Source organism: Paenibacillus sp. GCM10027630, assembly GCF_042676305.1.
GTDB lineage: Bacteria > Bacillota > Bacilli > Paenibacillales > NBRC-103111 > Paenibacillus_S.
On record NZ_JBHTGY010000009.1, the window covers coordinates 57,672 to 115,342 of the forward strand.

General features: G+C 45.7%; 50 protein-coding genes, 2 pseudogenes, 1 riboswitch and 1 other annotated feature (2 of these 54 cut by a window edge). Of the genes and pseudogenes, 37 read left to right on the forward strand and 15 right to left on the reverse strand.

The genetic code is table 11. From position 1 onward, the window contains the following. The 4 genes and pseudogenes from ACFQ0C_RS04720 to ACFQ0C_RS04735 form a co-directional block, all read right to left on the reverse strand. Positions 1 to 117: the beginning of a glutamate synthase-related protein gene (locus ACFQ0C_RS04720; protein ID WP_379364428.1), read on the reverse strand. Its footprint begins 4,434 nt before the window's first position; only the first 117 of its 4,551 coding nucleotides appear in the window; its start codon is at positions 115 to 117; its stop codon lies beyond the left edge, outside the window. Between the two features lie 633 nt (positions 118 to 750). Next, entirely contained in the window at positions 751 to 2,109 is a 1,359-nt protein-coding gene (locus tag ACFQ0C_RS04725) for a glutamate-1-semialdehyde 2,1-aminomutase (RefSeq protein ID WP_379364430.1), read from the reverse strand. A gap of 82 nt (positions 2,110 to 2,191) precedes the next feature. After that, positions 2,192 to 2,989: a PhzF family phenazine biosynthesis protein gene (locus ACFQ0C_RS04730; RefSeq protein WP_379364432.1), complete on the reverse strand. Its 798-nt coding sequence runs from the start codon at positions 2,987 to 2,989 to the stop codon at positions 2,192 to 2,194. Between the two features lie 613 nt (positions 2,990 to 3,602). Further along, positions 3,603 to 4,664: pseudogene (locus tag ACFQ0C_RS04735) on the reverse strand (LCP family protein); the annotation flags it as partial. 332 nt (positions 4,665 to 4,996) lie between these two features. Here ACFQ0C_RS04735 and ACFQ0C_RS04740 point away from each other — a divergent pair. The 5 genes from ACFQ0C_RS04740 to bcp all read left to right on the forward strand — a co-directional run bounded on the left by ACFQ0C_RS04740 (position 4,997) and on the right by bcp (position 9,631). Further along, the gene (locus ACFQ0C_RS04740; protein ID WP_379364434.1) at positions 4,997 to 6,064 is read left to right on the forward strand and encodes an ABC transporter ATP-binding protein; all 1,068 of its coding nucleotides are present in this window, start codon (positions 4,997 to 4,999) and stop codon (positions 6,062 to 6,064) included. Next, entirely contained in the window at positions 6,057 to 6,851 is a 795-nt protein-coding gene (locus ACFQ0C_RS04745; protein ID WP_258217250.1) for an ABC transporter permease, read from the forward strand. The genes ACFQ0C_RS04740 and ACFQ0C_RS04745 overlap by 8 nt, the downstream gene beginning before the upstream one ends. 4 nt (positions 6,852 to 6,855) lie before the next feature. Beyond that, complete coding sequence (locus tag ACFQ0C_RS04750; RefSeq protein WP_258217249.1) at positions 6,856 to 7,641, forward strand: ABC transporter permease; 786 nt, start codon at positions 6,856 to 6,858, stop codon at positions 7,639 to 7,641. A gap of 175 nt (positions 7,642 to 7,816) precedes the next feature. Next, positions 7,817 to 9,112, forward strand: a complete 1,296-nt coding sequence (locus tag ACFQ0C_RS04755; protein ID WP_379364437.1) for a serine hydrolase domain-containing protein — start codon at positions 7,817 to 7,819, stop codon at positions 9,110 to 9,112. 51 nt (positions 9,113 to 9,163) lie between these two features. Continuing rightward, positions 9,164 to 9,631 (forward strand): thioredoxin-dependent thiol peroxidase, encoded by a 468-nt coding sequence (bcp, locus tag ACFQ0C_RS04760; protein WP_379364439.1) that lies wholly within the window; start codon positions 9,164 to 9,166, stop codon positions 9,629 to 9,631. Positions 9,632 to 10,299: 668 nt separating this feature from the next. Here the strand turns inward: bcp and ACFQ0C_RS04765 are convergent. Beyond that, positions 10,300 to 11,163: an AraC family transcriptional regulator gene (locus tag ACFQ0C_RS04765; RefSeq protein ID WP_379364441.1), complete on the reverse strand. Its 864-nt coding sequence runs from the start codon at positions 11,161 to 11,163 to the stop codon at positions 10,300 to 10,302. A 173-nt stretch (positions 11,164 to 11,336) separates the two neighbouring features. On the opposite strand from ACFQ0C_RS04765, the gene ACFQ0C_RS04770 reads away from it, so the two are divergent. From ACFQ0C_RS04770 to ACFQ0C_RS04840, 14 genes are all read left to right on the forward strand, one after another. After that, the gene (locus ACFQ0C_RS04770; RefSeq protein ID WP_379364443.1) at positions 11,337 to 12,395 is read left to right on the forward strand and encodes a Gfo/Idh/MocA family protein; all 1,059 of its coding nucleotides are present in this window, start codon (positions 11,337 to 11,339) and stop codon (positions 12,393 to 12,395) included. A 99-nt stretch (positions 12,396 to 12,494) separates the two neighbouring features. Continuing rightward, on the forward strand, positions 12,495 to 13,370 hold the full coding sequence (locus ACFQ0C_RS04775) for a sugar phosphate isomerase/epimerase family protein (RefSeq protein WP_379364445.1): 876 nt from the start codon (positions 12,495 to 12,497) through the stop codon (positions 13,368 to 13,370). 28 nt (positions 13,371 to 13,398) lie between these two features. Next, positions 13,399 to 14,232 carry a sugar phosphate isomerase/epimerase family protein gene (locus tag ACFQ0C_RS04780; RefSeq protein ID WP_379364447.1) on the forward strand — a complete coding sequence of 278 codons (834 nt, stop codon included), beginning with the start codon at positions 13,399 to 13,401 and terminating at the stop codon, positions 14,230 to 14,232. A 93-nt stretch (positions 14,233 to 14,325) separates the two neighbouring features. Continuing rightward, a complete protein-coding gene (locus tag ACFQ0C_RS04785; protein ID WP_258217484.1) occupies positions 14,326 to 15,246 on the forward strand; it encodes an Rpn family recombination-promoting nuclease/putative transposase in 921 nt (306 codons plus the stop codon). Between the two features lie 194 nt (positions 15,247 to 15,440). Next, positions 15,441 to 16,889, forward strand: a complete 1,449-nt coding sequence (locus ACFQ0C_RS04790; RefSeq protein ID WP_379364450.1) for a polysaccharide deacetylase family protein — start codon at positions 15,441 to 15,443, stop codon at positions 16,887 to 16,889. Between the two features lie 133 nt (positions 16,890 to 17,022). Next, on the forward strand, positions 17,023 to 18,000 hold the full coding sequence (locus tag ACFQ0C_RS04795) for an AAA family ATPase (RefSeq protein ID WP_379364452.1): 978 nt from the start codon (positions 17,023 to 17,025) through the stop codon (positions 17,998 to 18,000). Positions 18,001 to 18,425: 425 nt separating this feature from the next. Continuing rightward, a complete protein-coding gene (locus tag ACFQ0C_RS04800; RefSeq protein WP_379364568.1) occupies positions 18,426 to 19,250 on the forward strand; it encodes a DUF58 domain-containing protein in 825 nt (274 codons plus the stop codon). Continuing rightward, on the forward strand, positions 19,213 to 21,777 hold the full coding sequence (locus ACFQ0C_RS04805) for a transglutaminase TgpA family protein (protein WP_379364454.1): 2,565 nt from the start codon (positions 19,213 to 19,215) through the stop codon (positions 21,775 to 21,777). The genes ACFQ0C_RS04800 and ACFQ0C_RS04805 overlap by 38 nt, the downstream gene beginning before the upstream one ends. Before the next feature lie 528 nt (positions 21,778 to 22,305). After that, entirely contained in the window at positions 22,306 to 23,844 is a 1,539-nt protein-coding gene (guaA, locus tag ACFQ0C_RS04810; RefSeq protein ID WP_258217488.1) for a glutamine-hydrolyzing GMP synthase, read from the forward strand. A gap of 175 nt (positions 23,845 to 24,019) precedes the next feature. Then, positions 24,020 to 24,120: riboswitch (purine riboswitch) on the forward strand. Positions 24,121 to 24,275: 155 nt separating this feature from the next. Continuing rightward, positions 24,276 to 25,673, forward strand: coding sequence for an NCS2 family permease (locus tag ACFQ0C_RS04815; protein WP_258217489.1), 1,398 nt, complete (start codon positions 24,276 to 24,278; stop codon positions 25,671 to 25,673). 153 nt (positions 25,674 to 25,826) lie between these two features. Next, positions 25,827 to 26,087, forward strand: coding sequence for a hypothetical protein (locus ACFQ0C_RS04820; RefSeq protein ID WP_379364457.1), 261 nt, complete (start codon positions 25,827 to 25,829; stop codon positions 26,085 to 26,087). Between the two features lie 152 nt (positions 26,088 to 26,239). Continuing rightward, positions 26,240 to 26,512: a binding site (T-box leader), on the forward strand. Positions 26,513 to 27,031: 519 nt separating this feature from the next. Further along, complete coding sequence (locus ACFQ0C_RS04825) at positions 27,032 to 28,669, forward strand: 2-isopropylmalate synthase (RefSeq protein ID WP_379364570.1); 1,638 nt, start codon at positions 27,032 to 27,034, stop codon at positions 28,667 to 28,669. Positions 28,670 to 28,807: 138 nt separating this feature from the next. Further along, on the forward strand, positions 28,808 to 29,632 hold the full coding sequence (locus tag ACFQ0C_RS04830) for a class I SAM-dependent methyltransferase (protein ID WP_379364459.1): 825 nt from the start codon (positions 28,808 to 28,810) through the stop codon (positions 29,630 to 29,632). 2,436 nt (positions 29,633 to 32,068) lie between these two features. Further along, complete coding sequence (locus ACFQ0C_RS04840; protein ID WP_379364463.1) at positions 32,069 to 32,650, forward strand: hypothetical protein; 582 nt, start codon at positions 32,069 to 32,071, stop codon at positions 32,648 to 32,650. A 761-nt stretch (positions 32,651 to 33,411) separates the two neighbouring features. On the opposite strand, the gene ACFQ0C_RS04845 is transcribed toward ACFQ0C_RS04840, so the two are convergent. Continuing rightward, positions 33,412 to 35,370, reverse strand: a complete 1,959-nt coding sequence (locus ACFQ0C_RS04845) for an ABC transporter ATP-binding protein (RefSeq protein WP_379364465.1) — start codon at positions 35,368 to 35,370, stop codon at positions 33,412 to 33,414. 256 nt (positions 35,371 to 35,626) lie between these two features. Between ACFQ0C_RS04845 and ACFQ0C_RS04850 the strand changes: the two genes are divergently transcribed. The 18 genes and pseudogenes from ACFQ0C_RS04850 to ACFQ0C_RS04935 all read left to right on the forward strand — a co-directional run bounded on the left by ACFQ0C_RS04850 (position 35,627) and on the right by ACFQ0C_RS04935 (position 49,786). Beyond that, positions 35,627 to 36,460: an endonuclease/exonuclease/phosphatase family protein gene (locus ACFQ0C_RS04850; protein ID WP_379364467.1), complete on the forward strand. Its 834-nt coding sequence runs from the start codon at positions 35,627 to 35,629 to the stop codon at positions 36,458 to 36,460. 225 nt (positions 36,461 to 36,685) lie between these two features. Beyond that, on the forward strand, positions 36,686 to 37,699 hold the full coding sequence (locus ACFQ0C_RS04855; protein ID WP_379364469.1) for an HD-GYP domain-containing protein: 1,014 nt from the start codon (positions 36,686 to 36,688) through the stop codon (positions 37,697 to 37,699). Between the two features lie 32 nt (positions 37,700 to 37,731). Next, positions 37,732 to 38,655 (forward strand): diguanylate cyclase domain-containing protein, encoded by a 924-nt coding sequence (locus ACFQ0C_RS04860; RefSeq protein ID WP_379364471.1) that lies wholly within the window; start codon positions 37,732 to 37,734, stop codon positions 38,653 to 38,655. Positions 38,656 to 38,691: 36 nt separating this feature from the next. After that, entirely contained in the window at positions 38,692 to 39,051 is a 360-nt protein-coding gene (locus ACFQ0C_RS04865; RefSeq protein ID WP_258217496.1) for a response regulator, read from the forward strand. 312 nt (positions 39,052 to 39,363) lie between these two features. Beyond that, positions 39,364 to 39,990, forward strand: coding sequence for a 5-formyltetrahydrofolate cyclo-ligase (locus ACFQ0C_RS04870; protein WP_258217497.1), 627 nt, complete (start codon positions 39,364 to 39,366; stop codon positions 39,988 to 39,990). Between the two features lie 51 nt (positions 39,991 to 40,041). Beyond that, on the forward strand, positions 40,042 to 40,542 hold the full coding sequence (gene moaC, locus ACFQ0C_RS04875; protein ID WP_308862386.1) for a cyclic pyranopterin monophosphate synthase MoaC: 501 nt from the start codon (positions 40,042 to 40,044) through the stop codon (positions 40,540 to 40,542). Between the two features lie 41 nt (positions 40,543 to 40,583). Then, positions 40,584 to 41,087 (forward strand): molybdopterin adenylyltransferase, encoded by a 504-nt coding sequence (mog, locus tag ACFQ0C_RS04880; RefSeq protein ID WP_258217498.1) that lies wholly within the window; start codon positions 40,584 to 40,586, stop codon positions 41,085 to 41,087. Continuing rightward, complete coding sequence (locus ACFQ0C_RS04885) at positions 41,074 to 42,078, forward strand: molybdopterin-binding protein (protein WP_379364475.1); 1,005 nt, start codon at positions 41,074 to 41,076, stop codon at positions 42,076 to 42,078. Before mog ends, ACFQ0C_RS04885 begins: the two co-directional genes overlap by 14 nt. Positions 42,079 to 42,141: 63 nt before the next feature. Next, entirely contained in the window at positions 42,142 to 42,498 is a 357-nt protein-coding gene (gene tatA, locus ACFQ0C_RS04890) for a twin-arginine translocase TatA/TatE family subunit (protein ID WP_379364477.1), read from the forward strand. A 48-nt stretch (positions 42,499 to 42,546) separates the two neighbouring features. Beyond that, positions 42,547 to 43,299: a twin-arginine translocase subunit TatC gene (gene tatC, locus ACFQ0C_RS04895; protein WP_379364572.1), complete on the forward strand. Its 753-nt coding sequence runs from the start codon at positions 42,547 to 42,549 to the stop codon at positions 43,297 to 43,299. A 309-nt stretch (positions 43,300 to 43,608) separates the two neighbouring features. Further along, complete coding sequence (gene groES / locus ACFQ0C_RS04900) at positions 43,609 to 43,890, forward strand: co-chaperone GroES (protein WP_258217502.1); 282 nt, start codon at positions 43,609 to 43,611, stop codon at positions 43,888 to 43,890. A gap of 157 nt (positions 43,891 to 44,047) precedes the next feature. Then, the gene (gene groL / locus ACFQ0C_RS04905; RefSeq protein WP_258217503.1) at positions 44,048 to 45,688 is read left to right on the forward strand and encodes a chaperonin GroEL; all 1,641 of its coding nucleotides are present in this window, start codon (positions 44,048 to 44,050) and stop codon (positions 45,686 to 45,688) included. Positions 45,689 to 45,908: 220 nt separating this feature from the next. Continuing rightward, positions 45,909 to 46,523: a hypothetical protein gene (locus ACFQ0C_RS04910; protein ID WP_379364480.1), complete on the forward strand. Its 615-nt coding sequence runs from the start codon at positions 45,909 to 45,911 to the stop codon at positions 46,521 to 46,523. Between the two features lie 183 nt (positions 46,524 to 46,706). Continuing rightward, positions 46,707 to 46,850: pseudogene (locus ACFQ0C_RS04915) on the forward strand (C-terminal helicase domain-containing protein); the annotation flags it as partial. Between the two features lie 166 nt (positions 46,851 to 47,016). Continuing rightward, positions 47,017 to 47,643 carry an integrase catalytic subunit gene (locus ACFQ0C_RS04920; RefSeq protein ID WP_379364482.1) on the forward strand — a complete coding sequence of 209 codons (627 nt, stop codon included), beginning with the start codon at positions 47,017 to 47,019 and terminating at the stop codon, positions 47,641 to 47,643. Between the two features lie 35 nt (positions 47,644 to 47,678). Then, positions 47,679 to 48,314, forward strand: coding sequence for a Mu transposase domain-containing protein (locus ACFQ0C_RS04925; RefSeq protein ID WP_379364484.1), 636 nt, complete (start codon positions 47,679 to 47,681; stop codon positions 48,312 to 48,314). Between the two features lie 247 nt (positions 48,315 to 48,561). Continuing rightward, a complete protein-coding gene (gene istB, locus ACFQ0C_RS04930; RefSeq protein ID WP_379364486.1) occupies positions 48,562 to 49,305 on the forward strand; it encodes an IS21-like element helper ATPase IstB in 744 nt (247 codons plus the stop codon). 295 nt (positions 49,306 to 49,600) lie between these two features. Beyond that, on the forward strand, positions 49,601 to 49,786 hold the full coding sequence (locus ACFQ0C_RS04935) for a hypothetical protein (RefSeq protein WP_379364488.1): 186 nt from the start codon (positions 49,601 to 49,603) through the stop codon (positions 49,784 to 49,786). A gap of 95 nt (positions 49,787 to 49,881) precedes the next feature. Here ACFQ0C_RS04935 and ACFQ0C_RS04940 read toward each other — a convergent pair whose 3' ends face one another. From ACFQ0C_RS04940 to ACFQ0C_RS04980, 9 genes are all read right to left on the reverse strand, one after another. Beyond that, positions 49,882 to 50,157: a DDE-type integrase/transposase/recombinase gene (locus ACFQ0C_RS04940; RefSeq protein WP_379364574.1), complete on the reverse strand. Its 276-nt coding sequence runs from the start codon at positions 50,155 to 50,157 to the stop codon at positions 49,882 to 49,884. Further along, positions 50,049 to 50,312 (reverse strand): IS3 family transposase, encoded by a 264-nt coding sequence (locus ACFQ0C_RS04945; RefSeq protein WP_379364490.1) that lies wholly within the window; start codon positions 50,310 to 50,312, stop codon positions 50,049 to 50,051. The genes ACFQ0C_RS04940 and ACFQ0C_RS04945 overlap by 109 nt, the downstream gene beginning before the upstream one ends. Continuing rightward, positions 50,281 to 50,805: a transposase gene (locus ACFQ0C_RS04950; protein ID WP_379364492.1), complete on the reverse strand. Its 525-nt coding sequence runs from the start codon at positions 50,803 to 50,805 to the stop codon at positions 50,281 to 50,283. The genes ACFQ0C_RS04945 and ACFQ0C_RS04950 overlap by 32 nt, the downstream gene beginning before the upstream one ends. Before the next feature lie 118 nt (positions 50,806 to 50,923). Next, entirely contained in the window at positions 50,924 to 52,018 is a 1,095-nt protein-coding gene (locus ACFQ0C_RS04955) for an acyltransferase family protein (protein WP_379364494.1), read from the reverse strand. 780 nt (positions 52,019 to 52,798) lie between these two features. Then, entirely contained in the window at positions 52,799 to 54,598 is a 1,800-nt protein-coding gene (locus ACFQ0C_RS04960; protein ID WP_379364496.1) for a hypothetical protein, read from the reverse strand. Further along, positions 54,586 to 54,981, reverse strand: a complete 396-nt coding sequence (locus ACFQ0C_RS04965; RefSeq protein ID WP_379364498.1) for a divergent PAP2 family protein — start codon at positions 54,979 to 54,981, stop codon at positions 54,586 to 54,588. Before ACFQ0C_RS04965 ends, ACFQ0C_RS04960 begins: the two co-directional genes overlap by 13 nt. Positions 54,982 to 54,990: 9 nt before the next feature. Then, positions 54,991 to 55,884 carry a decaprenyl-phosphate phosphoribosyltransferase gene (locus ACFQ0C_RS04970; RefSeq protein WP_379364500.1) on the reverse strand — a complete coding sequence of 298 codons (894 nt, stop codon included), beginning with the start codon at positions 55,882 to 55,884 and terminating at the stop codon, positions 54,991 to 54,993. A 14-nt stretch (positions 55,885 to 55,898) separates the two neighbouring features. Further along, complete coding sequence (locus ACFQ0C_RS04975) at positions 55,899 to 56,228, reverse strand: DMT family transporter (RefSeq protein WP_379364502.1); 330 nt, start codon at positions 56,226 to 56,228, stop codon at positions 55,899 to 55,901. A 929-nt stretch (positions 56,229 to 57,157) separates the two neighbouring features. Then, positions 57,158 to 57,671: the 3' portion of an O-antigen ligase family protein gene (locus ACFQ0C_RS04980; RefSeq protein ID WP_379364504.1), read on the reverse strand. 1,961 nt of this gene lie beyond the right edge of the window; the window shows 514 of its 2,475 coding nt (coding positions 1,962-2,475); its start codon lies off the right edge, out of view; it ends in the stop codon at positions 57,158 to 57,160.

Genomic DNA, 57,671 nt, shown 5'->3' on the forward strand with positions numbered 1-57,671 from the left:
GATATTATCACGGGATGGTGATCCGTCCTTCTCAATGATACAGATAATACCGCAGCTGTCGTGCTCGGTACCTAATAAATTTTGAAAACGGCCTTCATTACGCATTACTTCGTTCATTGTTGTGGTCAGCAGGCTGACCGTCACCTCCCAAAAAAGTGTATGGGACTATTAAATCGTCCTCAAGCAAAGTTGTTGATGCAGATTCGTATAAGCGGACGAACCTAGTAACACAGAAAGGATGAATAAAAATTCACTTATACTGTATAAATGAATTTTGCGGCAGTCTGTCAACGGTTGTGAATGAAGATTGTGTATGCTGCAACAAAAAAAAATAATGTGCTCACCTCGACAAAATGAGCTCATATCGTAAAGGCTTTTAGGTCAAAAACCTTACGTTTCAGCCGATTTTATAAAAAAAAGAGTATGTATAGAATATCACGAAATGACTTGCTGCACAATAGAGCATTATGGGGAAAGAATGAATGTAAGCGTTATCTAATTTGCATAAATGGTGAATAAAGGTAAAAAGTTGAGTGAGAGTGCTTATTTATAAAGACGAACGAAATGGTGGAACATTTAGGAAATGGTTCGTCTTTGGGCAGAGACGTTGATTGAGGTAACTAACATTGTAGGGGAAATGATTTCGTTTAAATCGTAAAAAACAAAGAGGAGGCTTTGCAAATTAAGCCTCCTCATTTTATCTAAGCTATAATAAAGAAATATGAATGCGCGAAGCTCATTTCATGCAAATTAGTGGGAGCTGATAGGATCCTTAGCCATTAGAGCAAAAGCACGTTCTGCCGCCTCTATTGTAGCGGCAATGTCGTCATCGGTATGGGCGGAGGTCATAAACCATGCCTCATACTTCGATGGAGCGAGACAGATGCCCTGATCGAGCATCAGACGGAAGAAGCGGGCGAACTGCTCGCCGTCCGTATCCTGAGCTTCCTCGTAGTTGCTTACGGGATGGCTGCAGAAGTGGGTCGACAGCGATCCGCGGATGCGATTGATCGTCAGCGCGATGCCGTGCTCGCGCGCGGCTGACGCCAGGCCGGCTTCAAGGCCGGCCGCGAGCTTGTTGAGCCGGTCGTACAGACCCGGCTCTTGAAGTGCCTGCAGGCATGCAATGCCTGCAGAAATGGAGGCAGGGTTGCCCGCCATGGTCCCCGCTTGATAAGCGGGGCCGAGGGGCGCTACCTGCTCCATGATGTCCTTGCGGCCCCCATAGGCCCCGATCGGCAGCCCGCCGCCGATGATTTTGCCCAGGGCCGTGAGGTCTGGCTCGATGGCCGCGAGGCTGGGCGCTTCTAGGCCATCAAAGGTTTGCGCTGCGCCGTAATGAAAGCGGAACGCGGTGATCACCTCGTCATAGATGACGAGGGAGCCGTTCCGCCGCGCTGCGGCGCACAGCCCTTCGAGGAAGCCGGGCTTCGGCATAACCATGCCGAAGTTGCCCACGATGGGCTCAACCATGACGGCGGCGACTTCATCGCCCCACCGCTCAAGAGCGGCCTCGAGTGCCTCGATGCTGTTATACGGCACAGTAATGACCTCGCTCGCGATGCTTGACGGTACCCCGGCGCTGTCGGGAATCCCAAGCGTTGAGGGGCCGGAGCCTGCTGCAACCAGAACAAGGTCGGAGTGGCCGTGATAGCAGCCGGCGAATTTAATGATCTTACTGCGTCCTGTATAAGCGCGGGCGACCCTGATGGTCGTCATCACTGCTTCCGTACCGGAGTTGACGAAACGAACTTTATCAAGCGATGGGATAGCGGCCTTGATCATTTTGGCGAATTCGATTTCCAGTTCAGTGGGTGTGCCGAACAGGGTGCCGTTCTCCGCAGCGCGGCATATAGCAGCCGTTACATGCGGGTGAGCGTGACCAAGAATAATAGGCCCATATGCGGCTAAGTAGTCAATGTAGCGGTTGCCATCCTCGTCCCAGAAGTGGGCACCTTGACCGCGCTTCATAAAGACGGGTGAACCGCCGCCCACTGCTTTGAAGGAACGGGAGGGGCTGTTGACGCCCCCTACAATATGCTGCAGCGCTTCCTTATATAGCTCCTCGGAGCGTGGTTTAGGTAGGGCAGGAATTGCTGAATTAGTCATTGCAAAAACTCCTTTAATGGTTGTATAACGAAAAATAGCCGGGAGCTAAAAGCCGCTCCTAGCACAATCAGTCCATGAGAGCTTACCGCATTATGAGTCCTTTGACCACAACAACGGCTTGTCCCTGGATAAGAACACGGTCGCCCGCCATTTGCAGCCTTAGAAGGCCGCCTCTTTTTGACAGCTGAGCAGCTGTAAAGCTGCTTTTTCCCAGCTTGTCCTTCCAATATGGCGCTAGTCCGCAATAAGCTGAGCCGGTAACTGGATCCTCATCAATGCCGATTGGAGAGTAGAAACAGCGAGCAACAAAATCAAAATCGGCATGATCCGAAAGGCTTGTTACTATAAGACCGCGTGCCTGGAGCTCCTTCAGCTTTTTAAAATCAGGCTCCAACGCTCTCAAAGAAGCTTCCGATTCAAGTTCAATAATATAGTCCAGTCTGTTACGGTAAACCGCAGTAGGAATAATTCCATTCAATGCTTCGACTAACACTTGCGGCATTTCTGCAGGGGATGGAGGCTCTGCTGGAAAGTTCAGCTCAATTCCATCATCCAGTCTCTTGGCAGTCAGCACCCCACTCTTCGTATGGAAGCGCAGATGATTAAAGCTGTAGGCTGCACCGGTTTCCCAGAGCACTTGAGCACTTGCTAATGTGGCGTGACCGCATAAATCCACTTCATACTTCGGTGTGAACCACCGGAGCTTGTAGCTTCCGTTACCTAAATCGACTAGAAAGGCAGTTTCGGACAGATTAGTTTCCTCAGCAACTTGCTGCAGCCAACGATCATCTTCAGGAAATTCATCGAGAATACATATAGCAGCGGGATTTCCTGTAAAAGGAGTAGCAGTGAATGCATCAACCGTATAGATAGGGATCATTTTCGATCAGCCCCTTCTTATTAAAAGGAATTAGCATAAGTGCGTGCTTTAGTTTACTAACTAGTTACTAACGTTAAATGATATGGTCACTCATAAAAGTTTTCTAAAGCTTGGGTTAAGGGGTAGGTGTGCTGCTCGTTGCATTGGGTTTTGCCCCATTAGCAGGAGTGGTAATGGCTTTGTCTTGTTTCCCGTCTGTGGAGGGAATTGTTGTTACCTCGCCTGGCTTGGCTCCAGTATTGGGAGCATTGCTTGGCCCGTTGTTTTTGGTATCATTAGCTGAGGCGGCTCCAGTGCCGATGGTTTTCTCGGTGTGAGCAGGCGAACTGGTTGGTCCATTGCTTTTGCCATCATTAGTCGGAGCGGCCCCAGTACCGATGGTTTTCTCGCCTGCAGTCGGTGTGCTGCTTGCTCCACTACTTGATTTGTCATTAGCGGCCGGCTTTGAATCCGGGACAGCGGAAGAACTGCTGATTGGTTTAGATGCAGGGACGGGAACGTCCAGTTTGGCCCCAGTCAGGGGAGTTGTTCCTGCTGTACCGGCTTTTAGGCCGGTGTTAGGAACGGTGCCCACCCCGGTGCTTTTTGTATTGGCAGCGGGAGGGGCGTTTGGTGCATTGCTTTTTATGCCTGTGCTTGAGCTTGGGGTGACCGTTGCTGGTTCGCTGCTCTTCATGCTTTCTTTTACTCCTGCCGCTGCTGCGGAAGGATCACTACCATTGAATAACGCTTGAATGTAGGTTTGAAGCTTATCGCGATTAACGGAGATGACCTCCGCACTTCCTACCCGCTTCTCAATCAGGAGCTCGGAAGGAGGGATTTGTTGACTTACCATTCCTTCGGTCTTGGCCTCATAGCCAAGGCTTCCAAGCTTCAACATATCGGTTGTAGTAAGATTAGTTTCAATATAGGGATCTATGCTGCTTAAAATTTTTGGAAGCTTGATAATGGAGGAAGTGCTCTGCATCTTTTGTGCAACGGCCTGCATAAAATTCCGTTGCCGCTCTGTTCGAGCAAAGTCGCTTAATGCATCATGCCGGAACCGGACGTACTGAAGCGCCATTTTGCCGTCCAAATGCTGCATACCTTTTTTAAGATTAATATCATATTCATGACCATCCTCGGAATCCGAGTATTTCATGTTCTTTTCAACATCGATATCTATGCCGTCTATGGCATCAACGAGAGCCATAAAGCCCTTGAAGTCGGTATATACATAGTATTGCACCGGAATGCCGAGAAGGTCGCCCACCGTTTTCATAGCCAAATTGGGACCGCCCAGTGCCAAGGCCGCATTGATACGATCTTCGCCAGAGCCTGGAATCTTTACATACGTGTCACGCAGGATAGAAAACAGGTATGCTTTCTTCGTGGTCGGATCAATAGACGCTACTATTAAAGTGTCCGAACGCGGCACTTCATTCTTCTTCATCCCTCGGGAATCTCCACCAAGCAGCAGCACATTAACCCGCTGTTTGCCTTCCCATTTGGGAGGTGTAAAGGTTTCACTGGTTTTCGAAAGGCTGTGGGTTGAGAGAGTGTTGAAAAATTTGCTGCCCTCCGGCTTGCTTTGTATTTTATTGCTGAAATTTACGAATGCATATGTATAATATCCGAGCACCCCTAAGAGAAGTATAACTACCGACAGCAGAGACCATTTTAATTTTCTAGCCAACTGATCCGCCCCTTTCATCAAGTGTTCGTTCCTTTTCCTTTGCGATGGGTTCGTGTATCATTATGCATATAGCGTTTGACAATGCTGCGGGATCATACGTGAATGGCCAGTGGAAATTTTTTCAGGTAGCAAAAGCCGCCAGAAATTCATCTGTGGATATTATGTTGGCTGCTGCATCCAATGAATGATCTCCTATAATTATTATAGTTTGTTTGCTTTATTTATATCAAGTTTCAACATAATCAGACAAAATGAGCTGAAGAGGCGCAGTGTAATACCCCTTTTTGCTGTGGAGGTCTGTCGTATTTTGAATAAACCATCAGGAGGAAGATATGCTAGCCATTGAAGTGAACAACCTGCGAAAGGAGTTCAAAGTTCAAAAGAGCCGTGAAGGGCTGAAAGGAGCTTTGCGCGACCTGTTTAATCGAGAGTATAACCAAGTCACAGCTGTAAAAGACATAAGCTTTCAAATTCCAAAAGGAGAAATTTGCGGTTATATCGGCGAGAATGGAGCTGGCAAATCCACCACGATCAAAATGTTGACCGGCATTCTTGTTCCGACCTCCGGAGACATCCGTGTAAACGGCTATGTTCCCTACAAAGATAGGGAGGCTTTCGTACAGCACATTGGTGTCGTGTTCGGTCAACGAAGCCAGCTTTGGTGGGATATCGGTGTTATTGAATCCTTTCAGCTGCTTAAGAAGGTGTACCGTGTCTCGGAAGCTGACTTTAAGCAGCGCCTAGATGAGCTGGTGCAGCGATTGGAGCTTGCTAAGCTGTTATCCCGCCCTGTTCGGAAGCTGAGCTTGGGACAACGTATGCGATGTGAGCTGGCGGCGTCTCTGCTGCATAACCCGCAAATTGTGTTTCTGGACGAGCCGACCATCGGGCTGGATATTGTAGTTAAGACCGAGATTCGTGAGTTTTTAAAATCGATGAATCAACGTTATGAAACAACGATATTGCTGACCACGCATGATCTTCAGGATATTGAAGCCCTATGCTCCCGGGTTATTATGCTTGACGATGGACGCATTATTTATGACGGCGGATTGGAAGAATTGAAGGCCAAGTGGGGCAAGGGCAAAGAGGTTATCCTTCAGTTTACCGAACCGGTAACGCTTGAGCGGCTGCAAGGGCTGACCCAAGGTCTTGAGGTAGCTTGGTCAATCGAGAACAACCTCATTGCCCGTGTATGGATCCCTCAACAGCAAGCCAATGTGTCCGAGGTGCTTAGCCGTGTTGTCGGTGTGATGAATATCGAAGATATCAAAATCGTCGAGACAAATACGGACGACATCGTTCGTGAAATTTATAAATCAGGCTCGGCTGATACCGAGAATCGCCGGACCCTTGGACAAGCGTCTAAGGAGGAACAGGAAGTGGCCGTACATGTATAGCGCTTATATCGATATGATCCGCATCCGCTTCTTGATGATGCTGGCTTACCGCGTCAATTACTATAGCGGCATCATTATTTACGCGCTTAACATTGGAGCGTATTACTTTTTATGGAAAGCTATTTATGGCACTAACGAATTGCTGGGCGGAATGACTGTAGCACAGATCACTACATACGTCGCCGTATCCTGGATGGCGCGAGCCTTTTATTTCAATAACCTGGATCGGGAAATCGCTAATGAAATCAAGGACGGCAGTGTGGCCATTCAGTTTATTCGTCCCTACAATTATATCATTGTAAAAATGATGCAGGGTCTCGGAGAAGGTATATTCCGTTTCTTCCTGTTCTCTGTACCTGGAATGGTCGTCATTTCATTCTTGATTCCGGTTAAGCTGCCAACGGATCTTGAGGTGTGGGGAATTTTTCTGCTGATGCTGTTTCTAAGCTTTCTTATTAACTCGCAGATTAATATTATTACGGGCTTGTTCGCTTTTTTTCTTGAAAATAACGAAGGCATGATGCGCATGAAGAGGGTTGTCGTCGATCTGTTCTCAGGGCTAGTGGTACCCATGTCATTTTTTCCAGGCTGGGCGGAAGGTATCTTGAAGCTCCTTCCTTTTCAGGCGATAACGTATTTGCCGGGCGCTGTGTTTACGGGAAAAGTGAGCGGTAGCGCAGTTTACCAGGTGTTCGGAGTGCAGCTTCTATGGTTTGTTCTCTTGATTGTTCCGCTCTATCTGCTATGGCGCGGCGCACGGACACGTCTGTTCGTGCAGGGGGGTTGATAGCATGTTCTATGCAGGCTTACTAATTGATTACTTGAAAAATTACATGAAAACGCGCTTGTCCTACCGTTCCGATTTCTGGATCGAAGTGTTATCGGATTTGCTGTTTAATGGTTTGAATTTGTTTTTCATTCTGGTGGTGTTTCAGCATACCCAGCAGATTGGCGAATGGAACGAGCATCAGATTTTATTTGTCTACGGCTATTTTATGGTGCCCTACGGTATTTTTATTACCTTTTTCAATCTGTGGGGATTTACGGAACGGTATATTGTGAAGGGTGAGCTGGACCGTATTTTAACAAGACCGGCCTATAATCTGGTGCAGCTGATGCTGGAAAATATGGACCCGTCCTCGCTGTTCAGCGCTTTGACCGGATTTGCCATCATGATTTACTCCTGGACTCATTTGGGTCTTAGTCTGACCTGGTATGATCCATTTGTGCTCGTGCTGCTTGTATTGGGCTCGATCATGATCTACGGAGGGGTGTACATTTTCTTCACCTCGCTGTCGTTTTTCTCAGATTCGCCGACGGGGATTTTACCTCTGCTGTGGAATTTACAAAACTACGGCCGGTACCCGATGACGATTTATAATAAGCTGCTAGGCTTCCTGCTGACTTGGGTGCTGCCGTTCGGCTTCGTTGGCTTCTATCCTGCCGCTTATTTTCTGGATCGTGAGCATTGGGGGACCTTCGCGCTTTTGACGCCGCTTGTCGGATTGGTGTTCCTGGTGTTTGCGCTTGCTGTATGGAACTTTGGAATCAAGCGATACCGCGGCGCCGGCTCTTAAAGAGCATGGGGTGAAGGTTTGTGGCTGACTATTGGAAGTAAGTAGTTACCGTGTACTCTAACCTCCATTTTCAGCAAAAATTAAGCTTCTTTTAAGCAAACTTTTAGGTAAATATCATTCTTTCTCCATGCGTGTGTTCTATAATCCTTCTTATAAGATAGGAGGGAGCCTGGAGATGGAATATAGAGAGAACAGAGAAACCAACCTAAAGGATAAAGGACCTACACGAAGTTTCAGGAGCAGTCTGCCACAAAAAGGCGGAATGCTCCTGCTGTGCTGTATGATGGCGTCAACGGCAGGATGCGGCGAAGCCAAAAAGCCCGCATCATCGAAACCGCAAAGCGCCTATTCGAGTGAGCAAGCGATTGAATCGATTAAGAAAGTGAAGTCGCCGGATTACTGGCCCACCAAAGGGTGGAAAACCGCCAAGCCTGAGGAGCACGGAGTTGATTCCGCCGCGCTTGCTGAAATGGTGGATCAATTCAAAGGGCATAATCTCCATAGCTTCGCCCTTATCCGTAACGGCTATTTACTGGCTGAAGGCTATAATCAGGATACCGATGCGGATAAACGACAGCCGATGTATTCAGTAACGAAAAGCTTCACCTCCGCGATTACAGGGATGGCTATTGAGGAGGGCATACTGACTGGGGTAGATCAGAAGCTTAAGGATTTTTTTCCGGAGGTTCAGGAAGACCAGAAGAAGGCTAATATTACGTTGGATAATCTGCTTACGATGACTTCGGGATTGGAATGGGATAATAAGGGCGACCGCTCATCCAATGAAATGGCCGATTCACCAAACTGGATCAAGTATGTGCTTAATAAGCCAGTCGTTGCTCAGTCAGGAACTGTGTTTAACTACAGCAACGGCAGCTCTCACTTAATGTCAGGCATCCTGCAGGAAGCGATTGGGATTCCTATAAGCTACTATGCTAAAACCAAGCTTTTTGACCCATTAGGGATATCCAACGCAGCTTGGGGGACAGATCCGCAGGGAGTGTCCGTTGGAGGGTGGTCCTTACAGCTTACGACGAGGGATATGGCCAAGTTTGGGCTCATGTATTTGCATGAAGGCCAGTGGGACGGCCAAAATATTGTGCCGCGCAAATGGGTCGAAGCTTCTATAAAGCAGCGAGTGAAACAACCTATAATAGACGGTACACAGGGCGGTTATGGTTATTTCTGGTGGCTTAAGCCAATCGCCAGTGAGCAAAATGAAATGTTGGATCACGAAGTATTCTACGCTTCAGGGTCGGGTGGCCAACGAATTTTCGTCATCCCGGACTATAATCTGATTTTGGCGGTTACGGCTGACAACCAGAAGGAAGGCTATATGCCGGAGCAAATGCTGGTCAAGGCGTCGCTGGCCGTTAGATCGGATAAACCGCTGAAGGCTAGCTCTGAGGCAGAAGCTAAGCTTGCGGCCTCGCTGAAAAGCTTTAAAGCGACTGCGGATAAGCCGGAGTAAGGACTCATTTTTTAGTTACACGGTGTATAAAGAGGAAGGAACTGAGGAATTTTGGCTAAGGTAGAGATAGATAAAGTTGTACCTGATTTTACACTTTTGGCGAGCAGCGGCCAGCAGGTATCGTTGCAGCAGTACCGGGGAAAGAGGCTGGTGATCTATTTTTATCCAGCCGATATGACTCCGAGCTGCACGCAGGAAGCATGCGATTTCCGCGATTATAACGGTCAGTTTGCACAATTAAATGCTGAAGTGATCGGAATCAGTCCGGATGATCTGAAAAAGCATGACAAATTTATAACGAAATACGAGCTGCCTTTTCTGCTGTTATCCGATCCCGATCACCAGGTTTGCGAGCTATTCGGTATATGGCAGCTGAAAAAGCTGTACGGTAAAGAGTATATGGGAGTTGTACGCTCAACCTTCTTAATTGACGAAAACGGCAAGCTCGTTAAGGAATGGCGCAAGGTAAGGGTGAAGAACCACGTAGCGGAAGTGCTTCAGGCATTGAAGGAAATGTAGTAAAGATCAGGTTTTCCTAAGCAGAATTGCTTATGGGAAGCCTGTTTTTTTAGGTTGCTTTCATTGTAAAGGAGGCACAGGATACTCTTATGGCTGCCAAAATTCCAACGCGCGCAAATCCCGGGCGCGCGTTGCGGCATTGCATGGCGGTCGGTCGAACCCCACGCGGAAGACGATAGATGGAAATCCTCCCGTTAATCCAGCCTGGATATCGTTTGAAACCAATCTAACTGGAAAAGCTCCTGCTAATCTAGGTGATATGGCTGAGATCAGCCCAAATCCTTAGAATTATCAGGAGAAATTCCAGTTATAGGGCTTGAAACGCTATTTTCGGGAGAAAATAATGTGACATTTTCCTGATAATTGCGTGGGATTCGCTAGGCTGCCATGCAGTGCTTGTTACGAACCCCGAACCCCGCGATTAGCACGCGTTGGAATGCGACCTCATCTCTACTATTCGCTGAGAATACCCAAGAAGGGCTATCTCAAAAGGGTAAACCCTGGTTAGTGAGTGAATGAATCCGATAGAATGTGCAAAAGAAACTTTTATATGGAGGGTTCTTTTGCAACCCTATTTTCACGATAATGGTGGATGGGCTGTTCCAAAATGAATTTTGGGATAGCACTTTCCAAGGACACCGCAAGGCGTTTTTTTATTATCAATAACCTCACATATTTTTACGGTAAACGTTCGGAGCCAGCCCAACATACTTCTTAAATAGCCGTGAGAAGTAGAAAACATCCTTATATCCCAATGTATCGGAAACTTCTTTAAGGGTCAGGTCTGTATTTAATAAAATATTTTTGGCTTCTGCAGCCTTCAACCGATGGATATATTCATTGAGAGGGTATCCGGTATATTCGCTGATGCTGTGGCGCAGTGTCGAAACCGAAATGTGATGGCGTTTGGCTAATTTGGCGGCATCAATTGGTTGGAGCAATGAGTTGGATATATCCTCCAAAATTTGATTCATTTGCTGGGATTTTCCGTGCTCTGGAATTTGATTTGCACTCCAAATAAACTCATACAACAATGATTCAAGCAGCAGCGAAGCACGATCAACATTCGCGGGTGTCCCGCTCTCCATGAGCATAAAAATACGATCAATTCGATTTTGCAAGGAATCATCCGTACCGACCTGACGGACTCTTCCAGGGTGAATGGGCCAGTACTCCAACCACTCCTTTAACCGTTCCCCCTCTATATTGAAATAATATTCATCCCAATAACCGTTCATTTCCGGGCCATATTCGAACACAGCATCCGGATAAAACCAGAATATACTCCCAGATTCCACGGTTTGCCGTACTCCGTTATTAACCTTGTAGTAGCCTCTCCCGCCTGTGATATAAACAAGTGCCCAAGTTTGAAAAGTCGCTTCGTTCCTTTGTAGTGTTCTGCCTGGCAAATGCCCGACGTTGGTGACAGTTAAAGTCTTCAGGTTGAGCTTGCTTTTATCCACCTTGCGGTCAATGATGCGAATCGGAACAGGACTGATCATATAGTCCATGAAACTTGTTACTTTGTACATTCACGTCTGCCTCCGATGCATGGTATGTTTGGTTTAATGTGTTCCTTATGTGCAATATAGCGGTAATGTGGTATGAACATATGCAACATGCTTGTAAAAGTAATTGTATCGTGAAAGCGCTGTTTGGAAAAGAGCTTTTCAAGCAGTTATCCCCAAGGAGAGGAACGATAAACATGTCTAAAGTAAGAGTCGCCGTGATTGGCGCAGGATCCATTTCGAATGTGCATTTAACGGCCTATGCGGCCAATCCGAACGTTGAGCTGGTTGCCATTTGTGACCTTAATGGAGAGAGAGCGAAGGGAAAAGCTGAACAATACAAAGCCTCAAGAACCTTCACTGACTACAAAGAACTGTTAGCCGACCCGAATATCGATGCGGTAAGTATCTGCACCTGGAACAACACTCATGCGGAGATCAGTATCGCCGCATTGGAAGCGGGCAAGCATGTGCTATGCGAAAAGCCTCTTTGCAAGACAGTGGAGGAAGCGCTGAGGGTGCAGGATGCGGTACAGCGTACAGGGAAGCTGCTGCAGGTTGGCTATGTGAGGCGGTTCGGACAAAATGTACAAACGCTGCGCAAGTTTATCGATGCGGGTGAGCTTGGGGACATTTATTATGCCAAGGCCTCCTGCTTGCGCCGATTAGGCAATCCTGGTGGATGGTTCGCGGATGGCGAGCGTTCCGGCGGCGGGCCCTTGATCGATCTTGGAGTTCATATCATTGATTTGTGCTGGTATTTGATGGGCAAGCCCAAGGTTAAATCCGTAAGCGGGAATTCATATCGGAAGCTAGGTAATCGTAAACACATTGACAACTTAGCATTTTATAAAGCGGCGGATTACGATGCAGACAAAAATAACGTGGAGGACTTGGCGAACGCGTTAATTCGTTTTGATAATGGTGCTTCTCTATTCGTAGATGTCAGCTTTACGCTGCATGCCAAAAAAGATGAGCTGACCGTCAAGATCTACGGTGAAAACGGTGGGGCTGAGATTGAGCCTGAGCTGCAAATTATTACCGAGAAGCATCAGACTATTTTGAATGTAACACCACAGATTGATCAGCCAAGCTTCGAGTTTCAGCAAGCCTTTCAAGCTGAAATTAACCATTTCATCGACTGCTGCCAAGGTAATGCGGAATTGCTAAGCCCAGTAGAGGATGGGGTGGAGATGCTGAAAATTTTGAGCGGTATTTATCAGTCGGCAGCCGAAGGCAAAGAAGTTGAATGGTAAGCAGGAGGATAATAGCTGGTGTAAGGAGCTTCCTCTGAAAGATACAGCTATAGGCATTATTCCTTAATAAATTCGAGAAAAGAAAGGATGGGATCTACTGTGAAGCTAACTAATAAAATCGGAGTTATCGTGGATAGCTTTGGAATTGGAGTTCGTTCAGGGCTCTTAAAAGCCAAAGATGTAGGTGCACAAGGCGTCCAAATTTATGCGGTGAGTGGAGAAATGGACCCTGCCAATTTGCCGTCTCATGCACGCAAGGAGCTCAAAAGCTACATCGATTCGCTAGGCCTTGAGATATCGGCGCTATGTGGTGATTTGGGCGGACATGGCTTCCAGGACCGCAAAGCCAATTATGAGAAAGTCGAGAAATCGAAACGGATTCTGGATCTGGCCATGGAGCTTGGAACGAACATCGTCACGACCCATATCGGGATTGTGCCTGACGATGTGCAGAGTGAGATTTACGATTCCATGCAAGTCGCATGTGAGGAACTGAGCAATTATGCGAGGAGCATGGATGCTTATTTCGCGATTGAAACCGGTCCGGAGAAAGCGGCGCATTTGAAGTCTTTTCTGGACTCGCTTACGGTCAATGGAGTATCCGTTAATTTTGACCCTGCGAACATGGTAATGGTTACTGGAGATGATCCGGTGCAGGGAGTTCATATTCTAAAAGATTATATCGTCCACACGCATGTTAAAGATGGAGTGCGCTTCCGTGAAATCGATCCTAGGGAAGTATACGGCTTTCTTGGCTTTGAAAAGATGGATCATCAAAAAATCGCTGAGATGGGATCCGCTGGTCAAGCCTTCAGAGAAGTGCCTCTCGGTGAGGGCAAAGTTCCTTTTGCTGAATATTTTGCTGCGCTTCAGGAGATTGGATATACGGGCTATTTGACTATAGAGCGCGAAGTCGGCGATCAGCCGGAAACGGATATACGCAAAGCGGTTTCTTTTATTAATGCTTTTAAATAACCTGCTGTGGGAGAGGGAGTGTTTTGGGATGAAAATAGCATTAAGCGTGTGGAGCTGCCATCAAAACTTTTATAATAAAACGTGGTCAAATGCGGATTTTATCGATTTCGTTGGAACTACCCAGGCTGCTGGCGTCGAGCTGTTGAGTATGTTTTGGAATGCCGATACGGATATCCCTCAGGTGCAGGAGGCGCTGCTGCGCAATAACCTGAAGCTGGCCTGCTTTGGTGCTTGCAACAATCTGGCCCAACGAGATGAGGCGAAGCGCAAAGCACAGGTCCAGGACATTTTAACAAGTGTTGATATGGCAAGGCTGCTGGGTGCGAAGGTAGTCCGGATTTTTTCCGGTGACCGCGCTGAGGGACTGACCTTTGAGGAAGCCAAAGTGTGGATTATCGAAGGACTGAAAGAAGCTGCGGCCTATGCTGAAGAGAAAGGCATAATCTTATGCTTGGAAAATCACGGACATTTCGCTGGAAAGGCCAGCCAGGTGAGCGGCATTATCCGAGAGGTTGGCTCTGATTCTTTGCGAAGCACATTTGATACCGGGAACTTTCTGCTGGTGGATGAAAATCCTAGTGATGCGATTAGACAGCTGCTGCCCTTAGTATCCCACGTTCACTTGAAAGATTTCAAAAAGATGGCTCAAAACGATCCGCAGGGAAGAAGCTATACCTCGCTAAGCGGAGACATTTATGTTGGCCAAGCACCGGGGGAAGGGGATGTAGATCTTCCATTTATTTTGTCCCAGCTGAAGGCTGCTGATTATGACGGTTGGCTGGCTGTGGAGTACGAAGGAAATGAAGATCAACAAGAAGCATCAATCCGTTCTATCCAAAATTTGTATAAGCTGATGCAATAGGTAATATCTAATATTTACGTAGGAACAAATGTTTGCTAAAATAATAAAAAGTCATTATATTGCCCAGTGTTCACAGGGGGAAGGATTAATAATATGAGCGAGGATAACGAAGCGCAGCCTCAGTTTATTTTGAATTCAAGCAAGAATCATGATGAAGCGTTTAAGAAGCTGCTGCAGACGTTTTTCGCAGAATTTATTGAATTGTTTTTTCCTGAAGTGAGTGAGCTGCTGGACCATAGCAAAACAAGATTTCTCATGCAGGAGCTGCTTGTGGATGTTGTTGGGGAGGAAGCACGTCAGCTTGATTTGCTGCTGGAGACCCGGTACAAAGAATTTGATGCCTATATATTGGTTCATTTAGAGCCGCAGTCATACAAACAGGCTAAGTTCAATGAACGGATGTTTATTTACTATAGTCGGTTGTTTGAACGGCATCGTGAAGAATATAAGCTGGTTATCCCTATTGCCATTTTTACAGCGGATGAAATTAGGGACGAACCGAATACACTTCTCATGACAATTCCTGGGCATGACATTCTTCGTTTTGAATTTCTCAAGGTAGAATTGAAGCGGCAGGAATGGAGACGCTTTATTGATTCAGAAAATCCGGTAGCTGCAGCGTTATTAGCCAAAATGGGTTATAATAATAAAGAGAAGCGCGAGATGCGACTTGCCTACTTGCGTATGATATTGAGATTGCAAAAGAAGCTGGATGGAGCACGTCTGGCACTCATCATGTCTGTGGCTGATATGTATTTTGAACCCAATGAAGAGCAGGAAGAATCGATACTTCGCGAATTTAGGGAACAATATCCGGAAGAAGGTGAAGCGATTATGGAGCTAATGCCGGCTTGGAAGAAATGGGGCTATGAGGAAGGGATTGAAAAAGGAATCGAGAAGGGAATCGAAAAAGCGGTTCTTAAAATGCTCAGCAAAGGTTTCACACCTGAAGAAGTAGCCGAAACGCTTGAATTGCCAATGGACGATATTCGGAAGTTGGCCGCTAAGGAATAGTTGTCTGTGAAAAGTAATGCCGAAGTAGAAGCTGCATCAGCAGCCCCCTGCTTCGGCTTTTTGCATTAGGGTTTTAGTTCTGCATTACAGGGATTCTAGACCCTGAATTGTAAAAAATAATTCATGCATACGATCGCTAAATCTCCCATATAGTCTGATAGTTGAAATTAATAGATTATGCGGAGGGATTCACCATGCCTAACTTGCCTCATGTTCATCTATTCCGGCGTATCAGCCTGTTTCTCAGCTTGATGCTAGTCTTGCTCTATTTTGTGGAACCGGTTTCTAGGGCGTATGCTGCAGCCAATGATGAGGAGAGACAGGAGGCTTATGAGCAATTAAAATCCGGAAAGCGGATATGGACGGATAAAGCCTATGTGCAGCCGGATCAACCAACGGTCTATTTAACTTTTGATGACGGGCCAAGTAAGCTGACAGGCAAGGTGCTGGATATTTTACGGGAAGAGGGTGTGCTTGCGACCTTCTTTATGCTGGGTGAACAGGTCAAGACCTATCCTGAGCAGGTTAGGCAGGCTGTGAAGGATGGGCATGCGATAGGCAATCATACTTACAATCATAAATATAACGAGCTATACACCAGCGTTGCGTCGTTCTGGAAGCAGATTGAACAAACCGAACAGGCATTGGATGAGACAGCGGGTGTGAAAACGAGGTTGATACGAGCCCCTGGAGGGACGTTCGGTAATTTTGATGCTTTTTACTTTTATTATTTAGATCAAGCTGGCTTTGAGGTGCATGATTGGAATATCGACAGCGGGGATTCCAAAAGAGTAGGGGTTCCGGCAAGCGAAATAATCCAGACTGTAAAAAACGGTCCATTTGGCGACCAAGTCATTTTGCTAATGCACGATGGGACTGGACATGAGCAAACCGTTAAGGCGCTGCCTGATATTATCCGGTTGTTTAAGGCCAAGGGCTATGCATTTGCACCCCTCAGTCCGCAGGTGAAGCCTGTTCATTTTTCAGCAGGAAAAATCAAATGGAACCGGTCAGTTGGATCGGAGCTACATAATAGACTTTTAGCTGAAGCGGGAGAGCAACGGCATGCATTCGAAGAATTGGGTACTGAAGAGGATCAGGAGTTGGCACAAAAAGAAATAGAGAGCCCACAGGGGCAGCAGTTAGCTGGGGAGACCTTGAATTCACAGGAGTATCGGGTGTATGAGGGAACGGCATTCGATGGGAATGGGAGTGTGAGGGAGCAATCGCTGCAGTCCGAGCTGTTGGAGGTTATTTTGGGCAGTGACAGGCTGCTCTTTGAACCAGGCCAATATCGCTTGACTGGTGGAAATTATCAGGTACCGGTACGTAACCTTATAGAAGCCATGGGAGGTCACGCGGATTGGCGTGAAGGCCAGCGTACGGCTGTTGTTCATTATGGATCTCACGTGATCGAATATGATTTTTCTCATCATGAAATGCGCGTGAATCAGGGAGAGAAGCAAACGGTCTATCATTTACCGCAGATGGAATTAAGAAATGGAACGGTGTATGTACCGCTTCTCAAGACAGTAGAGCTGTTGGGCAGTCACATAATCAATGATGGGGTGGACAATGGCAACGGGCGGATGCAAATCCAGGTTGCACTTACCGGGGGGTATGCGGTCACCTTTGGATTCTAGCTATCCATACTCACACAGGGAATTAGAGGGTTGAAATGATGTGAACCAAGGTAAATGGTATTGCTGTCTAAAGGAACTGAAGACTGGAAATACTAGAATCATAGAATGGGATCTATGAGGAGGTATTTCGGTTATGCAGGTGCATTCATCTTATTTTGACAAGCCGCAAGAAGTATTGGAACGAATAATCTATCAAATGGAAAAAGTGATTATAGGCAAACGAGATGTCATAGAGAAGCTGTTGATCGCTCTTTTATGCGGGGGACATGTGCTGCTGGAGGATGTGCCGGGAGTTGGTAAAACGATGCTTGTCCGGGCCCTCGCCAGAACAATCGATTGTAGCTTTAAAAGGATTCAATGTACGCCGGATTTGCTGCCGTCGGATTTGACTGGAAGCAGTATGTATAATCAGCAGACAGCCCGGTTTGAATTCAGGCCCGGCCCCTTAATGGCTAATTTAATATTGGCGGATGAGCTCAATAGGACCACCCCTCGGACTCAGGCTGCCCTGCTGGAGGCGATGGAGGAGAAATGCGTAACGGTGGACGGAGAGGCGTATGCACTGCCGGAGCCATTTTTCATTCTCGCTACGCAAAATCCTTTTGAGTTTGAAGGAACCTTTCTGCTGCCGGAAGCTCAGCTGGACAGGTTTTTCATGAAGCTTCGACTAGGGTATCCTGAGCCAAGTGAGGAGGTTGAGCTGCTAAACCGTGTTGCCGAGCGGCACCCGCTTACACAGCTTCGTCCGCTGCTGCTGCCCGAAGAGTTCATGGCTCTACAGAAGGAGGCGCTGCGGATACATGTGGATGATGCGGTTAAAAGCTATATTGTAAATATAACGGCCGCTTCTCGGAACCATCCTCACTTGGCACTTGGGGCGAGCCCTCGCGCTTCGATTGCTTTAATGCGTGCGGCACAGGCTCGTGCGTTCATGTCCGGCCGCAGCTACGTCATACCCGATGATGCCAAGCAGCTCGCGGTGTCAGTTCTGGCGCACCGATTGCTGCTCTCTGCGGATGCAGCATTGTCTTATACGAGCTGTGAAGCTGTATTGAATGGAATTATTGCGGGTGCTCCGATACCTTCACGGCGTTATGCGCCGGCACAGTAGGAGATAACGTTATGTTTAATAACGTATTGAATCTGTTGATCCTTATTCTTTGCGGCTTGCTCGCAGCCTATTGGGGAATTCATGAGGGAGGGCGGTCGGCATGGCTTTGTACGTATGGGATAGGGACGCTGCTGGTTTATCTTGGTATGGTGTATATAAGTTTCCCATCGAGGATCCGAGTACATCGGTCTATTGAACATTCCCGCTGCTGGAGCGGAGAAGCGATAACGATGGAACTGCGAATGCATTTTCGTGGATTTTTTTCGATACCCTCGGTTTGGCTGTCTATTGAGGAAATTTGGAGCCATATAGGAACCGATGAGAAGGTCGTCTTTAAGGATACCTATCGGCCTTCCTTGTCGAGAGCTGTTAAGCTAAATGCGGTAATACCGGGTCTGCCGCGAGGTTTGTACCGATTGGAAGCGATGACGATCAGCATAAGCGATGCATTCGGGCTGCTGCATATCAGCCGGAAAGTACCGGTTGGGGAGCACGAGCTGCAGGTGCTGCCCAGGCCAAGACCTCTGCAGCCGAATCTGGACGGCGCTGGAGGGGAACTCCAGCGCCGCAGTCGGCAGCAGCAGCTGCAGCGGCTGGCCTCGTCCCCGTTGATCTACGGGACGCGGCCCTACGCGCCGGGGGATCCGCTAAGCCGGATCCACTGGCGCGCAACCGCGCGCGCAGGTGCCCTGCGCGCCAAAGAGTCGGAGCAGCCCGGCATGGACCGGCTGCTCATCTGTATCGACGCGGCCGCAGGCCCCTCGAACGCAGCCGCGTTCGAATCGGCCATCGAGGCCGCGGCAGGGCTGGCCAAGCGCGCGCTGGAGCTTGGCTTGACCGTGCGCCTTGCCGCGTCTGATCGGCAAGGCCGTGTCCTGGAGGCGCAGGGGCGAGAGCGCCTCCCTGAGCTGCTCCGGCTGCTCGCGCTGCTGCCGTGCAACGGCGACCGCCCCCTGGCGGGGTTGGTGCAGCGGGAGACGCTGCATCTCAGCCCAGGGGCCGGGATCGCCATCATCACGGCACAGCCGGATGAGCAGCTGCTGCACTTGCTGTGCCGGCTGCGTTCACGCGCCGTGCAGCTGGTGTACATCCACAGCGAGGCCAATGGGCCGGACGCTGTGGAGCAGTGGCGGCGGCAGGCTCGGGCCGCGCGCTGCCGGTTTACGGCGGTCGGCGCGCTAAGCCGCCGCACCGCCGAAGGAGGTGCTGGCGATGTCGCAGATGCCAATCGATCCGCCGCCGTTATATAAAGCGGCGCCTCCGCTGCCTGAGGCAGCTTCCAGAATTCCAGCCGCCTCAGCGCGGCTTGTATCCGCCCTGCTGCTGTTCTGGCTTCTGCGAGAATGGATTATTCCCTTGGAGCGATTATCTGACATCACGGAAGTGTACAGCACTACGCCCTTTTTGATCGCCTTTGGCCTGTTTTTGGTCCTCGATATGCTTCGCGTACCGGGAGGATCCGCATGGCCATTAAAGGCTATAGTAATCATTGGAGCTGCAGCAGTGCTGCATAGCGGTAGCTGGCTGCCTGGTGGAAGCTGGTGGGCTGGCTGGCTGAGCGATCTCACAGGAGATGCGCTCAACATCGCGCAAGGGAGATTCTCGGAGCTTGAGCCTGTAACCCGGACCATGCTGTTCCTGGGAGGCTGGTCGTTTTTCATATGGGTTGTACATTCTTTTGCTGCTGAGCGTCAACAGATCGGTTGGTTTGTGCTGATGACTTTATTTTATCTGGTGCTGCTTCAGCTCATATTTGATATTGATATGTCACTTGCACTGCTGAGTGCTTCGGGAGCCGGGCTGCTGCTGCAGGGCTCGCTTCAACCCGGTCGTTGGCTGCGTTGGTATCAAGAATCACCCCGAGTCCAACCGCTTGCCAAACATCGCATAGCAGGAGGCGCTGTGGCTTCTTTGATAGCCAGCTTCACTGTTGCAGGCTTATGCTTGCTTGGGGCATGGATTGGAGCTGAGCAGCATCCACGGGAAGGCAAGGCAGTTGATTGGTCTGAATACGTATATAAATGGCGGCAGGCGCTTCCCTTATCAGCATGGAATGTATCAAGTAATTCGGCTGATGGACGTAAAACAGGCTACGGTGCAGACGATTCCAAGCTTGGCTTTCCTTTGAAGCCTGATGACCATTTTGCTTTTACAGCACGTACAACCCAGCTTACCTACTGGCGAGGTGAGGCTAAAAATATATATACAGGACAAGGCTGGGGACAGACGTATTCCCAACCTGTTCAGAACCTGATGGATTCGGCAATCACAGCTGCTGCTTCTTACAGTCAGGCTTCGAACAGCTCAACCGGCACAGCAAAAACGCTCGTGCATCAAGAGGTGACCCTTTGGCAAAATGGACTCGACAGCCAATTGTTTCTTGGCGGTGAATTGTTTAAAATTGATGAGCTCATCTCCAAAGAGGGAGAGCCCATTTCACCTGAATGGATATGGAAAAACAAGCTGACAGACCGCGTTCTTCTCCCAGCTATGGCGGATCCACTTGCTTCTTATAAGGTCCAGGTGCTAGCCTGGAATCCTTTACCGCCATTGGCGGACAGCTCTGCTGATTATGTATTAACGGATGCTTTTAAAAACACATATTTACAGCTCCCAGATAAACTTCCGTCACGAGTTGCGGAGTTGGCTATGAAAATTACAAAGAGTAAGGATTCCTCTTATGAAAAGGTAAAAGCTATCGAACAATTTTTGCAGGAAAATTACTCCTACAGTATGGAGCGGGGCAGACCGCCCTCGGCTGGGCAAGATTTGGTTGATCAGTTTTTGTTCGAGCAGGGAGTAGGCTATTGCGATCATTTTTCTTCAGCTATGGTCGTTATGCTTCGGACAATTGGAATTCCTGCACGCTGGGTAAAAGGCTTTGCACCCGGTGAGGTCATTGCTGTGGAAAAGCTTAATTCCAGTACGAGGTCTGCTTCATCGTCGGTAGCTCAACGGCCAGCATCTTTTGATGCCGCTGCTGTAGCAGAGGAAGTGAGCGGCTTATCAACTCCGCTTAATGATTCTATTTACACCGTGGAAGTGCGTAATAAAGATGCTCATTCGTGGGTGGAGGTTTATTTCCCGGCAGCAGGGTGGATACCTTTCGATCCTACACCCGGCTTTAATGAGAGTAAGGCACTCCAAATTAAGACGGCTGCAGACTCTGCTTCTGCTAGTGACAATGGAGTTGGACACAAAGCGGATGGCGAGCTGCCTTTATCAGGAGGTTATGCCCTCCTTCAATTTGTACCGTCGCTGGGGCAAATTATCCCCATGCTTCGCCGATTTGCTGCTGTATTACCCACATATGCCAAGGAGCTTGTCCCGCTTCTCCACAGCATAGTCTTGTGGATGAAGTCTTGGTTACCTTTATTCCTGTGCATAGTAATTGGAGTTTTCTTGGTTTTTCTTATCCACATGTGGATAAGAAAATATCGTAGCAGGCCTATTTTTTACTCGCGGCTCGGAGCTGGTGAACGAGAACGAGAATCATCGAGCCTCTCAGGGACTATGAGGAATTGGACTGCCATGCGCTTATCAGAGCGTTTATGGAACAAGCTGCAACGGCGGTGGGGAGCTGCTGGTGCATCTCAGACGATGCGGGAGTATCTGCTTACAAGGCCGTTCACTACGGATACCCAGCGCAGTGCACTGCTTCGGCTGGTACGGCTATTGGAAGCTATCCGGTACCACAACGGACCTGGACGGGTGACATACAGCCAGCTGCAAATAGCTTGGCGCGAGTTTAAAAAGGCATCAAACGGTACGCAATGAGTTTATGTAAGCGAATAGAGATATTTATGTGTACTGAAAAACAGCCTGTGGAGCCAATCTACAGGCTGTTTTCATTGTTGCATAGCTGTTGATATCCATGTTAATTATGTGCATAACTATGGTTGATTTGTTTATAACTATGTGGATAAGTGTGAATTATCTGAAAAATGAAGGTTAGTATGTGTATATGTTGTTATGCTGTATTATTAATAGTAGGACCTATCTATATGGTAAATGATAAATGGAATGATAATAAATGATTAATGGCCCTTTCAATGGAGTGGAGATAAATGAATCGCAATAAAGGTTTTCTCATACAGGCATTGCCCTTTCTAATTAGGAAGCTTATAATATTACCTATTGATTTAGCAGAGCGTTGAGCGGAGTTGAAGCAGGGATTTGCTTAATAAATAAGCAAGTGGCCTATTGAAAACTCAGCCGATGCGTACGAAGTCAGTTTTCTATAACGAAAACTCAGTCAATGCTTACGAAAGAAAGTTTTCTAAAGAAAACTCTTAGGAGGAAATTATGGATAAACCGAATGAACTTATTGTCGTATTAGATTTCGGAGGGCAGTACAATCAACTCATAGCCCGTCGGATTCGTGATTTGGGAGTGTATAGTGAGCTGCTGCCTTACAATACAACCGCGGACAAATTAAAGCAGCTTTCACCTAAAGGAATTGTTTTCTCTGGCGGACCATCAAGCGTGTATGGAGAAAACTCCCCGATTGTTGATCCAGCCATCTATGACCTGGGTATCCCTATTTTCGGTATTTGTTACGGTATGCAGCTAATAGCTCATCAGCTTCAAGGCAAGGTGGAAAGAGCCTCCAAACGGGAATATGGCAAAGCAGAAGTGGATTTTGCGGATCATTGTCAGTTAGTCCATGGCTTGGACAAGCAGCAAACCGTATGGATGAGCCATGGCGATCATGTAGTTGAACTTCCTACAGGTTTTGTTGTTGATGCCAGCACGGATCATGCTCCAGTTGCAGCAATGAGTCACCCGGATAAAAATATATTTGGCGTCCAATTTCATCCAGAGGTTCGCCATTCCGTTTTTGGTAATGACATGATTCATAACTTCCTGTACCGAGTATGCGGTTGTGTGGGACAGTGGAGTATGGAAAGCTTCATCGAGGACACAATTCGTGATATCCGTACACAAGTCGGCGACAAAAAGGTGCTATGTGCACTTAGCGGCGGCGTGGATTCTTCCGTTGTTGCAATATTGCTTCACAAAGCAATTGGCGATCAACTGACATGTATGTTTATTGATCATGGTTTGCTGCGCAAAGGGGAAGCGGAAGGTGTTATGGAAACCTTTGTTGGCAAATTCGATATGAAGGTTGTTAAAATCGATGCCCGTGATCGTTTTATGGGTAAGCTTGCCGGAGTAGATGATCCTGAACAAAAGCGGAAGCTGATCGGAACGGAATTCATTCGCGTGTTTGAGGAAGAATCGGAGCAGTTTGATGATTTCGCCTTTTTGGCGCAAGGAACGCTGTATACCGATATCGTAGAGAGCGGAACAGCTACTGCACATACTATCAAGTCGCATCATAACGTAGGCGGTCTTCCAGAGGATATGAAATTCGAGCTGGTTGAACCGTTGAAGGCTTTGTTTAAAGATGAAGTGCGTAAAGTAGGCGAAGAATGCGGCCTGCCAGCAGAAATCGTATGGCGTCAGCCATTCCCGGGTCCGGGTCTTGCAATCCGCGTGCTGGGTGAAGTAACTGAGGAGAAGCTGACCATTGTTCGTGAATCCGATGCTATCCTGCGTGATGAAATTGCCAAAGCGGGTCTAGATCGCGAGATATGGCAGTATTTCACTGCACTTCCAAACATGAAAAGTGTTGGCGTAATGGGAGATGCTCGCACGTATTCCTACACGGTAGGTATTCGTGCAGTAACCTCCATCGATGGTATGACTGCCGATTGGGCACGTATTCCATGGGATGTTCTTGAAAAAATATCGGTGCGTATTGTTAACGAAGTGGATAATGTAAACCGTATTGTCTATGACATTACTTCCAAGCCGCCAGCTACTATTGAGTGGGAATAATAGGTAAGTAGTGATGGGAAAAGTCGTTTCTTTCCTCTTTTGGAAGAAGCGGCTTTTTCTTATGCCCTATGTCTAGTGATTTTAATAAATAAACCGAACATGAAGAAAAAAAAACTGCCGAATGTTCGGAAAAGCAATTGACAAGTGAAGGTATCGCTCTTAGAATAAGTGATGAATATTAAGGGAATAACAGTTTCGTATAATCTCGGGAATCGGCCTGGGAGTCTCTACGAGATCACCGTAAATGATCTGGCTACGAACAAACAAAGCGGAAGACGTTTAACGTACACTGTGTAACAGAGCTCACGGCACATCCTGCTGTGCATCTGTATGCGCAAGTGCTTACCGTCCCGACTTTGCTTGCGGGCTCAGCAGAGAGATCATGCTGAGTTTATTTCGTTGTTCCAAAAACCATTTGGAGGGATTTGGGGATGGATCGATTTTTCAAGCTAAAAGAAAACGGTACTACCGTACGTACGGAGATCATGGCAGGCTTAACGACGTTCATGACAATGGCGTATATTCTCGCGGTAAATCCGAACATTCTAAGTAATTTCGGATCTGGTGCGACGGGCATGGATTGGACTGCGGTGTTTTTGGCAACGGCTATTGCTGCAGGCGTTATGACCATTGCGATGGGCCTGTTTGTTAATTTTCCTGTTGCTTTAGCTCCGGGGATGGGCTTAAATGCATATTTTGCTACAGTGATTCTATCTTCACAAGGTCAGTTTACGTTTCAAATGGGACTAGCTGCTGTATTCATTTCCGGATTGATTTTTATTGTACTAACGGTTACGAAGGTACGCCAATTGCTGTTAGTTGCAGTGCCGGATAGCTTGAAGCATGCCATCACGGTAGGGATTGGGTTGTTTATTACAATTATTGGTTTGAAGAATAGCGGTTTGCTTACGGTAGCTGTGGAATCAACTAAAGATATTCCTGCTCATAAGTTTGTGGATGTGCTTTCTTTTGAAACCGTCTTCCATATGGGGAGTCTTAAAGATCCTGGAGTATTGCTTTGCATTATTGGTTTGTTTTTAATCTCGATTTTGATGGTGCTGCGGGTTCGCGGTGCAATATTATTAGGTATTTTGCTGACAACCGTTGTTGGCTACTTTATGGGTCAAGTAAACCTGGGTATGTTGACTGATGCTAAAACGAATTGGGTACCTGACATGGGTAAATTAGCCTTTGGTCAATTTGATTTCAAAGGTTTGATGAATGTGGGAATTATTTCAGTAATTGCAACCTTTACTTTTGTGGAGCTGTTCGATACATTTGGTACTTTAGTGGGTACCGCAAACCGTGCTGGCTTTATGAAAAATAAAGAGGAAGGCAACAAAAAAGTCGGCAAAGCTATGATGGTTGATGCTATTGCGGTCAGTGGCGGCGCTCTGGTGGGTACAAGTACTGTAACTGCATATGTAGAGAGCGCTGCGGGCGTTGCTCAAGGCGGGCGTACTGGCTTGACTGCTGTAACTACTGGCGTGTGCTTTTTGCTGGCGTTGTTCCTTGCTCCAATTGCGGCTCTAATTCCAGGGTCGGCTACTGCAGCGGCGCTAATCATAGTAGGCGTTCTGATGATGCAATCTATCAAGGAAGTTGATTTCCAAGATTATGTTGTTGCGATCCCATCCTTCTTTACCATCGTATTCATGCCTTTTACATATAACATCGCAAATGGTATCTCGTTCGGTATTGTGTCCTATGTGGTTTTGGCCTCCATTGCTAGTGCTAGCGGTCGTGGGCAATATAAAGTGCATTGGTTGATGTGGGTGTTGGCTGTGCTTATCGTGCTTAGGTATGTGTTTATCGGTAGTGAAGGATAGTTATCCCAATATTTGGGATTTGCTCCAGTGTTCATTAAATTCATGAGCGCTGGGGCTTTTTTAATTGGGGTACATATTTAGCGGGAGGAAAAATAGCTAGTGTCAGCCTCCTCAAGTTGTAGTATAATATTTAGAATAAGTGAGGTGAATTGGATGTCTGAAATGAATGAAAAAGAGCTGCTAAATGCAATATTGTACGAGCTGCAGGCGGTTCGTGCGAAGGTAGATGCGACATCAGATGATTTACTGCATTTTCGAAAAGAAATGAATGAATTTAAATCGGAAATGAATGATTTTCGAAAAGAGACCGCCAATAATTTTAACAAGGTAGACCGTAGGTTAAGATTTGTAGAAACGGATTACGACCAGCTTAATGAGCGGGTTGATAAAATAGAATTACGTAGCAATCATTGACAGTCCATATGGCTGTTTTTTTGTTTTTAGGTGCAGGAAAAATAGTGTTTATCCGAACAAGCATTTGATGTTTGATTATCTCGTTCAAAAAAGTTTTTGTAACGTATGCATTGACATTGGATGAGAGGCATACTATACTAACAAACAATATCATAAACGCGAAGAACGGGAACAGTAGTCGGTCCAATCTGTACAGAGAGCTGCGGGTGGTGCAACGCAGTCAGAGAAGCCTATGAAGCTCGCCCGGGAGCGGTGGAACTGAAACGGTGTAGCGCTGCACCTGCAAATAAGTTCTGACGGTTTGCCTCCGTGAAAGGGTAGTGCTGATGAATTCATTCATCCGTACACTAAGCGGATCTCCAGCATAATGCGGAGGTCAACGAGAGTGGTACCGCGATAAGACTATAAGGTCTGTCGTCTCTTATACAGAGATGACAGGCCTTTTTTGGTTATAGGAATTAGCATTAACATCATAACAACAAACGCGAAGAACGGGAGCTAGTAGAGCATTTCCCTTGTCCAGAGAGCTGCGGATCGGTGCAACGCAGTCAAGGGAGGCACGAATCTCGCCCGGGAGCGGTAGAGCTGAAACCGGTAGAACCACCGGTGTTAGGCTGTAACGGAGGATCCCCACGTGATCGGGGAGCGAAGTAGAAGTTTCAATGCTGCGAAATAAGCGCTGCTTGAGGCCTGCATACTTTGCACAAAGCGGACGCCCTTCGAAGGAAGGGGTCAACAAGAGTGGTACCGCGGCAGCTTAGGCCTGTCGTCTCTTTTCTAGAGACGATGGGCTTTTTTTGTTGAAAAAAAAGCTGCAAATCTGGCAAACGCACTGGCTTTAGGAGGGCTACACCATAGTTCTTCTAGGTAAAAACTATAATCAAATCTTCGGGCTTGTTGCCCATCATAGTAAATAAAATTGGGAGGAATAACAAATGACGAACATGAACCAAGTAAACTCAAACCAAGCAAGCACAGCAAAGGGTCAGGCTAAGGAAATAAAGAGAGTCCATATTTTTGATACGACGCTTAGGGACGGTGAACAAGCGCCGGGAGCATCGCTGCATCCCGAACAGAAAATTGTTATCGCTCGCCAACTGGCACAGCTAGGGGTAGATGTTATTGAGCCGGGTTTTCCAATCTCCAGCCCAGGCGACTTTATGGCCGTACAGCGTATTTCTCAAGAGGTTACAGGTGTTGAGATTTGCGGATTTGCTCGAGCGGTTAAGGAAGATATCGATTCAGCCGTCCGGGCGACGGAAGCTGCGGAACGGCGGAGGCTGCATATGTTTTTGTCCTCGTCCAATATTCATCTGGACTTTCAGCTGCGAAAATCGAGAGAACAGGTTATTCAAATTGCCCGATCGATGGTTGCTTATGCTAAGCAATTTGTAGATCGAATTGAATTTTCACCGATGGATGCAACAAGAACTGGAGATGAATTTTTGTTTGAAATGATTGAAGCTGTGATCCAGGAAGGAGCAACGATCATTAACATCCCGGATACTGTCGGTTATGCTCTGCCTGAAGAATACGGAGCGATGTTTACCCGTGTGATGAACAACGTTCGCGGCGGTAAGGGAGTAGAGTACAGCGCTCATTGTCATAATGATCTTGGGCTTGCAGTTGCTAATAGTCTTGCAGCGATTCAAGCTGGAGTTACTCAAGTTGAAGTGACCGTTAACGGTGTAGGCGAACGTGCTGGGAACTGCTCCTTGGAAGAGCTGGTGATGGCAATTGAGACTCGTAAGGATGCAATGGGGGCTGTGACCGGGATTCAGACACCATACATTTACGAGGTATCACAAAAGGTCAGCCGTGCGATGAGCTTTCCGATTGCTTTTAATAAACCAATTGTGGGACGAAATGCTTTTCAGCACGAAGCTGGCATCCATCAGGATGGGCTTTTGAAAAATCGCAATACTTACGAAATTATGGACCCGGATCGGCTTGGCGTACCTCGCAATATGATTATTCTGGGCAAGCATTCAGGACGTCATGCCATTAAGCATCGTGTAAGCCAATTTGGTGTGAATCCGACAGAGGAACAAATGGAAGCACTGTATATCAAATTTAAAGAGCTGGCCGATCGGCAAAAGGTAGTTCAAGATCATCAGCTGATGGAGCTGATTGGTCATACCGTTAATACGGTGCTTGAGCCATATACATTAGTGCAGGCACAAGTACTGACGGGAACAACAGGAAACCGGATGGCTTCCTGCACCGTTAAGGACAACGCAGAGGGCAATGAGCTTGTCTTCTCGGGGACCGGCGAAGGTCCGGTAGAGGCACTGGTCGCAGGTATCAGTCAAGCACTTCCTGTTCATGTTGATTTTACGGATCTGGAGCTGTACTCCTTGTCTTCGGGCGAAGAGGCTAACGGAGAGGCAATTGTGACTGTAAGCTGGAAGGGCAATCATTTCAGAGGAGTAGCTGTTCATCGGGATGTGCTGATGGCGGTAGCGCAAGCCTATATGGCCGCTTGCAATCAAGCTGTTCGCGAATATCTTTTACAAGAGCAGGCTCAAGGGGAAGCAAGGGATTCAATTGATGCCGGGGAAGTAGAAATTACAATTCCTTAAAAGCTTCTGGTCCAGTTCACTGGGTTGAGTCAGCTAGCTCTGGTGAGGTTAGTGGATGCGGCTGGCTTATACGGACATTACATCATCGTTTCGACAGAACGAATGTTATATTTGTTAATGCGAGAGGGATGAGGGCGGATGTCGGAAAAGGATCGTATCCTTGCATATTATGAGACTTTTGACGAATGGGGAAGGCTTGAACGCGAACCGATTGAGTTTACTGTGAATTGGCATTTTATCCAAGCGCATCTCCCCAAGCAAGGCCATATTCTGGACAATGGAGCGGGTCCTGGCAAATATGCAATGAGATTGGCTCAATGCGGTTATAAGGTTACGTTGTCGGACGTAACGCCTAAGCTTGTGAAGCAGGCTCAGGAAAAGGCTGAAGAGTGTGGCTTGCTGGAACGGTTCAATGGCTTTCATGTTGCGGATGCAAGGGATTTGAGCTGCTTTGGAGCTGAACAATTTGATGCTTCCTTGATGCTGGGACCTATGTATCACTTGCAAATGGAACCAGAGCGAGCAGCCGCGGTTAAAGAACTGTACCGGGTTACAAAGCAAGCGGGAGTTGTGTTCGTAGCTTTTATGCCAAGAATTAGGCATGTTATAACCTCGCTGCTTGCCCCGCTCCATTGGAAGCCAAACGATAGTGCGGATGGAATAGCTGAATTCATGAATACGGGAGTATTTAACCACAGTGATGAAGGAAGGTTTACGGGGGCTTACTATTTTGATATTGAAGACATTCAGCCTTTTATGGAGAATAATGGCTTCCAAACGATTAAACTGATCGGTTCATCGAATATTAGTTCATTGCTCCAGCGGGAACAAAGGGATTATTGGAAGCAACGTGGAGATGAAGAGATGCATAAAATAATACAGATATTAATAAAATCAGCGGAAAATCCATATGTTTTAGGGGTTTCCCCCCATGTTGTGTATATTGGAAGAAAAGTCAGTTAATTTTAAATATTTAAATAAAACTCATAAATAAATACACAAGGGCTGTGGATAAAAGTTATCCACAGCCCTTGTGCGTAATGTGAATAACTATGCAAAAGTGAATAAATTCAACCCGAATGGAGACACCCTATTTTCATGACAAGTGGATAATATTTTCATGAATAACCTGTGGATAATGTGGATAACCCTGTGGATTACAAAGAAATGGGCGTTTTTCCAAGCGGATTTTTGAATGGTCCTTGGGGATAATCTTGTGGATAATAGTAAGAAATTCCTATGATAATCACATGCGGGATAAATGGGTTAAGTTAGGGGGAAAGTAACGTCATATAGGGTAAATAGAACATACTAATTAGTAAAAGATGGCCCGGAAATGAGGAGGTTTGATTGTGGTTAAGAGCCGGACGGCTGGGTTTATATTTGTTTTGTGGATAAGCAGTATGATGATGCTAAATCAAGCGTCTGCTAATCCTCAATCCACATCGGATCCATTTTCAAAGCATTCAACAATACATAAAAAAATAACGGTGGTTTCTGTTCCCGGTTTGTCTTTTTTGGAGTTGGACCCGCACAACGCACAGCAGGACAAGGCTCTGATCACAACCTTGCCTCACATAGAGGAGTTAAAACATCGAGGTGCATGGGGGGCATTAAATATCAGAACTCCAGGCAAAGGCTTGGAGGATGTGTATATATCGATGGGAACGGGACAAATTGCCGATGCGAACTCAGGTATGGCAGGCATTCAAGCCAGGGAACCGCTTGGAGCTGAGCAAGCTTGGCAGAAGTATCAACGATTGACAGGTGTTTCTGTAGGTGAGGGTAAGAATGGAATCGTTGTCCCTCAGATGGAAGTAATCAAACGTTTAAATGCTTCAAATTATTATCATGCACGACCAGGTCTGCTGGGAGAAAGCTTGGAGGCTGCAGGAATCCGCGTAAGCGTATGGGGGAACCTTGATCTTGTGAAGTCGGAAGCCGGTATGAAGGAAGCGGATTTAGGCAAAACCTTTCGCAGATATGCCCCGGCTATGGTAATGAACGAATCAGGCCGTGTACAGCAGGGTGATGTTGGCGGCAATGGATTGCTCGTCGATAGCTCTGGACCCTATGGATTACGAACTAATTATAGTTGGTTAATGGCCCGGTGGAGTGAGCAGATGAGCCCATCGTTAGTGCTGCTGGAGCTCGGGGATCTCCAACGTTTATATGATGAGCGAGAGTCTTTTTCCAAGGAAGCCTTTGTGAGAAAGAAACAGGAAGTTGTGACCGAGATAGACCGTTTTATAGGAGAATTGACACGTGCTATGGAGAAGGAGTTCGATGGATTGGAGGAGCTCTGGCTGCTGAGTCCGCAAGTAAATGGAGAAGCAGCTAAGGAAAAAGCTTTATTAGCGCCAATCCTTATGTACTCGCCGTCTTCTGATAAGGAGGCGCTGTTGACATCTGCAACAACCCGCCGACAAGGTCTTATTACGATTGTTGATATCGCCCCAACCTTGCTCAGGGCTTACGGCATTCCAATACCTCAGGAGATGATCGGATTACCGGTTATTGCAGAATCAACATCAGATGCGCTTCCAAGGCTACTACAGGATTTGCAGCATATGCAAGCTGTGTATACGCAGCGGCCCAAATTACTATATGGGCTTGCCGTGTATGAAATTATAGTGATGCTGGCTGCGCTGGCGGTCGCTTTGTATTTTTCAGGCAGTCGTGTTATAGGAAAAAGAGGGTTAACCCTATGGAGGACTCTGCTGTTCTCGCTTCTAATTGCCCCTCTTGGACTTCTGGCAATGGGATGGCTTGCTTCCCAGTCGGAAGGAGCAACGGCAGCTGTGCTGGCCGGGATATTCGGAGCTAGTATAGTATTCTCATCAGCCGTGGCCCGGATACGTAAAGGATTTGTATATGGCTTGGCGGCGATAGGGTTATTGGTAACAGGAGTGATCCTGTATGATGGTTTTCACGGCGCAATAGCCATGCAGAGATCGGTGCTCGGCTACGATCCAATGATAGGTGCGCGTTACTATGGCATCGGTAACGAATTTATGGGCGTGCTGCTCGGCGCTGCGCTGCTCGGCCTCACCGCGCTGCAGCAGGCGCTGCGCTTGTCGCGGCGTCCGCGCCGCGCCGTGATTGAGCCCCCGGGCTCAATCACGGCTTCCGGCGCGATAGCGCCAGCGGCTGCGCGCGAAGCGGTGCTCGCGGATGCGCTGCTGCCCGCGCCTGCGGGCTTCGCGGCCTGNGCGCGAAGCGGTGCTCGCGGATGCGCTGCTGCCCGCGCCTGCGGGCTTCGCGGCCTGGCGCTTGCCGCCGCTCGGCGCGCCCGCGCTGTGGCCTCGCGCTGGCGCGCCAGCTGCAGCGCTGCGCACCGCGGCAAGCACCGGCGCAGCCGCGCGCGCCTGGGCCGCGCTGCCTGCAGCAGCAGCCGGCGTGCTTGTCGCCGGCTACCTCGCGGCGCCGGAGCTCGGCACTAACGCCGGCGGTGCGCTTGCCGCCGCGGCAGGCTTCGGCGCGCTCACGGCGCGCCTCGCTGGTGGGCGCCGCTGGCTGCGCCTGGCGCCGCTTCTAGCGCTGCTGCTCGCTGCAGCGCTAGCGGGCTTGTGGCTGCTCAACGCAGGTGCAGCCACAGGTCTTCCGGCCGATAAGCAGAGCCATATCGGCCGGGCCTTCGATGCGCTGCTCCAGGGACGGCTAGACGCTATAGGCGCCATGATTGTACGAAAGCTCGAGATGAACTGGCACCTGATCGGCGTCTCGGCCTGGAGCAAGGTTCTCCTCACCAGCCTTGTTGTAATGGCTGCATTGGTGCTGCGGCCTCGGGGGCTGTTTCGCCGCTGGCAGCGCCGCTACCCATACCTCATGTATGGCTGCGCAGCCAACGTAATCGGCACAATCGCGGCGCTGCTGCTTAATGACTCAGGCATCGTTGCCGCGGCAACGATGATTATATACGGCAGCGTACCTCTGCTGCTGCTCAAACTGGAAGAGGCTGTCCCAAAAGGGTATCAGTGAATGAATCAGTCCCAAACTATGTACAAAGACGCCTCCAAAACCACCATGCAAGCGGAAATGGAAGCGTCTTTTTTGTAGGGAAATTCCCCTCAAAGTGGGGGATTGAAAATCCAGAAATGAGTTCGGCAACTTTTTGGATGTTGCTTAAGTGATGGGGAGAGAAGCGATGTTCAAAGGCTGCTTTCAGTCTAGAGGAGGCCATGATTTGTCGGGGCCGCTGCGAAAGAAAATAGATGGAAAATGTAACGCTAATCCAGCGTGGATATCGCCTGAAATCAATCTAACTGGAAAAACAAACTCTAATAGAGGGGATATGGTGGATATTAGCCAAAATACGTAGAATTAGCATGAGAAATTCCAGCTATAAGACTTGGAACGATATTTTCGGAGTAACTAACTTGACATTTTCCTGATAATTGCACGGAATGCGCAAGACTGCCATACAATGCCGGAACCGAACCATGAACCACGAGCTATGAACCCGATACCCGCGATTAGCAAGCGTTGGAAAGCTATCTCATCTTATGCGTCACTGAATACACAAGAATGTGCAAAAGAGCCTTCGACTATTAAAGTGGAATTGAGGGCTCTTTAGCAACCATATATTCAGGATAAAATGGTGGAGGGGTTGTCTCAAAATGTCTTTTGGGACAGCCCCTTCTGTTTTAAAGGTAGAAGCTATTATTTTATTCCACTAAATAGTTATTGCATTAATAATTAAAAATTTCCCTAACCTATTCAGCCAGATCGAATTCCATTAATTACTCCGCCAGCTGCTCCCATTGCTCATAGCAATTGGCCAGCTCTGCTTTTTTCTGTTCAATGAGCTCGTTTTTTTGCTGCACCTGTACGTAGTCGTTATACACTTCAGGTTTTGCGAGATCTGTCTCCAGCTCAGCCATCTCTGTTTCCAAACGGGCGATATCCTGCTCCAGCTGCTCCAGCTTACGCTGGCGTGCACGCTCATCACGCTTGGCCTGCTTGCCTGCTTCGAAGCTTTTCTCCGTTTGCGATGCTGCTTGAGCTGCCGTATCCATTTTGGCTCCGCCGGCATTTTTCCCTTTTGCCGCTTCCAGAGCCAGCCGCTGACGTTCTATCTCGGCGAGCTCCTGCTTTTTTTCTACATAGTCATCATAATTTCCGAGATAGGGGGTCACGGCAGTACGTGTCAGCTCCAGCATGGATTCGGCCATTTTGTTCAAGAAATACCGGTCATGGGATATAAAAAGCAGTGTGCCTTCGTAATCTATAAGAGCTGATTCCAGCACTTCCTTACTGTACAAGTCCAGATGGTTGGTAGGCTCATCGAGAATAAGCACATTCGCTTTTTCGAGCATTAGCTTGGCTAAGGAGACACGTGCTTTTTCACCGCCGCTGAGCGCCGAAACCTTCTTGAATACATCCTCTCCGCTGAACAGAAAGCTTCCCAGAACCGTTCGAATTCTCGCTTCCTCAATATGAGGGAATGCATTCCATACCTCTTCAATGACTGTGTTTTTTCCGTTAAGCCCTGATTGCTCCTGATCATAGTAACCGATGCGCACATTGCTTCCCCACTGAATGTTGCCTTTAACCGGCTTCTGCTCGCCAATTAAAGCTTTTAGCAAAGTCGATTTTCCAATTCCGTTAGGCCCTATCAACGCGGCCGTATCTCCGCGGCGCAGCTGGAACGAAATATCTCTAAGCAGCGGACTGCGACCGTCATAGGATATGGAGACATCATTTACATGCAATACCTCTTTACCTGTTGCTTGCTCCACCTCAAAGGCAAAGTGAGCGCGCTTCAAGTCGCCCAGCGGTTTGTCGAGACGGTCCATTTTCTCCAATGCTTTACGGCGGCTTTGTGCCCTCTTGGTCGTGGAAGCCCGCACCAGATTGCGCTGAACAAACTCCTCCATCTTAGCAATTTCACCTTGCTGTTTTTCAAATTGCTTCATTTGGATTTCATATTCGGCCTGCTTGGTATCTACAAATTTGGAGTAATTGCCCGTGTAACGCTTGGATGTATGCCGTTCGATTTCATAAATAGCCCCTACCAATGCATCGAGAAAATAACGGTCATGGGATACAACCAGAATAGAGCCTGAATAAGAGCGGAGATAACCCTCCAGCCAAGTTAGCGTAGGAATGTCCAAATGGTTAGTAGGCTCGTCCAGCAGCAGCAGGTCGGGCGCTTGGAGCAGCATTTTGGCCATAGCCAGCCGTGTTTTCTGACCGCCGCTTAATGTGTTCACAAGCGTCTCCGGCGCAAAATCGCCGAAGCCCATCCCATGAAGAATTCCGCGAATGCGAGCCTCAGCTTCATAACCGCCTTGCTCCTTAAACCACTCCGAGCGCCCAGCGTACCGCTTCATCGTATCCTCCGTAAGCTTGTCGTCAGCCAGGACGGCAGGATCGGACATCATGGCTTCCAGCTTGCGAAGCTCCAGCTCCGCTTCCTCCAAATGAGCGAATACGCTTTTCATTTCCTCCCAAATCGAACGGTCAGAGATCAGTCCGCTGTTTTGTTTCAAATAGCCGACTTTGGTTTCCTTTGCTTTGAAAATATCTCCTGAATCGTAAGACATTTCTCCCGCAATAATTTGCAGCAGCGTTGATTTGCCGGCGCCGTTCACCCCAACTAAACCAATACGCTCACGTGGCTCAATCTGTAACGTTATATTAGAAAGCACGGTGTTGATACCGTAGCTTTTTGTAATTCCTGACACTTGCAGCAGCATGTTATGCCTCCCGGAATAGTACTTAGGATTAGTTTGTGAAATGTAAGCACATTTGTCCCTGAGGGACGAAGAAGCCGTGTATCTCGGACACGCACTAATTATTAGTGTACCATGTTCCAGTCGAATTTTCAGCCTTACGGTCAGTCCCGCCGAATTTCCATCATTTCTCCCGTATACAAACGTGAAACTGCCATCGTATGCTGAACCTATCAGCTATTAAACGGACGATTTCAAAAGGTAGAAGAGGGTGCTTAGGATGCAGACAGCAGTTCAACGAAATAGAAGTGGATCGTTAATAAAGCGACACACTGTGCTCTTGGCTTTTGTTTTTCTGCTCTGCACCGCCGCAGTCTTTTCCTGCTGGAGCTGGACTGAAGCGGTTACCCTACAGCATGCAGCTGGAGAGCAGGGAGCCTTGCGTTGGATGACCTATAATATTCGTCATGGTGAAGGCATGGACAATCAAGTCCGTTTGTCAGCTATCCGTGCCCAAATTGAACAGGGAAACGCTGATTTCATCGCTCTTCAGGAGGTAGATCGCTATCAATGGCGGACCGGCTTGCAAGACCAAGCCTCCAATTTGGCGAAAGCGCTGCATATGTACTACAAATTTGCTCCTGCGTTCCGTCACGGATTCTCTGAATACGGCATAGCGTTATTAAGCCGCTTTCCTTTGGAAAATGTGCGTGTTTATCCGCTTCCTGGCGGTAGGAACCAGGAGCCTCGTACAGTGTTGACGGCCCAAATAAAGCTGCATGAACAGGTCGTAACTATTGTTACCACTCATCTTGGAGTTGCTCGCAGTGAGCGTGAGCTGCAAATGCCTGCATTGGTTGATATCCTGAAATCGATGGACACCCCATTAATTGTGATGGGTGATTTCAATATGCCTGATTCCGATGCTTTGATGAGCGGTTTGCACCAGATGCTTTACAAAATTCCTTTGCAGCCGCCTCAAGCTACAGTTGTTAAAGGCGGAGAGATCGATCATATATTTACAAGCTTTGCTCCTGGGTCTTCAGCATGGACACATTATGACAAGTCATCTGATCATATTCCCGTATTAGGTCAAATTACAGTCATCCAATAGTAAAAAAGTATCAATTTTTAATAAAATATTTTATTTTTCGTCATTATGGGGGGTATTTTTGACGAAAAGGCATTTTTTTACAGATATTATTTTAGGGATATATTGTAAAATTAACTCACTCTATGTAAAAAGTGAATTCGTATTTCCTTTTCACTATCGTTTTATTCACCATGACCTTACCAAATGATGCTAATGATGCTTCGAGGGGAGACAGGTTGATAAACCATGAATGAAGAGAAGTTAGTACAGAGGTTAGGGTACAGATTTAAAAAGGACCTTATGACCAGCTGGGGATTAATTCTCATTCCAAAGGAAAGCCTCTTAGAAGCTCATCACATAGAATGGATAATGAATCATGGAATTATAATGGAGGAGCATGATTTTGAGAACCCTCACCAAGTTACCAACGAGGAGCTAGTTACCCAGGCTAGTGAAATGGTCAAAGAAATGTTTCATTTAATTAATGAGGAAAAAGAAATTCCTCTGGAAGCTTTGAATCGATCCGTGATTCCTGCGATTTACCAAGCAAGCGAGTTTCCGAGTTTGTTCAGTGTGCTTTCTGGTCTTCAGGCCAAGGATGATTATACATACAGGCACAATATTGGAGTAGGGGTTATTTCTACATTAATTGGGAAATGGCTGCACCTCTCCGAAGAAGAGCTGTCTATGCTGAGTACAGCAGCTACACTTCATGACGTTGGAAAGATACAAATTCGTGATGAGATCCTGAATAAGCCCGGAAAATATTCGAATGAAGAGTATGAAATTATGAAGCAGCACACGAAGTTTGGGTTTGATATTATTAAACGGACTCCCAATTTACCCCCTGAATTAGCATTGGTAGCGCTGCAGCATCACGAGAGGGAGGATGGTCAAGGATACCCGAATGGATTGAAGGGCGATCAAATCGAGTTTTTCAGTAAAATTGTCGCTGTAGCCGATATTTTTCATGCCATGACCTCTAAAAGGGTATATAAGGATGCAACACCTTTTTATTTGGTCATTCGTCAAATGCAGGAGGATCGATTCGGACTGCTGGATCCTTTGATCTGCAGTGTATTTATTCGGCGAATGATGGAGCTGGCTGTTGGAGACGAAGTGATACTTACCGACGGGCGCCGCGGGGAAATTGTGAATAGCAATCCCCTAGATCTTACTAATCCTTTGGTAAAAGTCGGAGACGAATATATCAATTTGAGTGAGCACCAAAATTTGTTCATCCAAACCTTGGTGGGATAAGTGAAAATATGATCATAAGGGTGAAACCGATCATGAGCCAACAGCCAAATGACTTGATCCAAGTCGAGGCGCTAATCAAACGGCCTGAGATGCTTAGTTATATTTTGGGGCAGCTATCCAATCGCATGTATATTCTTGATATGGATGGAACGATTGCTTATACGGTGCTTACTCAACAATCGCTTCTGGAGCTCGTGCTGATTTCAGAGCCTGTAACCCTGTTTACATGTATTCATCCTGATAATCAATTGATTGTGAAGGAAAGCCTGGCTGAATTACTAACTAACAATGACAAGGTTTCCTTTGAGTGTCAGTGGGCGGTTAATGATGAAGAATGGTCGTGGATTGAAGCGGTAATTATTCCTGTTAAAGAAGCGGATTCTACTGTACATAAGTATTTGCTTTCTATAAGAAGTATTTCGGATATGAAGGAAAGAGAAGAACAGCTAGCCCGATTGGCTTATCTTGATCCTCTTACAGAGCTGCCTAACCGGAGAGCGTTTGAGCTGCATTTGCAGCAAGCTATCGGGAATGCCAAGCGGTACAATCAGCTGATGGCGCTTTTTTATACGGATATTGATGATTTTAAATGGATTAATGACCGATACGGGCATGAGACTGGAGATTTGCTGCTCAAAGCCTTTGCTTCCAAGGTAAAGCGATGTATACGGGAAATTGATATGCTATCACGCTTGGGCGGCGATGAGTTTGTTATTCTTTTGCCCCGAATTGATACGGTTACTAATGTCCAAAGGGTGGCTGAGCGAATTTTGTCTTCCGTTAGGGAAGGCTGGAGGATTGGCGAACACGTTCTGGAGGCTACGATAAGTATGGGAGTAGCTGTTTATCCGGGAGACGGTGACGATGCGGTCAAGCTGCTTCAGAATGTGGACAAAGCCTTATATCAGGTCAAAAATAATGGCCGAAACGGCATATCCTATTATACTCAAAACTAAATTTAGAAACTAATTACATAAGGGAGAGAACAGTGGATGGCGAAAATACTAGTGGTTGATGATGCGGCATTTATGCGAATGATGCTTAAAGATATTTTAACAAAAGGTGGTCACGAAGTAGTAGGTGAAGCCGAGAACGGAATTGTGGCTGTTGAAAAGTTCAATCAGCTGCATCCCGACCTGGTGACGATGGATATTACTATGCCTGAAATGGAGGGGATCGAAGCTCTCAAGCTGATAAAAGGCCAGCATCCTTCAGCCAAAGTTATTATGTGTTCTGCGATGGGGCAGCAGCATATGGTTGTTCAAGCTATTCAAGCTGGAGCGAGAGACTTTATAGTTAAGCCGTTCCAGTCGGAGAGAGTTCTCGAATCCATTAGCAAGGCGATTAATTAATAATTCATCATACGGATCTGATTAGCAAATAGATAGGATGAGGTTATGAGAAGGGCTGCCGAGATATTGACGGGGTCCTTTTTCGTATTTGGTGAAATAGGTAAAAAAGAATTCTGGCTGTCAGAGCCTCAAGCTTTCAGGTGTTTTTAGACGTATCCTTACTTAAACTCGTTATTTTAGCTGTTTTTATGGTATATTAAAAAATAAAGGTATTTTTAGACTTCATTTCTCACCAAAATTTGCTATTAAGCATAGCTCAGCATTAAAATGTTCTTAATCACGTTACCGACCCCACCAAAGAGAGGCCGTATCATGAATATCAAAGAATGGAAAATCGAGCTACGCCGCAAAGCGGAGGCTGAACGGAATGCTTTGACGCCATCCGAGCGGAGTGTAAAATCCAAGCGGATTAACGAATTATTAATCAAAAGAATAAGTGATGTCCTGGATTCCCGGGTTAAGCTGGGACGCAGACCGACTCTTTTTACCTACATGCCGGTGAAATCCGAGGTTGATGTAACTCCGGTGATGGAAGCTTGCTGGTTAAAGCGTTACCGAGTTTTGGTACCTAAGGTTCAGCCGGAGCAAAAACTGAAGCTCTTCGAAATTCGCTCCCACTCGGATTTGGAGAAAGGGACTTGGGGAATTTTGGAGCCGGTTCCTGATGCGGAATTTCTGACTGATATTCGCCAGATTGATGCTGCGCTTGTACCTGGGCTGGCTTTTGATCTTGATCTGGGGCGCCTTGGTTATGGGGGCGGTTATTACGACCGGTTTATGCAGCAGTATGTACGTGCTGGATTCATTAGGCCTTATATTATTGCGGGCGCATTCGATTTACAGCTTATTGAGGAAGTTCCGATGGGCTTGTTCGATTTCCGGCTGGACGAACTTATTACAGAGCAAAGAACGGTTCGGGCTGCTAAGACCACGAAGTAAAGCCGATGATAAGCTGTGTCTGCACCATTCGTACGAGAGGAGAGCTGCACCGTGTCTGATATTGATGTTAGCCGGCTAACCCATTTTAATGAACAAGGCAGAGCCCGTATGGTTGATATCTCTGACAAGCAGGAGACGAGTCGGAGCGCAACTGCGCGAACTATAGTTACCATGATGCCTTCTACATTGCAGTTGATTAAGCAAGGCAAGATTGGTAAAGGAGATGTTCTTGCTGTTTCTCAGGTGGCAGCGATTATGGCTGCGAAGAAAACTTCCGATTGGATTCCAATGTGTCATCCGCTAATGCTAACTGGGGTAGACGTCCGCTTTTCCGATAATGAACAAGATGAATTATACATAGAAGCTACTGTCAGAACCAAAGGGCAAACCGGTGTCGAAATGGAGGCTCTCACAGCCGTTTCTGCTGCCGCATTAACCGTTTATGACATGTGCAAGGCGGCGGAGAAGACGATGCAGATCGGTCCAACGCTGCTGCTTAATAAATCAGGAGGAAAAAACGGTGACTTTCACAGAAAAGACACCGATTTGTAATAACTTTACGATACAATGGACCCATGGAGAGGAGTAAGCTTATGCGTTGGAAAGTGGCGATTTTGACGGCAAGCGATCGAGGATCCCTTGGAGAGCGAGAAGATACAAGCGCCCAAGTCATTCGGGAGCTCATTGAAGAGGAAATCAATGGGGAAATTATCGAATATCGGGTCGTGCCGGATGAGAAAGATGAAATTATGGCTGCGCTCATAGAAATGACCGATTATTTCAAGGTCGATTTGATTCTTACTACGGGTGGAACAGGACTTGCGCTGCGTGATGTGACTCCGGAGGCCACATTGAGTGTCATAGACCGTCAAGCACCGGGATTTGCCGAGGCCATGCGGATGATATCGATGAAGAAATCGCCTCGTGCCATGCTCTCACGCGCTGTATCGGGAATTCGCGGCAGAACGTTAATAATAAATCTGCCTGGAAGTCCGAAGGGTGTGTCTGAAAATTTGGCTGCCATTATGGAGCAGCTTCCTCATGCTCTGGGTATACTGACTGGACGCGAAGGGGATCATGGCTATGAAGAAGCTTGATTCCATGCTTCGCGAGGTGAAAGTAGAAGAAGCGATAGGCAAGGTTCTGGCTCATGATTTGACGCAAATTATCCCTGGAGCGTTCAAGGGACGCTTATTTACAAAAGGCCATGTCATTACTAAACAGGACATTCCCGCTCTGCTCAGTATCGGCAAGGAGCACATCTATGTTATTGCGATGGAGGAAGGCTGGCTGCATGAGGATGAAGCCGCAATCCGTTTGGCTCGCGCTGCTGCGGGAGCCAATGTGTCATTGACGGAGCCGCATGAGGGCAAGGTTTCCTTAAAGTCGACCATTCATGGACTGGTCAAAATCAATAAGTCATTGGTTGACGCAGCTAACTCTATAGATCAGGTGGTCATGTCCACGCTGAAATCGAATACAGTTGTTAAGCAGGGTCAAGTTCTAACCGGAACCCGCGTTATTCCGCTTCTTGTTGAGGAGGAAAAGGTGCAGCAGGTGGAGCAGCTTGCTGTAACACCATTGGTTGAAGTTAAGCCGTTTCGTCCTCTCCGTGTAGGCTTGATTACTACGGGCAGCGAGGTATATAAGGGCCGAATTCAAGATAAATTCGGGCCTGTTGTTCGTGATAAGGTAGCGGCATTAGGCTCTGAGATTATAGAGCAGCGATTGACGCCAGACGAAAGCGATACAATTGTTAATGAAATTCGCTATTTTTTGGAGGAGCGGAAGGTCGACCTGATCTTGGTAACCGGCGGCATGTCGGTGGATCCGGATGATCGGACACCGGGAGCAATTAAGCAGGCAGGAGCACGGATAGTCAGCTACGGCACTCCGATGCTTCCTGGGTCTATGCTGCTTATGGGCTATCTGGGTGATTCGGAGGTGCCTATCATGGGTCTACCGGGTTGTGTGATGCACGACCCCTATACTTCGTTCGACGTGCTATTACCGCGTATTTGCGCAGGAGAAGTTATTGTGCGTGAAGATATTACGGAGCTGGGGTACGGAGGCTTGTACTACTGTTAGAGTATAGGCTTAGGCTGAAGTACTGTTTGCCAAAAGCCTCATAGAAAGGAGTTGTTACAACAAATGAGCTTAAGTCATATGTTGTTGATTGCCGTTGTTGTGCTGGTCTTATTCGGGCCGAGCAAGCTTCCCGAGCTGGGGAGAGCCATAGGCAAGACGATGCGCGAGTTTAAGAAAGGCGCTCAAGACTTGATGGAGGACGTTCATGCGTCAGCGCCTCAAGAAGAGCGTAAGGATGTTACGCCACGGCCGGCTCCAGATCCAGTATCCGGAATGATGCTTCCGCCTGTAGCGGCTGCACCTGAGCGGCCCGTTCAGCAAGCTCAGCAGGCTCAGACGCAGCAGGAGCAGGGGACCAAGCAGGCTGTTCAGCAAATCCCGCAGGAGAAGCCGGCGGATACACGAAGACTGCCTGAATAAGCTTCACGTTTACCACTTCACAGCTAGGTTGGTGAAACCTTTATGGATATGGATGATGCGATGTCGCTCGTCGAGCATCTGGGTGAGCTTCGCAAACGAATTATTTGGATCATCGTCGTTCTGATTATTGGGATGGTTATCGGGTTGATTTTTGCACAGCCCCTGATCACTTATCTCAAGCAAGTACCTCCGGCGGACGGAATTAGCTGGAACGTGTTTTCCCCTTGGGATGCCATTCGAATGTACATGAATTTTGCATTGGTTACAGGCCTTATTGTTACGCTGCCCTTTGCTTTGTACCAAATCTGGTCCTTTCTGAAGCCGGGGCTGCGTGTAGAAGAGCAGAAAGCGTCTTTGATGTTCGTGCCCTTCGCTTTTATATTATTTCTGATCGGCTTGGCATTTGCGTATTTTGTCGTTTTCAAAATGGCCTTTCTGTTTACATCGAGTATTACGGAGAAGCTGTCGCTTCAAGAGACCTATGGGATCTCGCAATATTTCACGTTTATGTTTAATATTTTGATTCCGATCTCATTGCTGTTTGAGCTTCCTATAGTCATCATGTTTTTAACCAAGCTTCGTATCTTAAATCCTAAACGGCTGCATACTTTGCGTCGTTACGCCTATTTGCTGCTTGTTATTGTAGCGTCCATGATTACCCCTCCCGATGCGGTTTCTGCGATTGTCGTATCCGTGCCTATGATCCTGCTGTATGAGTTCAGTGTGCTGTTATCCGGGGTTGTGTACCGTAAGCAGCTGGCCAAGGATAAAGCTTGGGAGGAAGAATTCGGCGAGAAATAACACCTGGGGTTTACAGTCATTTAAAGGTAGTGCTGATGACTGTGAGCCCATGGTGTTTTTTTTGTTGTAGGAGCGAACAGTCAACGGATTTCTATAAGCAGGATAGGAGTAAAAAACGCTGTGAACGAGTGCGTCGGAGGGCCGTATATTTTACTTTTGGATGGATAGAATGATGGGGGTGTGAAAATTCGGTAAAAGCACTTGCAAATTTGCGGCAAACTGAGTATCATAATAAGTGTTGTTAGCACTTGAGGTATTTGAGTGCTAATGTAAGAAATTTAGAACCATATATAAGGAGGCTATTTTCTAATGATCAAACCTTTAGGTGATCGCGTTGTCATTGAAGCCATTGCTAAGGAGGAAACGACCGCAAGCGGTATTTTTCTACCTGAGACTGCCAAGGAAAAACCGCAAGAAGGTAAAGTTGTAGCGGTAGGCAGCGGCGCACTAAAAGACGGAGAGCGTATTCCGCTTGAAGTTAAGGAAGGCGACCGTATCATTTTCTCCAAATACGCTGGTACTGAAGTTAAATTTGAGGGCCGCGAGCTTCTAATTTTGCGCGAAAGCGACATTCTTGCTGTTCTAGCCTAATTAGGGTTCTTATACCTATAGACGCCTCATCAGCTGCTAATGAAATTAGCGAGCTTATACTTAGACAGGCTCGTCCTTGAAGGACGGTAAGCCGATTCCTTAAGAAGCTAAACGGAACGTTTCCAACATACAATTTATTTTCGGGAGGGTATCACTCATGGCTAAAGATATTAGATTCAGTGAAGACGCTCGCCGCGCAATGCTTCGTGGTGTTGACGCGCTTGCAAATGCTGTAAAAATCACTTTGGGTCCTAAAGGCCGTAACGTTGTTCTTGAGAAAAAATTCGGTAGCCCATTGATCACTAACGATGGTGTTACAATTGCAAAAGAAATTGAGCTTGAAGATGCATTCGAAAATATGGGTGCGCAACTTGTTAAAGAAGTAGCAACCAAAACGAATGATGTAGCCGGTGACGGTACTACAACTGCAACTGTTTTGGCTCAAGCTATGGTTCGCGAAGGCTTGAAAAACGTTACTGCAGGCGCTAACCCAATGGTTATCCGCAAAGGGATCGACAAAGCGGTTAAAGCAGCTGTTGCAGAATTGAAAAGCATTTCCAAAGCTATCGAAGGCAAACAATCCATCGCTCAAGTAGCCGCTATCTCTGCAGCTGACGATGAAGTTGGCCAACTGATTGCTGAAGCTATGGAAAAAGTAGGCAAAGACGGCGTAATTACCGTTGAAGAGTCTAAAGGCTTTGCAACTGAGCTTGAAGTAGTTGAAGGTATGCAGTTTGACCGCGGCTACATCTCTCCATACATGATTACTGATACAGACAAAATGGAAGCTGTATTGGAAAACCCGTACATCTTGATCACAGACAAAAAGATCTCCAACATTCAAGAGATCCTGCCTGTGCTTGAAAAAGTAGTACAACAAGGCAAACCGCTTGTTATCATCGCTGAAGATGTTGAAGGCGAAGCATTGGCAACTCTTGTTGTGAACAGACTTCGTGGAACGTTTACTTGCGTAGCTGTTAAAGCTCCTGGCTTCGGCGATCGTCGTAAAGCTATGCTTCAAGATATCGCTGCTCTAACTGGTGGCCAAGTGATTACTGAGGAACTGGGTCTTGATCTGAAATCCACTACTCCTGATCAATTGGGTTCCGCTCGTCAAGTTCGTGTAACGAAAGAAAACACGATCGTGGTTGACGGTTCAGGCGACAAAAAAGACATCGGCGCTCGTATCTCGCAAATTCGTTCCCAATTGGAAGAAACAACTTCCGATTTCGACAAAGAGAAGCTGCAAGAGCGTTTGGCTAAATTGTCTGGTGGCGTAGCGGTTATCAAAGTCGGTGCAGCTACTGAAACTGAATTGAAAGAGCGCAAGCTTCGTATTGAAGATGCTTTGAACGCAACTCGCGCTGCTGTTGAAGAAGGTATCGTATCCGGTGGTGGTACAGCCCTTGTTAATGTATATGCTGCTGTAGCTGCTGTAAAAGGCAACGACGCTGATGAGCAAACAGGTGTTAACATCGTTCTGCGCGCTCTTGAAGAGCCTGTACGCACAATCGCAGCTAACGCTGGTCAAGAAGGCTCCGTTATCGTTGAGCGCTTGAAAAAAGAAGCTGTAGGCATCGGCTACAACGCTGCAACTGGCGAGTGGGTTAACATGTTCGACGCTGGTATCGTAGATCCGGCTAAAGTTACTCGCTCCGCATTGCAAAACGCAGCATCCGTTGCTGCAATCTTCTTGACAACTGAAGCGGTTATCGCTGATAAACCGGAAAAAGACAAACCAGGCATGCCTGATATGGGCGGCATGGGTGGTATGGGCGGAATGGGCGGCATGATGTAATAAGGGTATCAAACCCTTATTCATCAAGGGTTTCTTTAAGGAGAAACCCGCTTCACCCTCATTTACCTCGTGAAATGGAAAACAAAGAGGCCTCTTTTAAGTTCTTTGAACTTATGAGAGGTCTCTTTGCCATAAAGCCACAAAATTCTGCAAACTTCATGATGTTAATCTAACGAAATAAACAAGCCTATGCTATAATTATTCATGGGAGCGTGATTTCATGGAGGAACTTCTGAACCGAATATTAACTGAATTACAGGACGTCAAATCTTCGGTCAATCGTCTGGAAACCAAAGTAGATCAGCTTGACGTAAAAGTGAATCAAGTGGATGCGAAAGTAGTTCAACTTGACGTAAAAGTGAATCAACTGGATGCGAAAGTAGATCAACTTGACGTAAAAGTGAATCAACTGGATGCCAAAGTAGATCAACTTGACGTAAGAGTGAATCAAGTGGATGCCAAAGTAGGTCAACTTGACGTAAGAATGAATCAACTGGATGCCAAAGTAGATCAACTTGACGTAAGAATGAACCAACTGGATGCGAAAGTAGATCAACTTGACGTAAAGGTGAATCAACTCGATTCAAAAGTGATTCATCTTGAAGCAAGATTTGATCAGCTTGATTTGAAAGTGGATAGACTTGAATTAAAAGTAGATCGCCTTGAAACAAGAGCAGAGCGTCTGGAACGTAGTTTAAGCGAGCAGCATATCGAGAATATTGAAGCGGATAATCGTCTGTTAGAGACCATTCGAACAACGAATGAAAGGCTTGATTTTCAACGCGATAAAATATCTCGAACGGAAGAACAAATATATTTGCTGAAACAAAAGTAATACCTCCTGAAGCTATTAGACTCCTAATAATCCCAACTTGAAATTACCGATATATCGTTTATTTATACCACTAACGTGGAGTTATGAGATAGGCTTCCTGCAATTCATTAGAATTGTGAAGAAGTCTATTTTTGTAGGACCTGTGTAAGGAGAATAGCTTAATAGTCCAAGTTATATAACGTAGCAGGCGGAACCGGACTGAACCTGACTGCGGCGAACCATATCTTTCACTTCGATCATTGGTGGGACCCTGAAGTTGAGAACCAAGCAACAGACCAAGCTTTTCGTATCGGACAAAACAAGGATGTTCAGGTTTATAAATTTGTTGAATACTCCGGAACGAATTGAGCCATCGTTCCGGTGAGTGAGAGCCACCTCTCCAGCCTTTTTGAGCCACCCTTCCGGTAGTGAAAGCCACCACGTTAACCTCCTGCTAGAATGACGCTATCGTTGTCGAAAGACTAGCGCAAATCATTCGTGAGGAGGTCATACAATGACCCAATATCGTGAAATCCTGCGGCTTCATAGTCAAGGGATCAGTCAGTGTAACATCGCTGTCAGTTGCGCCTGCTCGCGCAACACCGTCTCCAAAATCATCCAACGAGCAGAAGAACTTGCAATAGCGTGGCCGTTAGAGAAAGATCTATCGGATGGCGAACTTCGTCAGCGCCTGTTTGCTGAAGTAGAAAAGCAACCCACTCGTAAGCATCCAGACTACGAATACATTCACAGAGAGATGGCCAAGAGCGGCGTAACGCTTAGCTTGCTTTGGAATGAGTATTGCGGGAACTGCCGGTCGAGCCAAGAAATCCCCCTTATGTATTCTCAGTTCTGCCACCACTATCAGCAGTACACCTTGAAGTCGAACGCAACCATGCGTATTCAGCGCAAGCCGGGCGAACAACTTGAAGTGGACTGGGCCGGGCAAACTGTGTCCATCATTGACCGCGAGACGGGCGAGATTGTTACAATGTATGTTTTTGTAGGAGTCCTCGCCTACAGTCAGTACGCTTATGTGGAAGCCTTGGCTTCTCAAGATCAGGAGAGCCGGGTTACCGCCCATATCCATATGTATCAATTCTTCGGCGGGTCCACCCGTTTACTATACCGGACAACCTGAAGACCGGCGTGGACAAAGCATCGGGGTACTCGCCCGTGATCAACAAGATCTACCACGAAATGGCCGAGCATCACAACACCGCCGTCATTCCTGCGCGTGTCCGTAAACCCAAGGACAAGCCTAATGTTGAGGGAGCCGTCGGCGTGGTCTCCACATGGATTTTAGCTGCACTGCGTAAACAACAATGTTTTAGTGCGGTTGAATTAAATCAAGCTATTCGGGAGAAGCTGGACGTCTTAAATGCAAAGCCCCTTCAGAAAAAAGAAGGGAACAGGTGTAGTGTATTTATAACGGAAGAAAAACCGTTTCTACTCCCCTTGCCTGCTACCCCATATGAGTTGGAGACCTGGAAGACCGCCACTGTCCAATTCAATTATCATATAAGTGTGGAGAAAATGCACTACTCGATCCCCTATGAATATATCAAGCATCGGGTAGATGTCCGAATGACACGAAACGTTATTGAGGTCTTCTACAACAATAACCGAGTATGCTCCCACCCAAGGCTCCATGGAAAATCAGGACAATACAGCACCATAGAAGATCACATGCCGGAGAACCATAAGAAATTCATCCAATGGAACGCGAATCGCTTTATCTCTTGGGCGCAAAGTGTTGGTACGCATACCGCTGTTGCCATCCAGGCGAGATCCTCGCTTCCCATAAGGTAGAGCAACAGGGCTATAGAAGTTGCATGGCACTCCTGAAGCTTACCGACAAGTACGGTGTTATTCGTCTTGAAGCAGCTTGTGCCAAAGCGTTATCCTACATACCAAGGCCAAACTTCCAGAGCATCAAAACGATCTTGACTACCGGTCAGGATCGGCTTGAAACGCCACCGGAAACAAAGGAACCATCATCCTCTTCTGAAAACCACGGATTCATACGTGGTGCAGATTATTACGGGAGGGGTTAACCATGGCGCACGAACCTACCTTACGCAAGCTACATGAAATGCGCCTCGTGGCAATGGCGGATTCCTACCAGAATCAATTGTTAGATCCAAACTTCCAAGCCCTGTCGTTTGAAGAATGCTTTGGACTGCTTGTGGATATGGAGTGGTCCAGACGTAAGAACAACCGGCTTTCCTCGTTGATCCGAAAGGCAGATTTTCAGCAAAGTAATGCCTGCATTGAGGACGTTGAATATCTCGCTGATCGAAAACTTGACCGGACACAAATCCTTCGATTGGCAACCGGTGCATACATTCAGGACAAGCTCAATATCATCATCATGGGAGCATCTGGTGCAGGAAAAACCTATCTAGCTTGCGCCTTCGGAATTGCCGCCTGCAGGAACTTCTACCTGGTCAAATATATAAGCTTGCCTGAACTGCTGAATGAGTTGGCAGTGGCACGAGGCGAAGGAATCTATCAGAGAGTGATGAAAACCTACAAGAAGATTCCCTTACTAATCTTGGACGAATGGCTGCTTGTCTCGTTAAAAGAGAGCGAGGCCCGGGATTTGCTCGAAATCGTGGAGGCCCGCCAACAGAAAGGCTCTACCATATTCTGCTCACAGTTCTCTCCAGCCGGTTGGCACGGAAAAATCGGTGAGAGTACATTACCAGATGCTATCCTCGATCGAATTGTGCATTCATCCTACACGATCACGATTGAAGGCCTGGACTCCATGCGTAAACGCAAAGGACTTATAAACTAACCATTCATACTTTATACGGGAGCTGCCGTAGACTGGTGGCTCCTACCTCCGGAAGTGTGGCTCATTTTTCCCGGAGGACTGGCTCACTATCACCGGAACGATGGCTCTATTTCATCGAAATATTCATTTGTGACCTTGTGCACTTTGGAGGAACGGATCGATGAGGTGATTGAACGCAAGCAGGGGCTCAGCCAACAGATTATCGGGACTAGGGAGAATAGGTTACAGAAATGTCTACAGACGAGCTTAGAGAGCTATTTGCGCTGCGACAAGATACATTGGGGAAGTGAGGTGGATGGTCAAATGGAGGGAAGTCTGCCAAAACAAGCTGATGGGCAACTTAACGGGGGTGGTGAAAAGCAGGACTAGCTATGGGAAAGTAACAGAGATGGAAAAAGCAGAGCAATCTGCTGAACCCATTAATGTGATGAAAGAAGATCAGGCAGCTGAGAGAGCAGGTAAAGAAAGAGCGTGGGTCTAAAAAAAAAAAAGCTGCTCATGTCGAGGATTTTACGTTACAGTTTAGCCTAGACACAAGCCCTCACATTAAGGATATGTCTCCCGCAGTGGCAGAACTTATACTCTGCCTTGTCTGCTGCGGTTAAGGAGCAGTATGTAATGCTCCCCATTGTCAAGACACGAAATTTTAAGGAATAAGTTATGTACTCCCTTTCGGCTAAATGCACGTTTGAGACACCTGAGAACGAAGCCCTTCTCAAGAGTACAGGAAAGCTCATAATCAATCACTTTGCGGCTGTACCAGTCGATGATGTTGAATAGGTACATGAAGCCTTTGCCCATCCGTAGATAGGTGATGTCAATCCCCAGACGTGGTTCGGCCGGTCGATCGATAAGCCGCGAAGCAAATAGGGACGCACATACTTGGAGTGGAATCGTTTGCTCAAGTTCGGTTTTGGATAGATCGCTTCGAGTCCCATGTTCTGCATGAGACGGCGTAGACGGTTACGATTGATCTCAAAGCCTTGGTCTCGAAGGAATCGGGTCATACGCCGATAACAGAAGTAAGGGGTGTTTCATATAGAGTTCATCGATCCGATGCATGATCTGGACATTCGCTTCGCTTTCACGTTTCTCGTTACTGTGGCGATAGAGGCTTGTTCTGTTCACGCTCAGTAGATCCGCCTGGCGCTTCATAGTGATCTCCGTGTTGTTACGCTCCACCATTGCTTTTCGGGCTTCTAGAGGTTCATTTGAGGCCAGATTTTTTTTGAGCCAATCGACCTCCACTGTGAGTTGGCCAACCAGCTTTTCTAGATGCTCTTGCTTGCTCTCGTACTCCTTTTTCAGTTTGTCAGCTTCACCGATCTTCTTCTCAAAGACCAAGGAAGCACGCTCAAGAAACTCAGCCTTCCACCGGCTAACCATAACCGGACTCATTTCGTACTTAGCAGCTATTTCGTTCACGGTCTGCTCCTCCCTGAGGACCTCCAGCACAACCTTCGTCTTAAACTCTGAGGTATATCGGTTCCGTTTTTCCATGCTCTTACAATAATTTATTTTTTCCCTCCAGTGTCTCAAACTATGGGAGCATTATACTCACGCTCTCTTTTTAATAATCTATTTGCGAATAATAGTTCAAAATCAATGACACACTAGTTTACTTTGTATATTTTTTTCTTAGTTCTAAGAATGGTTTTTCAATAATATTAAAAGTTAAAAATGAAATTAGAATGCTGGCTGGAATTACAATCAATAAAGAATTTAACATAGCACTTTTTGTAGCGTTCATCCACGTATGGAAAAAGACCTGATGCTTCAAACAAATGGTAAGAATTGAGACATGCAGTAAATACATGGAGTAACTTACATCGCCAATTTTTGAAAGGAATTTTTGTATTGCATTTGAATTGACTAGAAACACTTTATTGTAAGCAACAAGAAAAAGAGCCCACACTAAACCCTCGATAGTTGGCCATATGATTTTCCAATCACTCTCAACGGGCCATCCACCGAGATTATTGAATACCCAAATTGTTATCCCCAAAATAAAGATGGATAGCATCAGTAAATAAAACCAAAGTTTCTTCTTATTATTAGATTTAATAAATAAAACAGCTGATATCATACCTATGAGAAATTGATCAAATCTACCAATAATTGTCCAGTATGATAAGTCCCTTATACTTGTCTCTACATTTAGCAAAACAATAGAGAGCCTAAAAACAACCATTAATAAAATAACATAGACAATATACTTAACGCCATATTTTTGCAAGAAAACAAGTAAAAAAGGAAACACGAGATAGAATTGGAATTCTACTGATATTGCCCAAAATACTTGAGTAAAAACTCCTTGATTAAAAGGATGGTGAATGTCTTGAAATTGAAATAAAATTTGTATCACAGATAAAAATGAAGCATTGTCTTTATAGATATATATAGATATGAAAAGTAAAAAAACGAACAACGGGTAAATTCTTAACAATCTGTTTCTAATAAACGAAAGGTATTTTATTTCCTTATCGTACATTCCATAGGTGAAAATAAATCCACTTAAAACCATAAACAAAGCAACGGCAGTATGACCTTCAAATATCATAGCCGTGACTGGATTACTTGCGATAATCCAACCTTCGCTATTTGCAAAAATGTTTGTGTAGCGATGAGAACTATGGTACATAATGATGAGAAATGCAGCGAATGCACGTAAATGATCTGTTCCTGGAAGATATTTAGTATTAATCGTTTTCACATTAAACTCCTTTTCATCTGTTTTCTCACGATTTTATCAACAACTAAAAATTTTGTCGATATAATAATATTAAATCTGTTTGACAATCAGACTATTATAGGGTGATTAAATCTAGGGACAAGTGCCGAAACATATGTTCATATTTTCAGAATAAAGATAATGGCCGTAAAGTCAAAGAAATGTAAAATATTTATGTACTAAGGACGATGTGATACTTTGTCCATCTAAAGGACTAACGCCATAAACATCTTTTTCAACTGAGTTGAGCTGTCGAAATCGAATGTATATCAAACTATTTTAGAATTATTGGGGAAAAGACCAGTCAGCAATTTCCCGAGATACTCTCGCTGTGAGTTTCAGATTGTAAGAATTTTAAATACTATTAAGTCTTATGTTTTTAACATATTTCGCTTGTCGTTATCATCTCGAGATAATATAGAACCTTCTATCTAGCAAAAATAAGGTATTCTTGTTCCATGTGATGAATCTTTCAGATGGATTTAGGATCTTCTTTTGCAAGTTTGTCCACAGAACGCTTTTGAAATGGAAATTAGGAAAATTAAGGGGGCAATTAATTACGATGAATTAAGGAATGCATTATAAGAACACGCAAAGAAAAAGGCTAACATACTGTATTTGCATAATATGGGGCAAAATAAATTGTCGGATGGTTGTGTATTTTCATCAGGATGAATCAGTGAAAAATGTGATAGAAAAAGTACTTGCGTAAATCGAGCAAAGGATTATCGGCATTATGCCGATAATCCTTGTTAAAAACATCTAATTTTTTGCTAATTCTATATTCTTTACATTAAATCTAATATCTAAATCTCCACCATTATTGTCATCATTTGCAATTATTGTTAATTTATTGAACATATAAAGATCTGCTTCAAATCTAACTTTACGATGATCTATTGGAATGACATCTTTAAAAACTAATTGATCATTAAGTCTAATCTCACAATCCCGATTTTTCCTGTAACTTGCAATATCCAAGGTTATATAAACTTTTTCCTTCTTTCCTGTACTGAAATATGTATTTGATTGTTGTTTTGACCATCTGAACAATTCCTTATTCAATTCCATACCTGTCCACCCACTATCGAAAAACTGCATTCCACTGAATTTGAATATGCTATTGTTTGCAGTTGAAGTGCCTAGTGAATGTACAAAATTTTGTCCAGAAAGAACAACACGACCATTTTGATATTTTATCTTTCCATCTTCCACTGTTAAAATTTTGCGAATTCCGGATTCATTAGACACACCAATGGGAAGATATTTCTTAGCATCATTGGGACCTATTTCTTCTCCGATAATTCTTTCAATAAACAATTCATCTGGAGGATTGTAGAGTGCCGGAGTTTTAGCCATTACAAATTTTGCAACGCTTGAAAACAACATATAGTTAAACTGTTTGTATGTAGCAATACAATAAACTGTAATCGATCCTGTTGAAAAGATAAAAGCAACAAGAAAAATAATAAGTCTCTGTCGGCTTAATTTAGTTATGAAAGACAATGATCCTACGATTGCTAGGGGGATCATCCATACAGCATAACGATTTATGTAAGCCATAGCGCTATTCCAATTCACCTGAGCAGAACAGACTAACGCCACAAGGAAGATTAAGACAATAAAATTGATTGCTTGAATATCTTTTTTATAGACCAAAAACATAAGAACGAGTAGTAATAAAGGTATGTATAAAAATAGTCCCATGTTCAAATCAAAAAGTAAGTTTAAGGCCCTATCTAGACTAATGCCATTCGTTGCTTTTTCTCCAATCAAACTAAACACACTATAATGCCAGTAAAACCATAGGTAAGGGAATAAGACAGATGAACAGCTAAAAAAAGTCCACAAGAAATTAATTTGGACCTTTTTTAGTTTTATAGATTTAATTATTTCTTTCAGTCCGAAATAGGCTGTGATTATTGCAATTGCAGGATTTTGAAATGACGCTATTGCCGATAAAGCACATGCAAGTGTTCTCTTTTCGTCTAACCATGCAAGCAAAGAAATGTAAAGAATTACATAGCTATATACTTCGGGGTTCGTATAGTTAAAATACAAGACAATTGGATTAAATATAAGGCTAGAAGATAGCCAGATTTTTAGATTATCTGATAGTTTTGAAACGAATAGTGTCCAATAAAAAGCAAAAAGGAACAGCAAACAATTTGTAATTTGAAATGAAGACAATAAATTTAAATTGAATATTTTCAAAATCATGTATACTGGTGTGCAAAGCAACGAATAAAACCAAAAATGAAAAGAATAATAGCGGCTCTTTTTGTCTTGATAATAACCAGGGAACTCACTATTTAATTTGTCATTATTAGCACTTGCTATTGATTGAGAAATATTTCGATCCAATTCGGTTAATTCAGGTGTGAAATGGTTAGCAAATGATACCGTCATGGCTAAGTATTCCAAACCATCTGCATTTCTTTTAGGAGGCGACATAAATGACCAAATTAGAATCAGAATGGCTATAAGAAGAAACACGATTTTCTTTTTGTTAATTGATACTATAAATGGACTTTCAATCTTTGTTGTTTTTATATTAGCCAAAATAGTACACTCCCGACGATGAACCCGAGGACTAAACCGCCCAACACTTCGAATTTTGTATGACCCATTTTTTCTCTTAGCCTCAGTTCCGTTCTCAATTTATTTAGTTCCGCTGCATGCGAACCAACAGCTCGCCTTAAACCGGTTGCATCGATAATGATGATGAATAAAACAGAAACGCCCAGTCCCAAAATTGGACTATTTAACCCTTCTATCCAACCAATATAAGTAATTGTAGTCATTATGATCGATGTGTGAGTGCTTGGAAATCCACCGTTGCCGATTCTGTTTTTAGCATCGGATCCAAAACGAATATAGTTAACACAAAATTTCAAAATACCGGATATAAGCCAGCCAATAAATGGAGCGAGAATATAGATCATGATGTTCCTCTATTCAAAGTAATATAGTATGATAAGAACGGATAAAGTATAAAGAACCACAGTTATGAGAACAGGCTTGTCCTCAAACAAAAGTTTGTCTGGACTACCACCTTTGCCTTCGACATGAATCAAGTAAAGGTAACGGAATATACCATAAATGACGAAAGGAATAGTCCACATGAGAAAGATAGTTCTTCCTGATGTGAAGGTAAATAGAGCATAACTAATTATAGTGGCAGTAGTCACAATGCTGCTCATTTGATCTAATAGTTCTTTGTTATAAAATTTAAGTACTTTACGATGTATATACTCATTTTCTTGCGAAATAATAAATTCATGCCTTCTCTTACTGATTGCAAGAAATAAAGATAATAGCATGGTGCAAATCAAAAACCATGGAGTTAAATGAACTCCCATAACAAACCCTCCACCAATAGCCCTAAATACAAACCCAGAGGCGACAATCATAACATCGACAATAACCACATGTTTTAGCTTGAAACTGTATGCCACGTTGAACGCGAAAAACAGAGATAAGATTAAACAGAATGGTCTGTTAAGGAAAAAGGCAGCGGTTAATGATGCAATAAGTAATGTCAAGCCGATTGAGATTGCAAGGTGAGGACTTAGTGCGCCAGACGCCATTGGTCTAAAACGTTTTGTCGGATGATTAGAATCGGCTTCACGATCCATGTAATCATTCAATATATAAACGCAAGACGAAATAAAAGAAAATAACAAGAAAGCAATAACCGACTTGTAAAATAAGCTTGTGGTAACCTGATTAATAGAAAATATGAATGCCCCAAAAATTAACATATTCTTAGTCCATTGCTTGGGGCGCATCTGAATAAATATTAGATATAAAACATTTGCTTGATGCTTTGTCGAAGATAGTTGCATAGGTTTTCCTCTCATTATGACTTAGAAATCATGACAACACCTGCTACTATGGTTAATAGGCCAGCACATCGCAGAATCCCGATCGGCTCTTTGAAGACGAAATACGATAAAACAAAAACAAGCACATATCCTAATGAAACCATAGGATATGCAAAGGAGAGTTGTACCTTTGATATAGCAAAAATCCACGTAATAGCAGAAAGTCCGTACAACACAAGTCCAGACATGACATATGGATTTAGGAAGATTTTAATCATAGTTTCTGCTTTACCTGTTCCAATTTTCATCAGAATTTGCGCAAAAGCTCCTAGTAATATTGAAATAAAAATAAAAAAATATGTCAATTTCTCTCCTCAATTCCAATAATTTTGTGTTCATAGCGCTATGTTGTACATTTTACTTTCTTTCCCCACCAGCTTTTCCATCCAATGTTGTTTCCTCTGCAAATTTACCGTGCGGTAAAGACTTAAGCTATTTCTATAACTCAATTTCAATTTCATCATCCGGATCAAAGGTAAATTAACTTGTGGTTATACTTCTTCTGTCCCATGATTTTCCCTACCAATATTATACTGCATTTGGTTAATTAGTTAAATAATATTTGTTCCCATCGGGAGTTTGAAGGGTTTAAGTTTATTCCAATCACCAATCCGCAAGGTATTCGATATCCCGTTCACAGGCGTATATTCTGACCAATGATCAGGGTTATCTGATCAGCCCAGTTGACGCCATTTGATAACCGGACTTGCTTTTGATGGCTGCCGTCGTGACTGCAGTGTACTACTTGTTAAATAGCATTACTAAACGTAGTAAAGGGAAATCCTCTGATTCAGACGACATATTTCGTAATATTTATTCCAAGGCCACGATGAATAAGTAAACAATCCGGGGTCTTGCATTTGTGAATAAGGGTTGCTCTTAGGGAACAATTGATTGGACTGAAGATCCCAATTCTTATAAACACACGGGCTAACACTTCAGTAAGAGAGCTTAGGTTAACATGGGTGAATGGATGCAATGCTCCCTTGTTTAAGCCACTATGAGGTGAGCTCCTGATATGTTTTCCAGCAACGCTTTCTTCCATTGTAATGGTGTAACAGGGGATCTAGCTATTAACATCGCGGCATATTTCGTAAAATAAGAGACCCGATGACTCTTTGCCACTAAAGTATTTAACGTGCCTGGAAATAGTATTATACACAAAACGACCGAATACCGAAGTATAAGGTCGTGGCTTTTTTGTTGCATCAAGTGCAGGTTAAGCCATTCTCATCTAAAAAGCCGCACTGGCTAATTTGCTGATTTCTTCACGCTCTTTAGGGTCTTTGGCAACTAGTTTATCGAATAAGGCTTGGTCATTTTTATTTTGTTTTTGCAGGGCTGTGAGGTACCATCGGGCGATCTCCTTATTTGTAGCGTCGTCGAATTGATCACTGACATACCCCTTCAAATAAGAAATAGCTGCATCGTAATTACCACGGATGTACTCGATTTGACCCAGTCGAAGGGACATATTTTTCGTTACATTAAACGCACGGCCTTGAACCTGTTCTTTAGGAAGACTTTCCAGCTCTTTCATTTTAGCTAAAACTTTATCATGAATAGTGAATGCATGGTTCCAGTATTTGGTCTTGGAAGCATCATCTTTTTGCATACGTGCTTTCTCTGCCAGAGACATATCGAGATCAATACTTCTCTCATACAAGCTGATGTCCCATGGGAAATTGTCTATTTCTGCAGTTGTGAGCTCTTGCGCTTTGGCTAATTGGTCTTTAAATAAATAAGAT

Coding starts and splice junctions, on each gene's coding strand:
- ACFQ0C_RS04780 (WP_379364447.1), top strand. CDS start 13,399: ATGAAAATAGCATTAAGCGTGTGGAGCTGCCATCAAAACTTTTATAAT.
- ACFQ0C_RS04815 (WP_258217489.1), top strand. CDS start 24,276: ATGGATCGATTTTTCAAGCTAAAAGAAAACGGTACTACCGTACGTACG.
- tatA (WP_379364477.1), top strand. CDS start 42,142: ATGAGCTTAAGTCATATGTTGTTGATTGCCGTTGTTGTGCTGGTCTTA.
- ACFQ0C_RS04745 (WP_258217250.1), top strand. CDS start 6,057: ATGTATAGCGCTTATATCGATATGATCCGCATCCGCTTCTTGATGATG.
- ACFQ0C_RS04825 (WP_379364570.1), top strand. CDS start 27,032: ATGAACCAAGTAAACTCAAACCAAGCAAGCACAGCAAAGGGTCAGGCT.
- istB (WP_379364486.1), top strand. CDS start 48,562: ATGGCGCACGAACCTACCTTACGCAAGCTACATGAAATGCGCCTCGTG.
- ACFQ0C_RS04950 (WP_379364492.1), bottom strand. CDS start 50,805: ATGGAAAAACGGAACCGATATACCTCAGAGTTTAAGACGAAGGTTGTG.
- ACFQ0C_RS04740 (WP_379364434.1), top strand. CDS start 4,997: ATGCTAGCCATTGAAGTGAACAACCTGCGAAAGGAGTTCAAAGTTCAA.
- ACFQ0C_RS04850 (WP_379364467.1), top strand. CDS start 35,627: ATGCAGACAGCAGTTCAACGAAATAGAAGTGGATCGTTAATAAAGCGA.
- groL (WP_258217503.1), top strand. CDS start 44,048: ATGGCTAAAGATATTAGATTCAGTGAAGACGCTCGCCGCGCAATGCTT.
- ACFQ0C_RS04785 (WP_258217484.1), top strand. CDS start 14,326: ATGAGCGAGGATAACGAAGCGCAGCCTCAGTTTATTTTGAATTCAAGC.
- ACFQ0C_RS04830 (WP_379364459.1), top strand. CDS start 28,808: ATGTCGGAAAAGGATCGTATCCTTGCATATTATGAGACTTTTGACGAA.
- tatC (WP_379364572.1), top strand. CDS start 42,547: ATGGATGATGCGATGTCGCTCGTCGAGCATCTGGGTGAGCTTCGCAAA.
- ACFQ0C_RS04970 (WP_379364500.1), bottom strand. CDS start 55,884: ATGCAACTATCTTCGACAAAGCATCAAGCAAATGTTTTATATCTAATA.
- ACFQ0C_RS04795 (WP_379364452.1), top strand. CDS start 17,023: ATGCAGGTGCATTCATCTTATTTTGACAAGCCGCAAGAAGTATTGGAA.
- ACFQ0C_RS04935 (WP_379364488.1), top strand. CDS start 49,601: ATGGTCAAATGGAGGGAAGTCTGCCAAAACAAGCTGATGGGCAACTTA.
- ACFQ0C_RS04755 (WP_379364437.1), top strand. CDS start 7,817: ATGGAATATAGAGAGAACAGAGAAACCAACCTAAAGGATAAAGGACCT.
- ACFQ0C_RS04910 (WP_379364480.1), top strand. CDS start 45,909: ATGGAGGAACTTCTGAACCGAATATTAACTGAATTACAGGACGTCAAA.
- ACFQ0C_RS04860 (WP_379364471.1), top strand. CDS start 37,732: ATGAGCCAACAGCCAAATGACTTGATCCAAGTCGAGGCGCTAATCAAA.
- ACFQ0C_RS04730 (WP_379364432.1), bottom strand. CDS start 2,989: ATGATCCCTATCTATACGGTTGATGCATTCACTGCTACTCCTTTTACA.
- ACFQ0C_RS04800 (WP_379364568.1), top strand. CDS start 18,426: ATGACGATCAGCATAAGCGATGCATTCGGGCTGCTGCATATCAGCCGG.
- guaA (WP_258217488.1), top strand. CDS start 22,306: ATGGATAAACCGAATGAACTTATTGTCGTATTAGATTTCGGAGGGCAG.
- ACFQ0C_RS04750 (WP_258217249.1), top strand. CDS start 6,856: ATGTTCTATGCAGGCTTACTAATTGATTACTTGAAAAATTACATGAAA.
- mog (WP_258217498.1), top strand. CDS start 40,584: ATGCGTTGGAAAGTGGCGATTTTGACGGCAAGCGATCGAGGATCCCTT.
- ACFQ0C_RS04885 (WP_379364475.1), top strand. CDS start 41,074: ATGAAGAAGCTTGATTCCATGCTTCGCGAGGTGAAAGTAGAAGAAGCG.
- ACFQ0C_RS04765 (WP_379364441.1), bottom strand. CDS start 11,163: ATGTACAAAGTAACAAGTTTCATGGACTATATGATCAGTCCTGTTCCG.
- ACFQ0C_RS04865 (WP_258217496.1), top strand. CDS start 38,692: ATGGCGAAAATACTAGTGGTTGATGATGCGGCATTTATGCGAATGATG.
- ACFQ0C_RS04920 (WP_379364482.1), top strand. CDS start 47,017: ATGACCCAATATCGTGAAATCCTGCGGCTTCATAGTCAAGGGATCAGT.
- ACFQ0C_RS04725 (WP_379364430.1), bottom strand. CDS start 2,109: ATGACTAATTCAGCAATTCCTGCCCTACCTAAACCACGCTCCGAGGAG.
- ACFQ0C_RS04805 (WP_379364454.1), top strand. CDS start 19,213: ATGTCGCAGATGCCAATCGATCCGCCGCCGTTATATAAAGCGGCGCCT.
- ACFQ0C_RS04855 (WP_379364469.1), top strand. CDS start 36,686: ATGAATGAAGAGAAGTTAGTACAGAGGTTAGGGTACAGATTTAAAAAG.
- ACFQ0C_RS04845 (WP_379364465.1), bottom strand. CDS start 35,370: ATGCTGCTGCAAGTGTCAGGAATTACAAAAAGCTACGGTATCAACACC.
- ACFQ0C_RS04820 (WP_379364457.1), top strand. CDS start 25,827: ATGTCTGAAATGAATGAAAAAGAGCTGCTAAATGCAATATTGTACGAG.
- ACFQ0C_RS04965 (WP_379364498.1), bottom strand. CDS start 54,981: ATGATCTATATTCTCGCTCCATTTATTGGCTGGCTTATATCCGGTATT.
- ACFQ0C_RS04770 (WP_379364443.1), top strand. CDS start 11,337: ATGTCTAAAGTAAGAGTCGCCGTGATTGGCGCAGGATCCATTTCGAAT.
- ACFQ0C_RS04870 (WP_258217497.1), top strand. CDS start 39,364: ATGAATATCAAAGAATGGAAAATCGAGCTACGCCGCAAAGCGGAGGCT.
- groES (WP_258217502.1), top strand. CDS start 43,609: ATGATCAAACCTTTAGGTGATCGCGTTGTCATTGAAGCCATTGCTAAG.
- ACFQ0C_RS04945 (WP_379364490.1), bottom strand. CDS start 50,312: ATGACCCGATTCCTTCGAGACCAAGGCTTTGAGATCAATCGTAACCGT.
- ACFQ0C_RS04790 (WP_379364450.1), top strand. CDS start 15,441: ATGCCTAACTTGCCTCATGTTCATCTATTCCGGCGTATCAGCCTGTTT.